We start from the raw sequence: 54806 nt of genomic DNA, 5'->3' as shown, positions 1-54806 counted from the left end.
GCTCACTGCGGACCAATACGCTTACATTCTCGCCGACTGCCGCGCGCGCGTGCTGTTCGTCTCGGAGGCGCTCTATCCCGTCATCAAGGACGTCGTCGGCCGCATGCCCGACCTCGAGCATGTCGTGGTGTCCGGCGCGAAGCAGAACGGCCACAAGCAACTCGCCGAGGAGATCGCCGGCGAGAGCGACCAGTTCACCACCGCGGCGACGCATCCGGACGAGCCGGCGTTCTGGCTCTATTCGTCAGGCTCGACCGGCATGCCCAAGGGCGTCCGCCATCTGCACTCCAATTTGCAGGCGACCGCCGATACCTACGCCAAGCAGGTGCTCGGCATCCGCGAGAGCGACGTCTGCCTCTCCGCGGCAAAGCTGTTCTTCGCCTATGGTCTCGGCAACGCATTGACCTTCCCGATGTCGGTCGGCGCCAGCGTGATCCTGAACAGCGAGCGGCCGACGCCGGCGCGCATGTTCGACCTGATGAATCGCTACAACCCCTCGATCTTCTACGGCGTGCCGACGCTGTTCGCGGCCATGCTCAACGACGAGACGATGAAGACCGAGCGCGGCGGCAAAAACTTGCGCATCTGCACCTCCGCCGGCGAGGCGCTGCCGGAATCCGTCGGCAACAGCTGGAAGGCGCGCTTCGGCGTCGACATTCTCGACGGCGTCGGCTCAACCGAGCTGCTGCACATCTTCCTGTCGAATGCGCCCGGCGACATCAAATACGGCTCGTCCGGCAAGCCGGTGCCGGGCTATGCGGTGCGGCTCGTCAACGAGGCCGGTCAGGACGTCGCCGATGGCGAGGTCGGCGAGCTCCTGGTCGATGCGCCCTCCGCCGGCGAAGGCTACTGGAATCAGCGCCACAAGAGCCGGCGCACCTTCGAGGGCCCGTGGACCCGCACCGGCGACAAATACGTTCGTGACAGCGACGGCCGCTACACCTTCTGCGGCCGCGCCGACGACATGTTCAAGGTCTCCGGCATCTGGGTTTCGCCCTTCGAGGTCGAGAGCGCGCTGATCACGCATCCGGCCGTGCTGGAAGCCGCCGTCGTGCCCGAGGCCGATCCGGAAGGCTTGCTCAAGCCAAAGGCCTTCGTCGTATTGCGGCCCGGCGCCAAGGCGAGCGACCTGCAGGAGATGTTGAAGGAGCACGTCAAGCAGAAGATCGGCCCCTGGAAATATCCGCGCTGGATCGACGTCGTGGACTCCCTGCCGAAGACCGCGACGGGGAAGATCCAGCGGTTCAAGCTGCGGGAAGGGGCGAATTAGTCAGCCACGTGCAACAGGCCGTCATGGCCGGGCTTGTCCCGGCCATCCACGTGCGGCCGCGAACGAGGAAAGACGTGGATGCCCGGGTCAAGCCCGGGCATGGCGACGGAGAGAGAAGAGCGCAAACATGACCAACCTCACCCCTACCGGTTTCCTCAGCATCGGCAACGCCAGCCTCGAATACAAATGGCTGGCGCCGCAATCCGCCGACGCTCCCACCATCGTCATGCTGCATGAAGGCCTCGGCTCCGTCGGCCTTTGGGGCGATTTCCCGGAAAGGCTCCAGCAAGCCACGGGCGCCGGCATCTTCGTCTATTCGCGCGCGGGCTACGGCCAGTCGAGCAAGGTGACGCTGCCGCGGCCGCTCGATTACATGCAGCGCGAGGCGCTGGACGTGCTGCCCAAGCTGCTCGACGCCATCGGCTTCAAGCGCGGCCTGCTGCTCGGTCATTCCGACGGTGCCTCGATCGCGACGATCTATGCCGGCGCGCATCAGGATCATCGCCTCAGCGGTCTCGTGCTGATCGCGCCGCATTTCATCGTCGAGGACATCTCGGTCAAATCCATCGCCGCGATCAAGGCCACCTTCGAGACCACGGACCTCAAGGCAAAGCTGGCGCGCTGGCATCAGGATGCCGACAACGCCTTCTATGGCTGGAACGGCGCCTGGCTCGATCCGAAATTCCGCGACTGGGACATCTCCGAATACCTCGCCTATATCCGCGTTCCCGTCCTGATCCTGCAAGGCGCGAACGACCAATATGGGACATTGCGTCAGGTCGAAATTGCGCAGCAAGAGTGCTACTGTCCGGTGGATTTTAAAGTCATTTCAGAGGCGGGGCATTCTCCGCATCGTGAAGCGCCGGGGGCGACGCTTGACGCAATCGAGCAATTTGCAAGCGCGGCCCTGCGCGACGATCAGGGGCTTCAGGGACGCGCCGCATGATGTTGCGGGGGCGCACCTTCAATGAGTGTGCCTTCGAACGCGAGCGGGCCGCTGCCGTGGCCGCAATGGGCCTATGTGCCGGGCGAGACCGGTGCGCCCGATGCCGATGGCGAGACGCTGGACATCGCCAAGGCGCTGGTGCCTCCGGCGTTCCGCGGCCATGTGCCGGCGCGCCATCCGGCGCTACGGTACGGACTTGCTCTCAACGATCGCGGCTATTTCTGGGAAGCGCAGGAGGTGCTGGAGGCCGTATGGGCCGCAGCCCCGCAAGGCGGCCGAGAGCGCATTCTGCTGCGCGCCTGCGTCCACATCGCCAATGCCAATTTGCGGCTGCGGATGCAGCGGCCGCACTCGGCCGCGCGCCTGTTCGGGGATGCGCTCGGCGAACTGCGCACGCTGAAGTCCCGCAAAGCGGCAGCGGCCGGCGACGGCTTCGTCGAGACCTTCCCGGTCGCGGCCCTGATCGCGCTGTTGCAAGCCAAGCTCGGCCGTTCAGAGCTCTCCAAGGCCGACTGGATCGCGCTCGGGGCGATCGTGCGCTCGTAAGTGGTTTCATGAAACAAAGTGCATGTGACGGCCGTTAAGGACTAGACGGGTTCAAAAAGATGCATTATTGTGCATCTAACGCTACGGCGACAATGCATAACCAAGCTCAGGGATGACCTATGGCCGGGGAAGATCGGCGCCTTGCAGGCGGCGCGACATTCATCGATTTCCAGACCGAACCCTCTCGCTACAAGCACTGGAAGCTCGCGGTCGAGGGTGACGTCGCGACGCTGACCATGGACGTCGACGAGAACGGCGGCCTGTTCGAGGGCTATCTGCTCAAGCTCAACTCCTACGACCTCGGTGTCGACATCGAGCTCGCCGATGTGATCCAGCGGCTTCGCTTCGAGCACCCGGAGGTGAAAGTCGTGGTGATGCGCTCGGCCAAGAACCGCGTGTTCTGCGCCGGTGCCAACATCCGCATGCTCGCCGGCTCGACGCACGCTCACAAGGTCAATTTCTGCAAGTTCACCAACGAGACCCGCAACGGCATGGAAGATTCTTCCGAGAATTCCGGCCAGCGCTTCATCACCGTGGTGAACGGCTCCGCCGCCGGCGGCGGTTATGAGCTGGCGCTTGCGACCGATCACATCATCCTCGCCGATGACGGCTCGTCCGCCGTGGCGCTGCCCGAGGTGCCGCTGCTCGCGGTGCTGCCGGGCACCGGCGGGCTGACGCGCGTCGTCGACAAGCGCAAGGTGCGCCGCGACCACGCCGACTTCTTCTGCACTATCGAGGAAGGCGTGAAGGGCAAGCGCGCGGTGCAATGGCGCCTCGTCGACGAGATCGCGCCGAACTCGAAGCTCGAGGCCAAGATCGCCGAACGTGCCAAGGAGTTCGCAGGCCAGTCGAAGCGCAAGGGCAGCGGCAAGGGCATTGCGCTTTCGCCGCTCAAGCGCGTCATCGACGAAAACAGCATCCGCTACGGCTTCGTCACGGTCGACATCGACCGCACAGCGCGCATCGCCACCATCTCCATCAAGGCACCGGAGGCGGCACCGCCGGCCGATATCGACGGCATGATGGCGCAGGGCGCTGCATTCTGGCCGCTCCAGGTCGCGCGAGAGATCGACGACGCCATCCTGCATCTGCGCATCAACGAGCTCGAGATCGCCATGCTGGTGTTCAAGAGCCACGGCGATCGCGCCCATGTGCTCGCCAGTGACGCTTTCCTCGAAGCCAACAAGGCGCACTGGCTGGTCAACGAGATCAGGCATTATTGGAAGCGCGTGCTCAAGCGCATCGACGTCACCTCGCGCACGCTGGTGACGCTGGTCGAGCCCGGCTCCTGCTTTGCCGGCACGCTCGCCGAACTCGTCTTCGCTGCCGACCGCTCCTACATGCTGATCGGCACGCGCCAGGGCGACAACCGTCCGCCGCCGTCGATCGAACTGTCCGCGATGAATTTTGGCCCGTATCCGATGAGCCATGGGCTGACGCGGCTGGAGTCACGCTTCCAGGCCGATCCGTCCGACGTGGAGCGCGTCGAAGCAACGCTCGGCACCGCGCTCGACGCCGAGCAGGCGGAAGAGCTTGGCCTCGTCACCTTCGCGCTCGACGACATCGACTGGGACGACGAAGTCCGCGTGTTCCTGGAGGAGCGCGCCAGCTTCTCGCCCGACAGCCTCACCGGCATGGAAGCGAGCCTGCGCTTCGTCGGTCCCGAGACGATGGAATCGAAGATCTTCGCGCGGCTGACTGCGTGGCAGAACTGGATCTTCCAGCGCCCGAACGCAGTCGGCGAGGAAGGCGCTCTGCGCCGCTATGGCAGCGGTCAGAAGCCGAAATTCGATATGACGCGAGTTTAGGCGAGTGGGGAGTGGCGAATAGCGAATAGGGGAAATCCATTCGCTACTCGCCATTCGCTATTCGCTATTGCAGTTTCCCACGGGAGGTCCACCATGAACATGAACATCATGAACGTCGACTACTCGACCAAGATTCCGAACAACGTGAACCTCGCCGAAGACCGCCAGGTGCTGAAGGCGCTGGAGGGCTGGCATCCCGGCTACATGGATTGGTGGAGCGACATGGGGCCGGAAGGCTTCCAGGAATCGCTGGTCTATTTGCGCACCGCATACTCGGTCGATCCGCGCGGCTGGGCCAAGTTCGACTACGTCCGCATGCCTGAATATCGTTGGGGCATTCTCCTTGCTCCCCAGGAAGAAAATCGCGTCGTGCCGTTCGGCGAGCATTATGGCGAGCCGGCCTGGCAGGAAGTCCCGGGCGAGCATCGCGCCATGTTGCGCCGCCTGATCGTGATCCAGGGCGACACCGAGCCTGCCTCGGTCGAGCAGCAGCGCCATCTCGGCAAGACCGCGCCCTCGCTCTACGACATGCGCAACTTGTTTCAGGTCAATGTCGAGGAAGGCCGCCATCTCTGGGCGATGGTCTATCTGCTCCAGAAATATTTCGGTCGCGACGGTCGCGAGGAAGCGGATGATCTGCTGCGCCGCCGCTCCGGCGATGCCGATTCGCCGCGCATGCTCGGTGCCTTCAACGAGGCGACGCCGGACTGGCTGTCCTTCTTCATGTTCACCTATTTCACCGACCGCGACGGCAAGATGCAGCTGCACTCGCTTGCGCAGTCGGGCTTCGATCCCTTGTCGCGCACCTGCCGCTTCATGCTGACCGAAGAAGCGCACCACATGTTCGTCGGCGAGACCGGCATCACCCGCGTCGTGCAGCGCACCTGCGATGCCATGCGCGAAGCCGGCATCACCGATCCCACCGACATCGCCAAAGTCCGTGCGCTCGGAGTGATCGACCTTCCAACCATCCAGAAAAAGCTGAACCTGCACTACACCCTGTCGCTCGACCTGTTCGGCTCGGAGGTCTCCACCAACGCGGCCAACGCCTTCAATGCCGGCATCAAGGGCCGCTATCACGAGACCCAGATCGAGGACGATCACCAGCTCAAGAACGCCACCTATCCCGTGCTCAAGTTCATCAACGGCGAGATCAAGCTGGTGGACGAGCCGGCGCTGACCGCGCTCAACATGCGCCTGCGCGACGATTACAGCCAGGATTGCGTCAAGGGCATGCTGCGCTGGAACAAGGTGATCTCGACCGCGGGCTACGACTTCAAACTGACGCTGCCCAACGTCGCCTTCCATCGCCACATCGGCGAATTCAAAGACATCCACGCCACGCCCGACGGCATCTTGATCGACGAGGCCACCTGGGCCAAGCGCAAGGACGAATGGCTGCCCTCGACCAGCGACGGCGACTTCATCACGTCCCTGATGCAGCCCGTCACCGAAACCGGCAAGTTCGCGTCCTGGATCTCGCCGCCGAAGGTCGGCATCGACAACAAGCCCGGCGATTTCGAGTATGTGAAGATCGAGTCGTGAAGGAACTGGCGAATAGTGAATGGCGAGCAGCGAATCGAGCAAGAAGCACTATTCGCCATTCGCTACTCACTATTCGCCCCTTCAACTATCCCACCCGCTCCCCTTGATGCCCGGGTTCGCATAAACGATCCCGCCATCCACCGCGATAGTTGCGCCTACCACGTAATCGCCCGCACGCGAAGCCAGATAGATCGCGGCGCCAGCCATGTCCTCGTCGGTGCCGATGCGACCCACCGGCACGCGGGTCGCAACTTCGTCGGCATGATCGCGCGCGGCGCGGTTCATGTCCGACTTGAACGGGCCGGGCGCGATCGCCGTGACCACGATGTGGTCGGGGGTGAGCTTGACCGCCATGCGCCGCGTCAGGTGGATCAGCCCGGCCTTGCTCGCCGCATAGGAATAGGTCTCGCCGGGATTGACGAAGATGCCGTCGATCGAGGCGATGTTGATCACCTTGGCCGGCCGCTCCGCGCTCGCGGATGCGCGCAGCGTCGGCGCCAGTGCCTTGGTCAGGAAGAACGGCGCCTTCACGTTCAGGTTCATCACCTTGTCCCAGCCGCTTTCCGGAAACTCGTCGAAATCCGCGCCCCAGGCCGCGCCCGCATTGTTGACGAGGATGTCGAGCTTGGACTCGCGCTTGTTGTATTCGCTCGCCAGCAGCTCGGCGCCGGCAACCGTCGAGATGTCGATCGGCAGCGCGATGCATTCGCCGTCATATTGCGCGGTGAGCGCCTTGGCGGTCTCCTCGCAGGGGCCGGCCTTGCGCGCGGTGATGTAGACCTTTGCCGCGCCGGCGCTGAGAAAGCCCGCCGCGATCATCTTGCCGATGCCGCGCGAGCCGCCCGTCACGAGCGCAACGCGGCCTTTGAGCGAGAACAGGTCGTTGAACATGATGCCTCCCTTGGTTGGCGCCCGTTGTCTGCGGGGCGGGCAGGGGAGTCAATCGCGTCGTCGTCCTGGCGAAAGCCAGGGCAACGGCTAGGCCGCCGCAATCCGGCGAAAGCCGTTCCACATCGCGGTCGCGGCGCCCGAGGTCAGCACCGGCAGGATCCGCGCGTCCTGGTAGTTGCCGTTGAGCGAGACGCGCGGCAGCGCAGTCATGTGGCCGGCGTTCTCGGCGAACAGCATGCCGGGGCGCGTAGTCACCGCGGTCTTGAAGCCCGCTGCCGCAGCGAGCGCGAATTCGCGCTCGCCCGCCGCGTCGCGGTCGCCATAGGGATAGGCGAAATGCAGCACGGGCCGCTCCAATGCCTGCTCGATCCGGGCACGGCTCACCGCCATCTCCCGCGCGGCGATCTCTTCCGTCTGTTTGGCGAGATTGCTGTGGCTCACGGTATGGGCGCCGATCGTGACCAAGGGATCGGCGGCCAATGTCTTCACCTCGTCCCACGACAGGCAGAGGCTGCGGCACAGCGCTTCCATGTCGACGCCGTAATTCGTGCAGAGGGCTTCGATCTCGCGGTTGAGGTCGTGCTCGCCCGGCAACGCGCGCAGCCAGTCGTGCAGGCGGTCGAACGCCGCCTGCTTGGCGGCGGGTGTCGATGCATCGAGCCGCAGTGCGGAGTGGCCGATTTGCACGTCGATCTGGTCGGTCCTGGCGATCACCGCTTCCAGCGCGGTCCACCACAGACGTCCGGCGCCCTCGGCGAAGTCGCTCGCGACATAGACGGTCAAGGGCGCGTCAAATTCGCGCAGCACCGGCAGCGCATGCTCCAGATTGTCGCGATAGCCGTCATCGAGGGTGAAGGCGGCGAAGCGGCGTTCGAACCGGCCCTGCACCAGCCGCTCATGCAGCTCGTCCATGCTGACGATGTCGATGTCGCGCGAGCGCAAGTGGCAGAGCGTCGCGCGCAGGAAATCGGGGGTGACTTCGAGATGCCGGTTCGGCTGGAACGCAGCCTCGCGGGCGGGCCGCACGTGATGCAGCATGAAAATGGCGCCGACGCCCGATAGCAACGGGCGCAACAAATGGTGCGCCCCGCTGAAATAGAGCGCTTCCAGCCCGGCGCGGATGACGTTGTTGCGGAGTTGTTTCATTGCAGGCTGGCGGACCCCCGGGCATTCCACCCACAACTTACGGAAGGACCCTTGAAGAAAAAGTTATTCCGGTTGTCCACGCAGGCCCACCGGAAGGGTCCCATTTCCGGTTTGACAGCCTGCCAAGGGTTTGTTTTGTCTCCGGTTCCAGAGTTCGGGTCGTCGAATGCAGAAGCTTTTCAGGTGGGCCAGCAAATGGTGGCCAGGGCTGATTCCCCTGGCCGTGATGTGGGGATTTGCGGCCTGGAATAATACCTTGCCGGTCGAGGCGGACCTGTCGGCCCGCAGCGCGGCGGCGCTGAAGGATACCGTTCTGGACAAGACCCGGATCGCGGTCGATGGCCGCGATGTCAGCCTGGCCGCGGAGGCCTTCTCCGAGGAGGGGCGCCGCGACGCCGTGATGGCGGTGGAGACCGTCCCGGGCGTGCGGCTGGTGGATGACCGGACCCGACTTGTTCCCGAGGCCAAGCCCTTCGTCTGGAATGCCGAACGCGACGTGGTGCGGGTCACCCTCTCGGGTTCCGCGCCGCTGCCCTCGATGCGGGCGCGGCTGACCGAGGCGGCGCGCAAGGAGGTCGCCGGCGTCGAGGTCGCCGATCAGATGGGTCTGGCGCGGGGCGCGCCTCCGCGGTTCGAGGCCGCCGCGACGTTGCTGCTCGACCAGATCGGCAAGCTGAAGGACGGCAAGATCACGATCACGGACACCAAGGTCAATCTGTCGGGCATGGCGCGCGAGCTCGGCGGCCGTGAGGCGATTGCGGCCGCACTGAAGAACCTGCCTGAGGGTTTCTCGATTGCCGCCAACGACGTCAAGGCGCCGCCCTACATCTTCCAGGCCTACAAGGATCCGGTGGCCGCAACGGTGACGATGACCGGCTATGTCCCGGACAACGCTGTTCACGCCGCGATCGCAACCAGCGCCTCGCGAAAGTTCTTCAACGAGAAGGTCGTCGACAGCCTCAAGGCCAGCATCGGCGCGCCCGGCTCCTTCAACACCGCCGTGATCGCAGCGCTCGGTGCGCTGTCGCGGCTGTCCACCGGCACGCTCGTGGTGTCGGACCGCGAGGTGAAGCTGTCGGGCGATGCGCTCTATGAAGGCGCCGCCAACGACATCCGCGCCGGGCTCGGCAAGGATTTTCCGAAGAACTGGCAATACAAGCCGGAAATCACGGTGAAGCCTGCGGCCGGCCCCGTCGACGGCACCGTGTGCCAGCAATTGTTCTCGGACCTGCTGAATAAGGGCAAGATCCGCTTTGCGGCGAAACGCGCCGACATCGATCCGGATTCGGCCGGCATTCTCGATCACCTGATCGAGACGGCGCTGCGCTGCCCTAACGTCAATGTCGAGATCGCCGGGCATACCGATGCCGAGGGCGAGGACGGCTTCAACAGGGCTCTCTCGGAGAAGCGCGCCCAGGCGGTGATCGATTATCTGGTCAAGGCCGGGCTGCCCGCCAGCCGCTTCACGGCGGTTGGTCACGGCAGCACGCAGCCGCTCGCCGGCAACGACACCGACGAAGGCAAGGCGCAGAACCGCCGCATCGAATTCCTGGTGAGGTGATGATGCCCTATCTCGTCTCGTTCCACATGGGCTGGCTGATCGGCTCGCTGCTGCTGGGCTTTTGCATGGGCTGGATCTCGGTGGTTCAGCGCGGCAACGGCACCTCCAAGGTGACCGCACGCTGGCTCGCCGCGCTTGCCGCCGGTCTGGTCGCGGCTTCGCTCGCGCATGTCGTCCCTGGCCGCTTCGGCTATTGGCTCGACCTCGGCCTGATCATGTTCGCCTGCTATCTCGTCGGCTGTACCATCGGCGCATGGCTGCGCGACCGCGTGGTGTCGAGGAGCACCCCGCCGGCTGCCCTGTGAGCGGGGCGCGCGTCGGCCGCGGCCTTTCGGCGCATCGGAAACCCGTAAACGACCGGGCAATGCCCCTCTTTCAACAGGCAGGGGTGCCCCATAGATTGACGTCGACTTAAGCCGTGACGGAACATTGTCTGCGCGAAATCATCAAAACTTCATGGCGCCTGCGCAGGATTGCCAAGGAGATTCGCGTCACGCCTTGCCGCCGAAAGGGTCAAATCGTGCAACAGGAGCCAGAACCCTGCCTAAAATATTGAAGGCACGTGTTTTTGTTCGAATTGGCGAATTCCACTTCGCTCCAAAACGCGCTAGTGGAGGGGCAGGGGGCATGCGCGATACCGTAGCCGGCGGCAAGGGTTCGTTGAGTGCCTGTGCGTCGTCCGCCTGTCTGCCGGCCACCCTGGCCGCTGAAGCGTTGTTCGAGGTCTAGATGCTGGAAGCCATACGCAGGGCGATGACGTTTCTGCGCGAGAAGCAAGTCCTGCATAAGCTTGGAGTTGTGATCAGCGTCGCGGTCATCGGCATCGCTTGCTATGTGCTGTACCACATGCTGCGAGGCATCGATCGCAACGAGGTCGTCGAGGCGATCAAGAGCACCGAGCCGAGTCAGATTGCGATGGCGGCGCTGTTCGTCGCCGCGGGCTATTTCACCCTGACCTTCTACGACCTGTTCGCCACGCGCGCGATCGGCCACCCCCACGTTCCCTATCGCATCAATGCGCTCGCCGCCTTCACCAGTTATTCAATTGGCCACAATGTCGGCGCATCGGTCTTCACCGGCGGTGCGGTGCGCTACCGCATCTATTCGGCCTATGGGCTGAATGCGATCGACGTCGCCAAGATCTGTTTCCTCGCCGGCCTGACCTTCTGGCTCGGCAACGCCGCCGTGCTCGGCCTCGGCATCGCCTACCATCCGGAGGCCGCCGCCTCGATTGACCAGCTGCCGGCCTGGCTGAACCGGACGCTGGCGCTGATGATCATCGTGGCGCTGATCGCCTACGTGGTCTGGGTCTGGACCCAGCCGCGCGTGGTCGGCCGCGGGCCCTGGACCGTGGTGCTGCCGGGCGGCCCGCTGACGCTGCTCCAGATCGCCATCGGCATCGTCGATCTCGGCTTCTGCGCGCTCGCCATGTACGTGCTGGTCCCGGACGAGCCCAATGTCGGCTTCGTCGTGGTCGCGGTGATCTTCGTCTCGGCGACGCTGCTCGGTTTCGCCAGCCATTCGCCCGGAGGCCTTGGCGTGTTCGACGCCGCCATGCTGGTCGGCCTCTGGCAGATGGACCGGGAGGAGCTCCTGGGCGGGATGCTGCTGTTCCGCGTCCTCTATTATCTGGCCCCCTTCGTCATATCTGTAATCTTGCTGACGTTTCGCGAAGTTATGATCGGCGCACGTTCGAAGCGCTTGCAGCAGGCGGCGCTCAAGCTCGATCCCGGTCCGGCGCGTGAGGCCGCCTATGTGAGAGAGCGCAGCGACGGCGGCGCCTGACCGGCGCAAGCCCTGAAGGAGAAGCCCTCCCCGATGGCGATCGACGCCCCATCTTCTCCCAACGCCCAGCCCTGGTCCGATCGGTTGCGGCACTCCACCATCATCCTGATCGCCGCGGCGCTGGCGCTGTCGGTGGTGGTCTCGCTGGGCGAGTTGTCGGCGCTGCACGCCGCCCTCGTGTTCCTCTGCATCGCCGCGGCGGCGCTGATCCCCTGGCGTCTGCACGATCCCGCCGCATCGCGCGACGACGTCAGGCGCATCAACCCGGTCGAGAGTGCGGCGGTGGCTGCCGTCGTCGCCGGCATGCCGGATCCCGCAGTGCTGCTTGACCGCGCCGGCCGCGTCATCCATCTCAATGCCGCCGCCGCCCAGCTCGCGCCGGCGCTGCGCAGGAACGAGCTCGCCCAATTTGCGCTGCGCTCGCCGGAGATCATCACGGCCTTGCGCGAGGCGATCGCGACCACCGAGCCGCGGCGCGCGACCTATCTCGACCATGTCCCGGTCGATCGCTGGCTGGAGCTCATGATCACGCCGGTGCCGGTGCCGACCAGCTTCGGCGGCGCCGACAAATGCATGCTGATGACCTTCCACGACCAGACGCCGCTGCGGCGCGTCGAAGAGATGCGGGCCGATTTCGTCGCCAATGCCAGCCACGAGCTGCGCACTCCGCTCGCTGCCTTGTCCGGTTTCATCGACACCCTCCAGGGCCAGGCCAAGGACGATCCGAAGGCGCGCGAGCGCTTCCTGGGCATCATGCACAACCAGGCCACCCGCATGGCTCGCCTGATCGACGACCTGCTCTCGCTGTCGCGTGTCGAGCTCTCGGCCCATGTCCGTCCCGACACCCTGGTCGACCTGCTGCCGATCATCCGCCAGGTCGCCGACGGGCTCGAGCCGCTGGCGCGGGAACGCCAGGTCGAGGTCGAAACCCATCTGCCGGACGCCCCGGTGATGATCGCAGGCGACCGTGAGGAATTGCTCCGCCTGTTCGAGAACCTGATCGAGAACGCGCTCAAATACGGCGCCTCGGGCGGACGCGTCATCGTGTCGCTGACCTCGACATCGGCCACTGATGGAACTCAGGAAATCCGGGTCATGGTCCGCGATTTCGGCCCCGGCATCGCGCCCGAGCATCTGCCGCGGCTGACCGAGCGCTTCTATCGGGTCGATGTCGGCGACAGCCGCTCGCAAGGTGGAACCGGCCTCGGATTATCGCTGGTGAAACATATTCTTAACCGTCATCGCGGCCGCCTCCTGATCGAAAGCGTGCCCCGCCAGGGTGCCACTTTCACCGCCTGTTTTCCCCAGGCCAAGTCGCAGGCCGTGACCTGAAAATCAAGCGATTCCAGTTGCTTGAGGGTGTCATCCAGCTGTCACGAAACCTTCGTAAAAGCACAGCCGACCGCTCCTAAAGGGGCGGGCGTGGGGAGCGCGATCGGGCGCGGATGGCGCTTCGCTCCCCTGTATGGAGACCAGCATGAATTTCCTCAAAACTATCGTCGCTGCTGGCTTGGTCGCCGCATCGGCGACGGCAGCCTTTGCTGCCGACATCACCGGTGCCGGCGCGACGTTCCCGTTCCCGATCTATTCGAAGTGGGCTGACGCCTACAAGAAAGAGACCGGCAATGGTCTGAACTACCAGTCCATCGGCTCGGGTGGCGGCATCAAGCAGATCCAGGCCAAGACCGTGACCTTCGGCGCCAGCGACGCGCCGCTCAAGGCCGAGCAGCTCGAGAAGGACGGTCTCGTGCAGTGGCCGATGGTAATGGGCGCCATCGTTCCCGTCGTCAATCTCGAGGGCGTGAAGCCGGGCGAGCTGGTGTTCGACGGCGAGACGCTGGCCAGCATCTATCTCGGCAAGATCACCAAGTGGGACGACGCCGCCATCAAGAAGCTCAATCCGAACGTGAAGCTGCCGTCGGACGCCATCACCGTGGTTCGCCGCTCGGACGGTTCGGGCACCACCTTCAACTTCACCAACTACCTGTCCAAGGCCAGCGCGGACTGGAAGAGCAAGGTCGGCGAGGGCACAGCTGTCGAGTGGCCGGTCGGCGTCGGCGCCAAGGGCAACGAAGGCGTGTCGGGTAACATCAGCCAGACCAAGAACTCGATCGGCTATGTCGAGTACGCCTATGCCAAGCAGAACAAGCTGACCTACGCCGGTCTCGTCAACAAGGCCGGCAAGCCGGTGCAGCCGACCGTCGAAGCCTTCCAGGCGGCCGCCTCCAACGCCGACTGGTCCAAGGCCCCCGGCTACTACGTCATCCTGACCGACCAGCCCGGCGACAAGTCCTGGCCGATCACGGCGGCGACCTTCATCCTCATGCACAAGTCCGCCACCGACAAGGCTGCCTCGCAGGAGGCCATCAAGTTCTTCCGCTGGGCCTTCAAGAACGGCGGCAAGATGGCCGAGGACCTCGACTACATCCCGATGCCGGACAGCGTCGTCCAGCAGGTCGAGAAGACCTGGGCTGCCGAAATCAAGAGCTGAGGCTCTCCTCTCGCGTCCCGGAGGCGGCGGAGCCTGAAGTGCTGGGCCGCTGATCCGCAAGAACCAAGCCCCGGATGGGCTAGCGCCGCATCCGGGGCCCCGCACCAAAAACAAGCGTATACATAAACGGGTACAGGGGATCGGCGTGGCAGAGATGGCCGTTCAGAGCGATGTAATCGACGACGCCGGACCGTATGATCGCGCCAAGGCTTTGAGCGCGTTCAAGCTCGGCGACGTCACCTTCTACTGGATCACGCGGCTTTCCGCAATCTCGGTGCTGCTTATCCTCGGCGGCATCATCATGTCCTTAATTGTCGGAGCCTTCCCCGCGATCAAGGAATACGGCCTGCCGTTCCTGTGGACGCAGCGCTGGGCGCCGTCGGCCGATCCGCCCGTGCTCGGCGCGCTCGGGCCGATCTACGGCACGCTCGTCACCTCCTTCATCGCGATGCTGATCGCCATTCCGGTCGGTCTCGGCATTGCGATCTTCCTCACCGAGCTCTGCCCGCAATGGCTGCGCCGCCCGATCGGCATGGCGGTCGAGCTGCTCGCCGGCATTCCCTCGATCATCTACGGCATGTGGGGCTTCTTCGTGCTCGGCCCGTTCCTGGCCAACACGTTCCAGCCCTTCATGATCAGGGTCTTCGACGGCGTCCCCGTGCTGGGCGCTATCTTCGCAGGGCCTCCGTCCTACCTCAGCCTGTTCAACGCGGCGCTGATTCTCGCCATCATGGTGCTGCCCTTCATCACGTCGATCTCGGTCGACGTGTTCAAGACGGTGCCGCCGGTGCTCAAGGAAGCCGCCTACGGCGTCGGCTGCACCACTTGGGAAGTCGTCCGCAGCGTGGTGATCCCCTACACCCGCGTCGGCATCATCGGCGGCGTCATGCTGGCGCTCGGCCGCGCGCTGGGCGAGACCATGGCGGTGACCTTCATCATCGGCAATTCGTTCCGCATCTCCTCCTCGATCTTCGCGCCGGGCACCACGATCTCGGCGGCGATTGCTTCCGAGTTCGCCGAAAGCGACGGCCTGCACCAGTCCGGCCTGATCCTGCTCGGCCTCTTGCTGTTCGTGCTGACGTTCTTCGTGCTCGCGGCCGCCCGGTTGATGCTGCTGCGCCTGGAAACCAAGGCGGGGAAGTGAAGCCATGAACCCGATCTATTTACGCCGCCGCCGCTGGGACATCGTCATTCGCGGCCTCTGCATCGCAGCCGCAGCGTTCGGCGTCACCTGGCTCGCGCTGATCTTGGCAACACTGCTTTACAACGGCCTTGCCGGGCTCAACCTCCAGGTCTTCACCGAGAACACGCCGCCGCCCGGATCGAACGAGGGCGGTCTGCTCAACGCCATCGTCGGCTCGCTCATCATGACCGTGATCGGCGTCGGCATCGGCGCGCCGCTCGGCCTGTTCGCCGGCACCTATCTCGCCGAGTACGGCCGCAACGACAAGCTGACCTCGGTGATCCGCTTCATCAACGACATTCTCCTGTCGGCGCCCTCGATCATCATCGGCCTGTTCATCTACGGCGCGGTGGTGGTGCCGATGCGGGGCTTCTCGGCCATCGCCGGCGCGCTGGCGCTCGCCGTCATCGTGATCCCGGTCGTGGTGCGCACCACCGAAGACATGCTGCTGCTGGTGCCGAACCCGCTGCGCGAGGCGGCCTCCGCGCTCGGTCTGCCGCGGTCGCTGGTGATCAAGCGCATCGCCTATCGGGCCGCGCGCTCCGGCCTCATCACCGGCGTGCTGCTGGCGACTGCCCGCGTCGCGGGCGAGACCGCGCCGCTGCTGTTCACGGCGCTGTCGAACCAGTTCTTCAGCCTCGGCCTGAACAAGACGATGGCCAACCTGCCGGTGACCATCAACAACTTCGTGCAGAGCCCCTACGAATATTGGAAGCAACTCGCCTGGAGCGGCGCGCTGCTCATCACTCTGACTGTGCTTGCCCTGAACATTGGCGCGCGCATCCTTGGCGCCGAGAGGACTGCAAAATGAGCGAAATGTCTGTTTCCGTCAGTGCGCCGACCGTTCACCCCGGCTCGCAGCCGTTGCCCGAGGCGCCCGCCAAGGTCACCGCGCGCAACCTGAACTTCTATTACGGTGAGCACCACGCGCTGAAGAACATCAATCTGGCGCTCGGCACCAACCGCGTCACGGCGTTCATCGGCCCGTCGGGCTGCGGCAAGTCGACCCTGCTGCGCATCTTCAACCGGATGTACGATCTCTATCCGGGCCAGCGTGCCACCGGCCAGCTGTTGCTGGATCAGACCAACATCCTCGATCCTAAGCTCGACCTCAACCTGCTGCGCGCCCGCGTCGGCATGGTGTTCCAGAAGCCGACGCCGTTCCCGATGACGATCTACGAGAACATCGCCTTCGGCATCCGCCTCTACGAGAAGATCTCGAAATCCGAGATGGATGATCGGGTCGAGAAGGCGCTGCGCGGCGGCGCGTTGTGGAACGAGGTCAAGGACAAGCTCAACGCCTCCGGCCTGTCGCTCTCCGGCGGCCAGCAGCAGCGTCTCTGCATCGCGCGCACCGTCGCGGTGCGGCCCGAGGTGATCCTGTTCGACGAGCCCTGCTCGGCGCTCGATCCGATCTCGACCGCCAAGGTCGAGGAGCTGATCCAGGAACTGTCCGAAAATTACACGATCGCGATCGTCACCCATAACATGCAGCAGGCGGCCCGTGTCTCCGACAAGACCGCCTTCATGTATCTCGGCGAGCTGATCGAGTTCGACGACACCAGCAAGATCTTCACGTCGCCGAGCGACCGGCGCACGCAGGATTACATCACCGGCCGGTTCGGCTGAGGAGACGGGACATGGGTTCTGAACATACCGCAAAGGCCTTCGACACCGACCTCCAGGAGCTCACCCGCCTGGTCGCCGAGATGGGGGGCATCGCCGAGCGCATGATCGTCGACTCCGTCGACGCGCTGATCCGCCGCGACGTCGCACTCGGCCAGCGCGTCGTCACCATCGACGCCGAGCTCGACGCGCTGCAGAAGCGCATCGAGGAGCGCGCCGTGCTCACCATCGCCCGCCGCCAGCCGATGGCGGTCGACCTGCGCGAGATCGTCGGCGCCATGCGCGTCGCGACCGATCTGGAGCGCATCGGCGACCTCGCCAAGAACATGGGCAAACGCGTCGCCGCGCTGGATGCGGACTTCCATCCGCTGAAGCTGTTTCGCGGCCTCGAGCACATGACCGACCTCGTGCAGCAGCAGGTCAAGTCGGTGCTGGACGCCTATGCCGCGCATGACCTGCCGGCGGCGATGGCGGTGTGGAAGGGCGACGAGGAGGTCGACGCCATCTGCACCTCGCTGTTCCGCGAGCTCCTCACCTACATGATGGAGGATCCGCGCAACATCTCGTTCTGCATCCACCTGATGTTCTGCGCCAAGAACATCGAGCGGATCGGCGACCACGCCACCAACATCGCCGAGACCGTGTTCTACATGATCGAGGGTCAGGCGATGACCGACAAGCGGCCGAAGGGCGACATGACGACCTTCGCCACGACGGTCCCGAATACCTGACGACTTAAGGAGCGACGACCACATGGGCGCACGCATTATGGTGGTTGAAGACGAAGAAGCTCTCACCGAGCTTCTGCGCTACAACCTCGAAGGCGACGGCTATGACGTGGAGACGGTGATGCGCGGCGACGACGCCGACACTCGCCTCAAGGAACACATCCCCGATCTGATCGTGCTCGACTGGATGCTGCCGGGGCTGTCAGGCATCGAGCTGTGCCGGCGTCTGCGCACCCGTCCCGAGACCAAGCAGCTGCCGATCATCATGCTCACCGCGCGCGGCGAGGAGAGCGAGCGGGTGCGGGGTCTTGCGACCGGCGCCGACGATTACATCGTCAAGCCGTTCTCGGTGCCGGAGCTGCTGGCGCGGGTGAAGGGCCTTCTGCGGCGGGCAAGCCCGGAGCGGCTCGCCACTGTGCTGGCCTATGGCGACATCGAGCTCGACCGCGACAAGCGCCGCGTCGCGCGCTCGGGCCGGCCGATCGATCTCGGCCCGACCGAGTATCGCCTTCTGGAGTTCTTCCTGGAGCATCCGGGCCGCGTGTTCTCGCGCGAGCAACTGCTCGACAGCGTCTGGGGCCGCGACATCTACATCGACGAACGCACCGTCGACGTCCATATCGGCCGCCTGCGCAAGCTGCTCAATCTCGGCCGCGAGCAGGACCCGATCCGCACGGTCCGCGGTGCCGGCTATGCGCTCGACGATCGGTTTGCGAAGGCGGAGCAGACGTAAGGTTTTTGAGTTTGTTCGCTGGCAGCTGTGGCTACAATCTCAACTGTCGTCCCGGGGCGCGCGCAGCGCGAACCCGGGACCCATAAACACAAGACGTGGTTGGGCGACGACTCGGTGTGACCATCTCGCGCAACACTTGCGCCCTGAGGTTATGGATCCCCGCGTTCGCGGGGGTGACACCGAGCAATTGGAGCCGTCATCGCGCGACGGCTGCTGTCCTTGCAGTCAGTTAAACCCCGCTCACCGCGTGCTCGGCTTGGCCGGCGCGCGCCGACGATCCGCTGCGGGCTGATAGGCGACGCGCGAGTGCTGGGCGCAGTAGGGCAGGCCGGAGAGCGCCTTGCCGCCGCAGAAGAAGAAATCCGGGCTCGAGGGATCGCCGACCGGCCAGTGGCAGGTCGCCTCGTTCAATTCCAGCAGCGACAGCCGCTGGCTCATCGGCACCACGTTGTCGTAGGTGACGGGCTCTGCCTCGACCTCGACCTCGAAGGCCTGCGCCAGCGCGGTGTTGCCGCGTGAGATCGGACGGGTCACCCGCATCATGTGCTGCGCCGGACGCGCCTTGCGCGGCCGGGGCGCGGCCGAAGACGGACTCTTGGCGCGGCCGGACAGGCCGAGCCTGTGCACTTTGCCGATCACGGCATTGCGGGTCACATTGCCGAGCTCAGCCGCGATCTGGCTGGCCGAAAGTCCGGCCTCCCAGAGCTTTTTCAGCTGCTCGACGCGATCATCGGACCAGGTCAAAACCGTCATTGCACCCTTTCCCTCGCTGCGCGCCGCCATCCTGGGGCCTCGCAGCGAATGCCTAAGCCTTGAAAAAACCCGTGCCGCCAGAATCCCTTAAGGCTCGCCGGGCGCGCAACGAGCGCCCGAACGTTTACGCCGGTACATGAGGACTCTTGGGATCAGAACCGCTGCACGAGATGTCGTATCTGACAGTCCAAACGCTACAATATGGCGTGACTCCCGCGCAAGAGTCCGCCGACTCGCTTCCACATGTTCCGTGGTGAAAACCCCGCAAAATCGGCACCGCAAGACTACGGAATCAGCGTTTCGCGAGGCTTTCCGGGCGGCATTGACACCCGTCTTGCCAGGCATAAGATAGTGCCGCGTGCCGCCCTTAAAAGGCGGCACGTTTCGTTTTCCGGACCGGTCAATGGTGCGCTGCGCAAGGCATACCAGGCAGGTCTCAACATTCAAATGCAACATCCAAGTGATGGTCATGACCAACAGCGCCGCGCCGCATCTGCTTCCCGTTTTCGCCAGGGCCGACCTTGGTTTCGAGCGCGGCGAAGGCTGCTGGCTGATCGCGACCAATGGCGATCGCTATCTCGATTTCACCTCGGGTGTTGCGGTGAACGCGCTCGGCCATTGCCATCCGGCGCTGGTCAAGGCCTTGCAGGAGCAGTCGACGAAGCTCTGGCACATGTCGAACCTGTTCCAGAGCCCGGATGGCGAGAAGCTCGCCGTGCGCCTGTGCAACGAGAGCTTTGCGGACTTCGTGTTCTTCTGCAATTCCGGCGCCGAAGCGCTGGAGGGTGTGATCAAGCTGGTCCGCCACCATCACTTCTCCAAGGGCCATCCGGAACGCTATCGCATCATCACCTTCGAAGGCGCCTTCCACGGCCGCACGCTGGCGACGCTGGCCGCGACCGGATCTGCAAAATATCTCGAAGGTTTCGGCCCGCCGATGGACGGTTTCGACCAGGTCCCGCATGGTGACATCGACGCCGTGAAGAAGGCGATCGGTCCGCAGACCGCCGGCATCCTGATCGAGCCGATCCAGGGCGAGGGCGGCGTGCGTTCGTCGACGCCCGCCTTCCTCAAGGCGCTGCGCCAGCTCTGCGACGAGAAGGGTCTGCTGCTCGCTTTCGACGAAGTGCAGACCGGCATGGGGCGTACCGGCGATCTCTTCGCGCACCGGCGCACCGGCGTCACGCCTGACGTGATGTCGCTGGCCAAGGCGCTCGGCGGCGGCTTCCCGATCGGTGCGGTGCTGGCCACTGCGGAGGCGGCCGCCGGCATGGGGCCCGGCTCACACGGCTCGACTTTCGGCGGCAATCCGCTCGCGATCTCCGCTGCGAATGCCGTGCTCGACGTCATGCTCAAGCCCGGCTTCTTCGATCACGTGCAGAAGATGTCGCTGCTGCTCAAGCAGAAGCTCGCCTCTGTGATCGACCGCCACCCCGATATCGTCAGCGAAGTCCGTGGCGAAGGTCTGCTGATCGGCATCAAGGCGGTGGTGCCTTCGGCTGATCTCGTTGCCGCCTTGCGCAACGAAAAGCTGCTCACGGTCGGTGCCGGCGACAATGTCGTGCGCTTCCTGCCGCCTCTGATCGTCACCGAAGCCGAGATCGAGGACAGCGTCGGGCGGCTCGAGCGTGCTTGCGCTGCGATCTCGTCCAGTCAGACCAAGCGGGCGGCAAGCTGATGAGCAAGTCGCCGAGACACTTCCTCGACATCAACGAGCTCCCGTTGTCGGAGCTCAAGCGCATGCTCGCCGCATCCTCCGCCATGAAGGCGAAGCAGAAGGCGCATCAGCCGGTCAGGCCGCTCCAAGGCAAGACGCTGGCGATGATCTTCGAGCGTCCTTCGACGCGGACGCGGGTGTCGTTCGACGTGGCCATGCGCCAGCTCGGCGGTGAGCCCATCATGCTCACCGGCGCCGAGATGCAGCTCGGCCGCGGCGAGACCATCGCCGACACCGCGCGCGTGCTGTCGCGCTATGTCGACGCCATCATGATCCGCATCCTCAATCACGAGGCGCTGCTGGAGCTTGCCGCCTATGCGACCGTGCCCGTCATCAACGGCCTGACGCGCCGTTCGCATCCCTGCCAGGTGATGGCCGACCTCATGACCTACGAGGAGCATCGCGGCCCGATCGAGGGCAAGACGGTGGCCTGGACCGGCGACGACAACAACGTGCTGGCGTCCTGGGCGCACGCCGCCGAGCGCTTCAAATTCCAGCTCAATGTTGCGACGCCTCCGGAGCTCGCACCCAAGAAGGTGATGCGCGACTGGATCAAGGCGACCAACGCGCCCATCGTGCTCGGCACCGATCCGGAAGCCGCGGTGAAGGGCGCCGACTGCGTCGTCACCGACACCTGGGTGTCGATGGGCGACAAGGAGGGCGAGCATCGTCACAACGTGCTCAAGCCGTACCAGGTCAACGGCAAGCTGATGTCGCTGGCCAAGCCCGACGCGCTGTTCATGCACTGCCTGCCGGCCCATCGCGGCGAGGAGGTCACGGACGAAGTGATCGACGGCCCGCAATCGGTCGTGTTCGACGAGGCCGAAAACCGTCTGCATGCGCAGAAGGGCATTCTGGCCTGGTGCTTCGACGCGGTGAAGTAGCGCCGGTGGAAGCCCGGCGACCGCCTTGCACACACTGTCGTCCCGGACAAGCGCCGCACAGCGGCGCGCCGATCCGGGATCCATAGCCACAGGAAGTTGTTTGGCGAGGACTCGGGGTTGTCATCTCGCGTTGTGATGTAATCATGTGGCTATGGGTCCCGGGCTCGCGCTTTGCGAGTCCCGGGACGACACTGATCTTGTCGTGCTTTCGTGTGATCCATTCTGCATCCGGATCGCACCCCCTTCCAATCCCCATCTCAGACCCCAGATAGAGCGCCATGGTTTCCCAATCTCCTGACATGAAAGCCGGGCCCGAAGGCCCGGTTCGCGCACCATCAGCGGTTCCGATCGATGACGCCGTGCTGCCTTACGAGGTCGATGCGCTCGACGTGCGCGGCCGCTTGGTGCGGCTTGGCCCGGCGCTCGACGACATCCTGACCAAGCACGATTATCCCGCGCCCGTCGGCAAGCTGCTCGGCGAGGCCATCGTGCTGACGACGCTGCTCGGCTCGGCGCTGAAATTCGAGGGGCGCTTCATCCTCCAGGCCCAGACCGACGGTCCGGTGTCGTTCCTGGTCGTCGATTACATGGCCCCGGATCGCCTGCGCGCTTACGCGCGCTACGATGCCGCGCGTCTCGGCGAGGCCAAGGATTCTGGCTTGAACTCCGGCGCGCTGCTCGGCCGCGGCCATCTCGCCATGACCATCGATCAGGGCCCCGACATGAGCCGCTATCAAGGCCTGGTCGCGCTCGACGGCGGCGGCCTGGAAGAGGCCGCCCACGAATATTTCCTGCGCTCCGAGCAGATCCCGACGCGCGTGCGCCTTGCGGTCGGCGAGGAATGGCGCTCGAGCGACGGCGGCAAGCATCGCTGGCGCGCCGGCGGCATGCTGATGCAGTTCCTGCCGAAGGCGCCGGAGCGCGCACGGCAGGCGGACCTGCATCCCGGCGATGCGCCCGAAGGCACCGAGGTGCACAGCGTCACGGAAGACGACGCCTGGGTCGAGGCGCGCTCGCTGATCGAGACCGTCGAGGACGTCGAGCTGATCGATCCCGAGCTCTCCGGCGAGCGGCTGCTGTTTCGGTTGTTTCACGAGCGTGGTGTGCGTGTGTTCAACCCGCTGTCGCTGAAAGCGCAATGCTCTTGCTCGCGCGATGCGGTCGCCTCCATGCTGAAGAGCTTTTCGGCTGACGATCGCGCCGCGATGGTGAAGGACGACAAGGTCGTCGTGACCTGCGAGTTCTGCTCGTCGGTGTACCAGTTCACGCCGGATGAGGCGGGCGTGGAGGACGCGTAGGGCCTCGCTGCGCTCGCAAGGACGCGGTCGCGAAGGCTGTTTGCCACACCCTCGCTGTCATCGCCCGGCTTGACCGGGCGATCCAGTACTCCGAGACGGCAGCGATTGAGTCGAGAGGCCGCGGCGTACTGGATTCCCCGCCTTCGCGGGGAATGACACCGCCCCTAGTTCAACACCCGTTTGTTGTCGGGGCTGTCGAGCGAGAACGTCGGCACGTCGATGTCGAAGCGCTCGCCGCTCTCGCTGACCATCTGGTAGCGACCGGTCATGAAGCCGGAGGCCGTCGTCAGCGGCACGCCGGAGGTGTATTCGAAGCGCTCGCCGGGAGCCAGGATCGGCTGCTCGCCGACCACGCCCTCGCCCTTGACCTCCTGCTGCCGGCCGGACGCGTCGGTGATGATCCAGTGCCGCGTCTTCAGCTGCACGGTCTCCTCGCCGGAATTGGTGATGACGATCGTGTAAGACCAGAAATAGCGCGAGCGGTCAGGCGACGACTGCTCCGGAACAAAGTTCGGCTCGACGGTCACTTCGATCTGGCGGGTCACGGCGCGGTACATGTGGCCATCATACCGATTCCCCGGCCGGGAACCAAACGCCGCGAGACGGCCTTGGCGACATCGTCCCGCCAGAATTCGCGGGGAAGGACACCGCGATGTGATCTGGCCGCTTTGCGAGAGATCGGCCGGATCGATACACTGCCTCACACGTCGCGATTTGCGGAAGGGTTTTGAGTCCCCGATGACCATTGCCGACCAAGTGACGGGATCGACGATCGCGGGAACCGCCCAGCCTGCGGGGGCGAGGCCCCGCGTCGCCGCGCCGGCCATCACGCTGCCGGCCATCGGCGAGCGCGAGCTGCGGCTCGATCTGTTCCGCGGGCTGGCGCTGTGGCTGATCTTCATCGACCATCTGCCGCCGAGCCTGCTCACCTGGTTCACCATCCGCAATTACGGCCTCAGCGACGCCACCGAGATCTTCATCTTCATCTCCGGCTACACAGCCGCTTTCGTCTACGGCCGGGCGATGCTGGAGAGCGGCGTTCTCATCGCCACGGCGCGCATCCTGCGCCGGGTCTGGCAGATCTACGTCGCCCACGTCTTCCTGTTCACGATCTTCCTCGCCGAAATCTCCTATGTGGCGACCAGGTTCGAGAACCCGCTCTACACCGAAGAGATGGGGATCATGGACTTCCTCAAGCAGCCGGACGTCACCATCGTGCAGGCGCTGCTGCTGCGTTTCCGTCCCGTCAACATGGACGTGCTGCCGCTGTACATCGTCTTGATGCTGGCGCTTCCGCTGATCCTGTGGTCGATGAAATGGCGGCCCGACGTCACCCTCGGGCTTTCGGTGCTGCTGTACGCGGTCACCTGGGAGTACGATCTCTATTTGTCGGCCTATCCGAACGGCTTCTGGGCGTTCAATCCCTTCGCCTGGCAATTGCTGTTCGTGTTCGGTGCATGGTGCGCACTCGGAGGTGCGCGGCGCATGTCACGTATCCTGGCCTCGCCGGTGACGATGTGGATCTCGATCGCCTATCTCGTTGCGGCGTTCTACGTGACGTTGACCTGGTACGTGCCGCAGCTCTCCCAATTCATGCCGAAGCGGATCGAGCAATGGATGTATCCGATCGACAAGACCGATCTCGATGTGCTGCGCTTTGCGCATTTCCTGGCGCTGGCGGCGCTCACGGTGCGCTTCCTGCCGCGGACCTGGCCGGGCCTGAAATCGCCCTGGCTGCGGCCGCTGATCCTGTGCGGCCAGCATTCCCTCGAGATCTTCTGCCTCGGCGTCTTCCTGGCTTTCGCCGGCCATTTCATCCTGGCCGAGGTCTCCGGCGGCGCAGCCATGCATGCGTTGATTAGTCTCTCTGGAATCCTGATCATGTGGGGGGTGGCCTGGGTGATTTCGTGGTACAAGCGTGTGGCTGACAAGAGCGGTGCGAAAACCAAGAACGCCGTCGGCAACGCCGATCTGGCGGGAGGGGGCTGATGAAGGCGAAGGTTCTCCTGAGCCTGGTCCTGCTATGCGGTAACCTCGCCGCGCCCCTGGCGCGCGCCGGCGATGCTGCGCCTGCTGCTCCGGCCGTGCCCCCGGCATGCGAACTGCCGTCCTATCTGCTTACCAGCGAAAGCCAGCTTCCCAAGGTCGCCGACGCGGTCAAGAGCGGCAAGCCGCTGGAAATTCTGGTCATCGGCAGCCGCTCGACCACGATTCCATCCTCGGAGAGCAGCTCCTATCCAGCGCGCATGGAGGCGACGCTGAAGGACAAGCTGCCGCCCTCGGAGGTGGTGCACGTCTCCGTAGAAGTACAGAGCAAGAAGACGGCAGAGGAAACGGCCGGCACCTTCGTTAAGCTGATGGAAGCAAAAACGCCTACTTTGGTCATCTGGCAGACCGGGACCGTGGATGCTATCCGAGCCATCGATCCCGACGATTTTCGCGGCGCGGTCACCGAAGGGGTTACTGCATTGCAAAAGGCAGGGGCAGACGTCGTCTTGATGAATTTGCAGTACAGCCCGCGTACCGAAACCATGATCTCGACACAGCCTTTTCTCGATAATATGCGCGTGGTGGCGCAGGAGCACGACATCCCGCTGTTCGATCGCTTCGCGATCATGCGGCAGTGGAATGATCAGGGCCAGTTCGACCTGTTCAACCCAACCCGCGGCCCTGAGCTGGCGAAACAGGTCCATGATTGCCTTGGCCGGGCGTTGGCACAGTTCGTGATCGACGCAGCCCGTCTGGAGCCGGCCCAGCAGCAAAATTGAGGTCTAGCGTTAATGAGTTTTCTCCGCCCTTTTTGCCTGACGCCAGCGCTGGCTGCGATCGCAGCGGCGCTGCTGCTGTTGCTGACGCCCGCGTCGCCGTCTCGCGCGCAGACGCACGCTGCACAGACGACGCCCGCGCAGCCGGCTGATCCCGCCTCCGCCTCGCACGCACAAACCACCGTCGCTGCGACATCTCCCGAGCAGCGCGGCATCACGGCCCGCGCCATCGACAAGGTGAAGGAGGTCGCAAAATCCGCCGGCGACATTTTCAGCCGCGTGCCCTGCCTGCCGCCGAAGGGCGGCTCGAAGGCGATGGGCTCGCTGCCGCATGTCGCAAGCAAGCTCGTCGCCGGCCAGCCGGTCGTCATCGTTGCGTTCGGCTCCTCGTCGACCGCGGGATTCGGCGCGAGCTCGCCGGAGTTCAACTATCCGAACCGTCTCGCGGCGCAGCTGCGCCGGCACTATCCGACCGCCGACATCACCGTCGTCAACGCCGGCGTCGGCGGCGAGGACGCGCCCGAGATGATGAAGCGCCTTCAGACGCAGGTGATCGACGTCCATCCGGACATGGTGATCTGGCAGGTCGGCACCAACGCCGTGCTGCGCAACCTCGATCCCGGCGATACCGCCAAGCTGGTCGAGGACGGCATCTCCCGAATCCAGGCCGCAGGCGGCGCCGACATCGTGCTGGTCGATCCGCAATATTCGCCGGCCGTTAACCAGCGCGCCGAGAGCGCCGGCAAGATGATCAAGCTGCTTGGCAAGGTTGCCGAGCTCCGCAAGGTCGGCATCTTTCCGCGCTTCGAGGTGATGCGCGACTGGCACGAGAACCAGTCGATCCCGGTCGAGGGCTTCGTCATCGCCGACGGCCTGCACATGAACGATTGGGGCTACGCCTGCTTCGCCCAGCTGCTCGGCGACGACATCATCCGCTCGGTCGGCCAGATCAGGCTGGGCGTGAACGTGCCGGCGGACGTGCGAGCGTATCGGCCGATGTGACGAGACGCGAATGGGGAATGGCGAGTAGCGAATAGGGATTGCACTCGCTATTCGCAACTCACTATTCGCCGCTCACGCCTTCTCCAGCGCCGCGGTCAGATCCTCGATCAGATCATCGGCATGCTCCAGCCCCGCAGAGAAGCGGATGAAGCCTTCGCTGATGCCGAGTGCGGCGCGGTCTTCCGGCTTCAGGCGCTGATGCGTCGTCGTGGCTGGATGCGTGACGAGGCTCTTGGCGTCGCCGAGATTGTTCGAGATCTTCGCCAGCTTCAATTCGTTGAGCACGCGGAAGGCGGCCTGCTTGCCGCCCTTGACCTCGAAGCCGACCAGCGTCGAGCCGCCGCGCATCTGCTTCTTCACCAATGCTGCTTGCGGATGATCGGCGCGGCCGGGATAGACCAGCCGCGAGACCTTCGGATGGCTCGCCAGTACCTCGGCAATGCGTGCTGCGGTGTCGGTCTGCGCACGCACGCGCACGCCCAGCGTCTCCAGGCCCTTGAGCAGGACCCAGGCATTGAACGGCGAGATCGACGGGCCGGTCTGACGCATGAAATTGTGGATGTGCTCGGCGATGAAGGCTTCCGAGGACAGGATGATGCCGCCGAGGCACCGGCCCTGGCCGTCGATATGCTTGGTCGCGGAATAGACGACGACGTCGGCCCCTAACGCCAGTGGGCTCTGCCAGATCGGGGTTGCGAACACGTTGTCGACGACGAGCCGCGCACCGCCCTTGTGCGCGATCTCGGCGATGGACGGGATGTCGAGCACGTCCAGCGTCGGATTGGTCGGGCTCTCCAGGAAGAACGTCTTGGTGTTCGGCCGCACGGCCCGCTGCCATTGGTCGAGATCGAGCCCGTCGACCAGCGTGGTCTCGATGCCGTAGCGCGGTAGCAGATCTTGGATGACATAGAGGCACGAGCCGAACAGCGCGCGGGAGGCCACCACGTGATCGCCGGCCTTCAGCGGCGCCAGGATCGCGGTCGTCACCGCCGCCATGCCGGTTGCCGCCGAGCGCGCGGCTTCCGCGCCTTCGAGCTCGATCATGCGGCGCTCGAACATCGAGATGGTCGGATTCGAATAACGCGAATAGATGAAGCCGGGATCCTCGCCCTTGAACCGCGCCTCGCACTCCTCGGCACTGTTGTAGACATAGCCTTGCGTCAGGAACAGCGCCTCCGACGTCTCGCCATATTGCGAGCGCAGGGTGCCGGAATGGACCAGGCGGGTTTCGGGGCGGTAGGTGGCAGGTGACTTCGACATAGGACCCTCCGATATGACCGTCTCGTCGAAAACGGTCACAAAAAAACCGGCCTGGATATCTCCACGGGCCGGGATCACAGAGGTCCCCGGCCTGTTTAGCGACTTATTTAACGTGGCTGCAAGCCGGCCGGCTCAAATCACCACGGGATAAGTGATGCTCATATTCCGCAATGCTCTTTCCGTCAAGGCGTCCATCGGATAGCCGTAAAAGGCTAGTATTTCCCGTATGTCGGGATGTGTTTGCTCCCTGATGAGGACCCCCGGTTGACGTTCACGGTCGCTGCCGACGCCAATGGTATCCTGCCCGACCGCATGATCGCGGCGATGGCGGAGGCGGGGCTCATCCTGCCTGCCTACGATTTCGTCGAAAGCCAGATCCAGCCGGCGAGCCTCGATCTGCGCCTCGGCGACATCGCCTATCGCGTCCGCGCCAGCTTCCTGCCCGGTCCCGGCGCCACCGTCGCCGAGCGCATCGACGAATTGAAGCTGCACGAGTTCAGCCTGGCCGACGGCGCGGTGCTGGAGACCAACTGCGTCTACATCGTGCCGCTGCTGGAGAGCCTTGCGCTGCCGCCGGAGATCGTCGCGGCCGCGAACCCCAAGAGCTCGACCGGCCGGCTCGACGTCTTCACGCGCGTGATCGCCGACGGCACCCGCCGCTTCGACATGATCGGCGCCGGCTATCACGGTCCGCTCTATGCCGAGATCAGCCCGAAGACGTTTCCGGTGCTGGTGCGCGAAGGCTCGCGCCTGTCGCAGGTGCGCTTTCGCACCGGCGATGCCATCCTCAACGCCGACGAGCTCGATGGCTTGCATGCCACTGAGCGCCTCGTCGACATCGACGATGCCGACCTCTCGGGCGGCGTCGCTGTGTCGGTCGATCTGTCGGGCGAGAAAGCGAACGGCTTCGTCGGCTATCGCGCCAAGCGCCATACCGGCGTCGTCGACGTCGATCGCCGCTCCGGCTATGCGGTGGAGGACTTCTGGGAGCCGATCTCGGCCCGTCCCGACGGTAGCCTGATCCTCGATCCCGGCGAGTTCTACATCCTCGCCTCCAAGGAAGCCGTTCAGGTTCCGCCCGACTACGCCGCCGAAATGGTGCCGTTCGATCCGCTGGTCGGCGAATTCCGCGTGCACTATGCCGGCTTCTTCGATCCCGGCTTCGGCTATGCCGGCGCGGGCGGGCTAGGATCGCGGGCGGTGCTCGAAGTGCGCTCGCGCGAGGTGCCGTTCATCCTCGAGCACGGCCAGATCGTCGGCCGCCTCGTCTACGAGAAGATGCTGGCCCGCCCCGATGCGATGTACGGCCAGCGTATCGGCTCGAACTACCAGGCGCAGGGCCTCAAACTATCGAAGCATTTTCGGGTGTAGCCCCACACCTTACTGTCATGCCCCGGCTTGACCGGGGCATCCAGTACGCCGCAGCCTCTCGATTCAGTCACTGCTGCCTCGGAATACTGGATCGCCCGCCTTCGCGGGCGATGACACTGAATGTGTGGCAGGATGCGAAACGGGCTCGGGCTGTGTGCGAGGTGACGACATGACCGATCTATCCGATCTCAACGCAAACATCCTCAACGACGTCGCCGACGCGCTGATCTATTCCGATCGCTCCGGCACGATCATGCGCTGGAATCGTGCGTCGACCGCGCTGTTCGGTTTCACGGCGGACGAAGCGCTCGGCCAGAATCTCGACCTGATCATTCCCGAGCATTTGCGCGCCGCGCATTGGAAAGGTTTTGAGGCGGCGCTTGCCAGCGGCGCGATGAAGCTTGCGGGCAGGCCGACCCTGACCCGCGCGCTGCACAAGAGCGGGCGCAAGCTCTACATCGAGATGACGTTCGCGCTGGTGCGTGATGCAGGCGGTGCCGTGCAGGGATCTGTGGCGATGGCGCGCGATGTCACCGAACGCGTCGAGCGCGAGCGGGCGGCCAGGTCGGCACAAAATTCGTGATGCGGAATTGACGGGCGTGCTGCGCAGAGCGGCCTGCACGCGCATCATGTTGTCTGCAAACTGACGCAGTGACACACTCGATCAAAACAACGATCGGGAGCGAACATGACTGCTGCATCAGACACGGCGCAGGAAGCCCAATGGAAGCGCTGGCGGGCGATCGCTGATCTCTATCACGCCTACTTCACCGGCCTCATTCTTACCGTGGTCACGCGCCGTGGCGCCGCGGATGCCGCCGAATTCGTCTTCCGCGTGTTCCGCCGCCAGCAGCAGGAGCGCTTCCTGCCCGGGCTCGAAAAGCTCGGCCTCAGCCATCTGCCGCCGGCGGTCGCGGCTGCGCAATATCACTATCTCTCCAACTGGATCGGCGGCGTGCATGTCGAATACATGTATGAGAGCGACACCAAGGCCTGGATCCGCTATCCGCCGCCACGCTGGATCTGGAAGGGCACCGCGATCTGCGGGGTGCCCGGCGAGGTCTCGCGGGCGATGTTGCGCGGCTGGCACGCCAACAACGGCGTCGCGCTCGGCGATATCAGGCTGGGCTTCGTTTGCACCAAGCAGAGCGTCGATGGCCAGGACGGCCTCGAAGGCTACTATCATCAATACGACCATCCGCTGGAGCTCGACCAGCGTCTGGTGTTTGCGCGTCACCTCGAGGCGCCGCTGTTCGACGCGATCACCGCGCCGGCGCTGCCGGTTGCGAGCTGGCCGAAACCACGACTCGAGAAAGCCTATCGCAACTATGCGATGGAGTATGTCCGGACTGCCGCGCCGGTGATGGTGCAGCTGTTCGGCCCCGAGGACGCCGGCTATCTCCTTCACCTCACCGGCAAGCTGATCGGCATGCAGTATTTCGACGAGGTCGCAGCCGCGCTGTCGATGAGCCGCGGTGGTGCGCGCGAATTTGCCTCGTTCTTGAACGCCTTGTTCGCCGCGCAGGATGATGCCGCCGAGATGGCGCAATCCGAAGGCACGTTCGAAATCAGTCAGCAGAGCTGGAAGCTGATGGACGACGTCACCGACTATCACCCCGCTTGCGCCAAGGTGCTTGAGGGGCTGTTCGAAGGCCTGGCTGCGGGATGCGGGCGGCACATCGGCGTGCACATGCGTCCAGCCAAGGGCGGCCGCCCGCCGCTGGTGTGGACACTCCAGTAATTTCACCCTTGGAATGCGCTGCCGCAGAGCACGCCTGCACCCTGCGCAGGAGGAATCGGCGCGCGCCGTGCTAACAAGCCCTGCCGCGCCTCGCGCGCGAAGAAATTGATTGGCACACCTGTTCATTGCCGCGCCGCAAATGGCGCTCGTGCCCGGGAGAGGACATGTCCGACATCGCCGAAATCCCGGTCGATGAACAAGAGCGTCCGTTGCCGCCGCCTCCGCCGCCGATCAAGAGCGCGCTGACGGATGGACCGATCCTGCGCACGCTGCTCTCGCTGGCTTGGCCGAACGTGATCGGGCTCTCAGCCGGCATCTGTGTGGTGATCGCGGAGACGTCCTATGTCGGCCGGCTCGGCGTCGAGGCGCTGGCCGCGATGGCGCTGGTGTTTCCGACCGTGATCCTGACCATGACGATGTCGGGCGGCGCCATGGGCGGCGCGGTGGCCTCCGCCATCGCCCGCGCGCTCGGCGCCGGCAACCGCGAACGCGCCGGCACGCTCGCGATGCATGCGCTGATGATAGGCATCAGCTTCGGTCTCGTCTTCATGCTGAGTATGCTGATCTTCGGGCCGCGCCTTCTTGAATTACTCGGCGGCCGTGGCGATGTGCTGACGCACGCCATCGCCTACACTCAGGTGTTTTTCGGCGGTGCGGTGCTGCCCTGGCTGCTCAACACCATGGCGGGCGTCCTGCGCGGCACCGGCAACATGAAACTGCCGTCGTTCCTCATTCTCAACTCCGCGGCCTGGCAGATCGTGCTCGGCGGCACCTTGGGCCTCGGGCTTGGCCCGGTGCCGCAGTTCGGCATGCGCGGCGTCGCCGCCGGTGCGTTGATCGCCTATTGCATGAACATCGGCATCATGGGCTGGTACCTGTTCTCCGGCCGCGCCGGAATCGTGCTGAGGCTGCGGGGCTTGCGCATTCAATGGGCGATGTTCTTCGACATCCTCAAGGTCGGCGCCATCGCCTGCTTCTCGCCGCTGCAATCGGTGCTGACGATCTCGATCTTCACCCACATGCTGGCGCAGTTCGGCACCGCGATCCTTGCCGGCTACGGCATCGGCGCGCGGCTGGAATTCTTGCTGACCTCGATCGCGTTCTCGTTCGGCATCGCCTGTGTGCCGATGGTCGGGATGGCGATCGGCGCCGGCCGCATCGCGCGGGCCCGGCGCATCGCCTGGATCGCCAGTGCTGCCGCCTTCGTGGCGGTCGGCGCGCCGGCATGCCTCGTTGCGATCTTCCCCGATCTGTGGGTCAACATGTTCACCGACAACGTGGCCGTGCGCGCGGCGAGCCATCAATATCTCTCGACGGTCGGACCGTTCTACGCCTTCTTCGGCCTTGCCACGACGATGTATTTCTCCTCGCAAGGCGCGGCCAAGGTGATCGGGCCGGTGCTGGCGCAGACCGCGCGGTTGATCTACATCGCCGCGATCGGCTGGTGGCTGTCGACCCACGGCGCCACCGCGCAGAGCTTCTTCTGGCTCGCCGCAAGCTCGATGGTCGTGCTCGGCCTGCTCTCGTGCTCCAGCGTGGTGCTGACGCGCTGGGGACCACGCCAGACAAAACCTGCGATCAGGCCTGCTCTTTCGACGGTCGACTAGCGATGCTTGTGGCGAGGACGGCCGGCACCGGAAACGCCCGGTGCATCGCGGCCACGGCCTCCTTCGTCTGTCCCTGAACATAAGGCGCAAGCTCGTTCGGCAGCATGTCGATGGTCCAGAGCAGGCGACACCGCGTCTCGCCGTCGGCAATCACCAGCACCGAAGCGCTGTAGTGCTTCAGCCGCTCATTGTTGATGGCATAGACGAGGCGCTGCCGCGCATCGTCGCAATCGACGAGCACCTCGCGCGCCACCGAACCGTTGGCGAAGGTGACGATCCGCGCATCGCCATCGCGCGTGCAGGCGGTGACGAAGCCCGGGACAAGCCGATGATGCAGCGCGCCGAAATCGCGCACCGCATCCCAGACGTCGTGCGCGGAGGCGGGGAGGGGGATGTCGTTGTGGATGGAGGCCATGAAGGTGTCCTTGATGATGTTTGGGTGGTTGCCACACACGCCGTCATTGCGAGCGCAGCGAAGCAATCCAGAGATATCTCTGCGAAGGCAGTCTGGATTGCTTCGTCGCAAGAGCTCCTCGCAATGACGAGGAGAACTCACGTACAAACCGCCTCGACATTGTTGCCGTCGGGATCGATCAGGAACGCCGCATAGTAGGTCGGGCTGTAATCCTTGCGCGGCCCGGCGCCGCCATTGTCGCGGCCGCCATTCTTCAGGCCTTCGCTGTGAAACGCCTTCACTGCGTCGTGGTCCTTGGCGCGGAAGGCGATGTGGGCGCCGTCGGCTTTGCGACCCTTGTTCAGGTGCAGCCACAGCGCCGGCTCGCCCTTCGGCCCGAAGCCGGCATAGCCGTCGCCGCTGGAGCAAAGGGCGTAACCGAGCGGCGCCAGCACGGCGCTGTAGAAGCGCGTCGCGGCGTCGAGGTCGGCAACGCGAAGTCCGATGTGGTCGTACATGTTCGTCTCCATTGCGAAAGCGCGCCGCAACTGGCGCGCGCCGGAGACGACCCTAGTCAGCTGAGGGCAAGCTGCTCTTGGAGAATCTTGCGCTCGCCCTTCGAGGCCTGGCGAAACTTGCCCGGCGACACGCCCGCGGCGCGATGGAAGGTGCGGACGAAATTGGAGAGATCGCCGAAGCCGACGTCATAGGCGACGTCGGTGACCGCGATGTCCTCGTCAGCCAGCAGCCGTGCGGCATGCCGCAGCCGCGAGCGCACCAGATATTGATGCGGGGTGACGCCGAGCACGCTGGAGAACATTCGCAGGAAATGGAATGGGCTGAGGCCCACCTGCCGCGCAGCCTGCTCAAGATCGACCTCGCCCTGCGAATTGTCGTCGATCCACAGCGCAGCTTCCACCGCGCGCCGGCGGTCGCGCGCAGTCGGCAGGGTCTGCTTGCGCGTTTTGCCGGAGGCAACGTCGACGAAACGAGCGGCCAGGATGTGACCGATTTCGTCGAGGCCGAGATCGCTGTTGCCATCTGCTGCCGTTTGGGCGAGCTCGCCGAGTACCATCAGCTCGGGGAGCGGCGGCGTCGCGCCGAGTTGCCACACCTCGCAGCGCCCTCCGAGGCCGTCGACCAGGTCCTCACTGAGAAAGAAGGACAGGCAGACGTCGCCGGAGACGTGCTCATGCGTGCAGGTGTATTCCTCGCCGGGAGCGCCGACCAGCATCGAGCCCGCCACCAGCTCGAAGAAGCCGGCGCGGCAATGGCAGCCAAAGCTGCCGGAGCGGACGTAGGCGATGGAGTGGCCGGTGCGGCATTCCGCAAACGGCGTGTCCTCCGGTCCCGCATCGCAGCGAAACTCGGAGACGATCATCGAGCGTGTCGTCAGCAGCGTGGTCGCGTCCATTCCGCCTATCTAGGCATGATCCGGACAAGTGTGTAGCGGTTGTCCGATAAGATCATGCCCGCAAACCAAAGCTAAGGTGCGGTCAAGACCGCGCCTTAGGTAGGAGGGCGCGGCGGAGCAACGGGCAGCAGCACCTCGAACAGCGTCTTGCTGGCGATCGGATGAGCGCCTTCGAGCGCCAGCAGCCGCCGCTTGGAGATGACGCCGCCATAGGGTGACAGCCGGTCGGTGTAATTGCCGGCCTCCAGCGCCCGGTGACAGGGCACGATCAGCATGTAGGGATTTTTCGCGATTGCCTGCGCCACAGAGTGCGCGGCACCGGAGGCGCCGAGCGCCTTGGCGATCTCGTGGTAGGTGCGCGTCTCTCCGCGCGGGATCGTGCAGGTGTATTCATAGACGCGCCGGTTGAAGCCGGGCACGCCGCCGGCATCCAGGCTGACGTCGGAGAAGTCGGGATCGCTGCCTTGCAGCAGCACCGTGATGCCCTCGATGGCAAGCTCAGCGTTCTCGGACGGCCGCTGCTCGCGCGCGTCGGGATGCACTGCAAAAATCCGGCGGCGGGTGTCGATCTCCCGCGCCTCCGGCAATTGCACGGCAACCACGCCGGTGCTGCTCCAGATGATGCCGCAGCGGCCGATCGCCGTGTCGAATATCGCGTAAGCGCGCCCCACCATGCACACGCCCCACTCAGTGCACGTTTCTCCCCAGACAAGCGATCATATCACCGCCACAATCCGGCGCATCTGGAATCTTACCAGAAAGTTAAGCAGTGTCGGGTGCGCCACGCCAAAGCGCTTGGCGGGACGCGCCGTCTCGGCTAATCAGGATGGGCGCGAAGCAGCGCATCCGCGGGCGTAGTTCAATGGTAGAACGGCAGCTTCCCAAGCTGCATACGAGGGTTCGATTCCCTTCGCCCGCTCCAGCTTCTCCTCTCCGCGTGATTTGAGCTCAAGCCGGGATTGACTGCTTTCGACCTCGCCTGCCGCGCTCAAGATTCCAATATATTAGCCCTTCATTCCCGGCGTTCGATTTCGCGTGCGCTAAGCTCAGCCGTCTCGGCGAGCGCGGTCCTCGCACCGGGCGCTATCCTGAAGAGGGACTATGGACCAGCAGAAACTCGATCGCGCCATCGGCCGCCGCCTGAAGACGCTGCGGACGCAGGCGGGCATGACGTTGAACGAGCTTGCAGGCCGGTCCGGCGTCAGCCGGGCCATGATCGGGCGGGTGGAGCGGGCGCAGAGCAGTGCGACGGCGGCGCTGCTCGGAAAGCTCTGCGCGGCGCTCGATGTCTCGCTCAGCGATGTGGTCGCGCTCGCCGAGAAACCGCCGGAGCGGCTGGTGCGGCTCGCCGACCAGCCGCATTGGCGCGATCCCGACAGCGGCTACCGGCGGCGTCATGCCTCGCCGCCGGATGCGGCGAGCGGCATCGAGATCATCGTCGTCGACCTGCCGGCCGGAGCACGCGTCTCCTACAGTCCCTGGGGCCGCAACGCCTTCACCCAGCAGCTTCTGATGCTGGAGGGCACCATCGCCGTGCATATCGATGCCAAGGCGGTGCGGCTGCGCGAGGGCGATTGTCTGGATTTCGACGTGATGCGCGCGGTGATGTTCGAGAACGAGACCAGGCAGGATGCGCGCTACGTCATCATCACCAGGCGCGGCGCTTCCTACGGCAAGATGTGAGACCATGGATAAAATGATGATGCAGATCCGCACCGGCGACACCTATGATCCCCGCGTCATTGCGCTGCTCGATCATCACGTCACGGCGGCGCGGGCGCAGACGGCGCCGGGCAGTGCCCACGCGCTCGATCTCGCGGGGCTTCGCGCGCCCGACATCGCATTCTGGACCGGCTGGGAGGGCGAGACGCTGGTCGCCACCGGCGCGCTGAAGACGCTTTCGGCCGAGCACGGTGAAGTCAAGTCGATGCACACGCTCCAGACCACGCGCAGGCAGGGCTATGGCGGCCAGATGCTTCGTCACATCATCGCGGAAGCCCACGCGCGCGGCCTGCAGCGCCTCAGCCTCGAGACCGGATCGTGGGATTATTTCAAGCCGGCGCAAGCGCTCTATCAGGCGCACGGCTTCGTCGCCTGCGCGCCGTTCGAGGGCTATGTCGAGGATCCCAACAGCGTGTTCCTGACGCTCGACCTGACGTCCGGGTAAGCCCGCGGGCCAGCGCTAAACGCACTCAGCCTCAACCTCGTCGCGTCTCCTCGAGCTTGTCGAGCACGCGCTCGGGCGCAATGTCGCGCGCCGCTTCCTCCAGCTCGCGCTTGGAGTCGGGTTTGACGTCGAGCCGTTCGGCGACCTGGGTGAGCAGGCGGGCGACCTTGGTCAACTCGTGCTCAGCGAGCAGGCTGATCTGGAGGTCGAGATCGGCGCGCTTGTCTGCGGCCGCCGTCATGCGGTTCTGCGAGATCAGCACGAAGGTCGAGAGGAATATCGCCTCCACCGAAGCGATCATCGCCAGCACCACGAAGCTCTCGTCCCAGGCCGGGACCCCCGGCACCCAATGCAGGTTGGCGATGATCCAGAAGCCGAACAAAGCGAGGTGCAGATAGACGAAAATCATGCTGCCGGTGAAGGCCGTGATGGCGTCGGCGAGCTTTTCCTGGCCCTTGGCAGCGCGTTGCTCACCGCGGCGGCGCTCGACCAGCGCCTGGATATTGCGCTCGAGCGTCGGGCTCAGTCCGTCGCCAGGATCATGGGTGATGTCGTTATGCACGCGGCGGCAACGGTCGAGGGGAGGAGCCGTTCCTGGGGCCCGCAATCCAAAATGCCGGCCGCCCCTCAAAATGAGTTGCGTACCTCAAAACACCTCTGCTAGCCTTCAGCCATGGCCGAGACGCTCACGCCGACCGCACTGACGCTGAAGGACATCGCGCGCGAGGCCGGGGTCAGCCTGGCAACGGTCGACCGCGTCCTTCATAACCGCCCGGGCGTGCGCCCGGACACGGTCCGGCGCGTGAAGGCGGCGATCGAGCGCAATTCGTTCCAGCCGCATGTGGCCGCCGCCGAGCTCGCGCGCGGCCGCGCCCGCCGCTTCGCCTTCGTGATGCCGTCGGGGCCGAACCCGTTCATGCAGCAGATCGAGGCCTATCTCGGCGAAATGGCGTCCTGGCTGTCGGCGCGCCGGATCAGCGTCGAGATGGTCGCAACCGACGTGTTCGAAGTTTCCGCGCTTGCAGCCTCGCTGGAGGCGCTGTCGGGCGATTACGACGGCGTCGCTGTGGTGGCGCTGGATCATCCGAGCGTCCGCGCCGCCATCAACGATCTCGTCGATGGCGGGACCAAGGTGGTGACGCTGGTCTCGGACGTGCCGTCCTCGCGCCGGCACCATTATGTCGGCATCGACAATATCGCCGCGGGCCGCACCGCCGGCGCGCTGGTGGGACGGCTGGTCGGCCAAAGGTCAGGCAAGGTCGCGATCATCGCGGGCTCGCAGGGCCTGCGCGACCATGCAGAGCGCATCTTCGGCTTCAATCAGGTGATGGCGGCGGAATTCCCTGATCTCAGCGTGCTGCCAGTGCTGGAAGGGCGCGATGAGGACGAGCGTTCGGAGCAGCTGCTGGCGCGCCTGTTCGGCAGGTACGCTGACATCGTCGGCCTTTATAATGTCGGCGCCGGCACGCAGGGCGTGGCCAAGGCTTTGGGTGATAAGGCTTTGAGTGATAAGGCGTCGGGCGACAGAGCATCGGGCGATGTCGGCCGCGACAAGCAGGTCGTGTTCGTCGGACACGACGTTACCGCGCTGACGCGGCGGCTGCTGTTGCAGGGCGTGATGGATGCGGCGATCTCGCAAAATCCGGGACATGAAGCGCGCGCCGCGGTGCGCGTGCTGCTCGCGCTCGCCCGCGGCGAGCCGATTTTGCACGAACAGGAGAAGATCAGGATCGACATCGTGATGCGGGACAATCTGCCCTAGCGGCAGGAGATTTCGACAGCTGCACCGGTGAACCCGGCTCCAAGATCGCGCACCGCGACAGGTGAATGGGAGGATGGCATGTATCTCGGACTGGACATCGGCACGTCCGGTGTGAAGGCAGTGCTTGTCAGCGACGCCGGCGCGACTATCGCGAGGAGCGCGCGCGAGCTTGCGCTGTCGCATCCCGCGCCGCTGTGGTCCGAGCAGGATCCCGATTCCTGGGTCGATGCCGCCACCGCTGCGGTCGACAATCTCGCCGCCCGCCATCCGCACGAGGTCGCGCGGGTCCGCGGCATCGGGCTGTCGGGCCAGATGCATGGTGCGACGCTGCTCGGGGAGGATGGCCGGCCGCTGCGCCCGGCCATTCTCTGGAACGACGGCCGCTCGCAGGCCGAATGCGCCGCGCTGGAGCGGCGCTGCCCGTCGCTGCACGCGATCGCGGGTAATCTGGCCATGGCCGGCTTCACCGCGCCAAAGCTGCTCTGGGTCGCGCGGCATGAGCCGAGGATCTTTGAGCGTGTCGCAAAGGTGCTGCTGCCCAAAGCCTATGTCCGCTATCGCCTCACCGGCGAGATGGTCGAGGATATGTCCGACGCAGCCGGCACGCTGTGGTTGGACGTCGGCCTGCGCCGTTGGTCGGCCCTGCTGCTGCACGCCACCGGGCTCGATCTGCACCATATGCCGCGCCTCGTCGAGGGCAGCGCGGCGAGCGCGGTGCTTGCGCCTGACTATGCGCAGCGCTGGGGAATGACAAAAGACGTCGTGGTCGCCGGTGGCGCCGGCGACAATGCCGCGAGCGCGATCGGGCTTGGCGCGATCTCACCGGGCGATGCCTTCCTGTCGCTGGGCACGTCGGGCGTGGTGTTCCGCGCCACCGACCGCTTCGCGCCGGCGCCTGAAACGACTGTGCATGCGTTCTGTCACGCGCTGCCCGGCCTCTGGCACCAGATGGGCGTGATGCTCTCGGCGACGGCGTCTCTGACTTGGCTGGCCGGCCTCATGGAGACGCCGGCTGCAGTGCTGTTGGTCCCACTGGGTAAGCGCGTCGACGGGCCGAGCCCCGTCTCGTTCTTGCCGTACCTCGACGGCGAGCGCACGCCGCACAACGATGCCGGCGCCAGCGGCGCCTTCGTCGGCCTGCGCGGCGCGACCTCGCGCAGCCAGATCGTCCAGGCCGTGCTCGAAGGCGTCGCCTTTGCCGCGCGCGACAATCTGGCGGCGCTGGGCGCGGCCGGTGGGGCGATCACTGAGCTCGATCTCGTCGGCGGCGGCTCGCGCTCGCAATTGTGGGCGCAAATCTGCGCCGACGCGCTCGGCATCCCCGTCCACCGCGTCGAGGATGGCAAGGTCGGAGCGGCGCTCGGCGCCGCGCGTCTCGGCCGGCTCGCCGCAACAGGCGAGGATCCCGCGGAGGTCTGCACCCGTCCGCGGCGGTTCGCGAGTTTCACGCCTCGCCCGTCCGTCACCGCAGCCTATGACGAGGCCTATCGTCGCTGGCGCGCGCTTTATCCTGCATTGAAGGAGCTAGCTTAAGTGAACGCGTCAGCCAAATTCTTCGAGGCCAGCGCACCCGTCGCCTTTGCCGGCAAGGATGCGGACAACACGCCCGCCTTCCGCTGGTACGACAAGGACCGCCTCATCCATGGCCGCCGGCTTGAGGACCATCTGCGCTTTGCGGTCTGCTATTGGCATTCCCTGTGCTGGCCGGGCGGTGATCCCTTCGGCGGGGAGACGTTCCTGCGGCCCTGGCACGGCGGCACTGATGCGATGGCGCAGGCGCGCGCCAAGGCCGATATCGCCTTCGAGCTGTTCCGCCTGCTCGACGTGCCCTTCTTCACCTTCCACGACGTCGACGCGGCGCCGGAAGGCGCATCGCTCGCCGAGTCGGTCGCCAATCTCAATGCCATCGCCGATCTGATCGAGCAGAAGATGGCCTCGGCAAGAGTGCGCCTGCTCTGGGGCACCGCCAATCTGTTCACCCATCGCCGCTACATGGCGGGCGCAGCGACCAATCCGGATCCCGAAATCTTCACCTATGCCGCCGGTCAGGTCCGCGCCGCGCTGGAGGTGACGCATCGGCTCGGCGGCCAGAACTATGTGCTGTGGGGCGGGCGCGAGGGTTACGAGACCTTGCTCAACACCGATCTCAAGCGCGAGCTCGACCAGCTCGGGCGCTTCGTCTCCCTCGTCGTCGAGCACAAGCACAGAATAGGCTTCAAAGGCCCGATCCTGATCGAACCGAAGCCAAAGGAGCCGACCAAGCACCAATATGATTTCGATGTTGCCACCTGCTACGGCTTCCTCGAACGCTATGATCTCCTAAAAGACGTCAAGCTCAACATCGAGCAGAACCATGCCATCCTGGCCGGTCATTCCTTCCATCACGAGGTTGCGCTGGCGGAGGCGCTCGGCGTGTTCGGCTCGCTCGACATCAACCGCGGCGACGATCTGCTCGGCTGGGACACTGACCAGTTCGCGATGAATGTGCCGGAACTGACGCTCGTATTTCACGAGATCCTGAATCGCGGTGGCTTCACCTCGGGCGGGCTGAATTTCGACGCCAAGATCCGCCGCCAGTCGATCGATCCCGACGACCTCATTCACGCCCATGTCGGTTCGATGGATGCCTGCGCGCGTGCCTTCCTCGCCGCGGCCGACATGCTCGACGCCGGCGCACTCACCGCGCCGCTCGCCAAGCGCTACGAGGGATGGGCAGGCCCCGAGGGCCGCGCCATTCTCGGCGGCCAGCGTTCGCTCGCCGATCTTGCCGACCGTGCACTCAGCCCCGGCTTCGATCCGCAGCCGCGCTCGGGCCGGCAGGAATATCTGGAATCCCTGGTCAACCGCTACGTCTGAGGAAGTCCGCTGATGGCACATGCTGACGCGACCCCGGTCCTCGAGCTCTCCGGCATCGGCAAGGAGTTCGGCGCGATCCGCGCGCTGCACGACGTCGACATGCAGGTCTTCCCGGGGGAAGTCGTCGGCCTGATGGGCGACAACGGCGCCGGCAAGTCGACGCTGGTCAAGATTATCGCCGGTAATTTCCGTCCGAGCCATGGCGAGATGCACTTTGCCGGCAATGCCGTCCATTTCAACCGTCCGGTCGACGCCCGCGCCGTCGGCATCGAGGTTGTCTACCAGGACCTCGCACTCGCGGACAATCTGACGGCCGCGGCCAACGTCTTCCTCGGGCGCGAGCTGAAGCGCAGGTTTGGTCCGCTCGCCTTGCTCGACCACAAGGCGATGGCGGCGCGCGCGCTGGCGCTGTTCGGCGAGCTGCGCTCGGAGACGCGGCCCGACGATCTCGTCAAGCAGATGTCCGGCGGCCAGCGCCAGGCGGTCGCGATCGCGCGTACCAGGCTCTCCAATGCGCGGCTGGTGATGATGGACGAGCCGACCGCCGCGATATCGGTGCGCCAGGTCGAGCAGGTGCTCGGCCTGATCCACCGGCTGAAGGAGCAGGGCGTCGCCGTCATGCTGATCTCGCACCGTATGCCCGACGTCTTCGCCGTGTGCGACCGCGTCGTCGTCATGCGCCGCGGCGAGAAGCGCGCCGACAAGCCGATCCACCAGACCTCGCCTGAGGAGATCACCGCCCTCATCACCGGCGCGAAGGAGGCGGCGTGATGGCCATGCCCATGGAATCCCCGATAAGCTTCACCAATGTCGGCCGGATCAGATGGTGGCAGCGCGGCATCTTCGCCTCCCAGACCGGCTATGTCCTGCTGGCGCTGGCCGTGCTGCTGGTGATCATGCATTTCGCCAGCCCGTACTTCTTCACCGAAGGCAACATGCAGAACGTGGCGAAGAATTTCTCCTTCATCGCCATCGCCACGCTCGGCGTCACCTTCGTGATCATCACCGGCGGTATCGATCTTTCGGTGGGATCGATGATGTGCTTCTCCGCCATGATCACCTCCATGGTGATGACCGAGCTGTCGGCGCCCGGCTCGCCCGCGGGCTCGCTTTTCGTGCACATGGCGGCGGACGGCAAGACTGTTGTTGCCAACGTGCCTGGGCTGATCCTGCTGGTCTCTGTTCTCGCCGGCCTCGGCGTTGCGCTGATCGCCGGCCTCGTCAACGGCTTCTGCATCGCCGTGCTCGGCCTGTCGCCCTTCGTCACCACGCTCGGCATGCTCTCGATCGTGCGCGGGCTCGGCTATGTCGTCTCCAACGGCCGCGGCAGTTTTCCCGGCGGGCCGGACGCCGATTACTTCTATGCGCTGACCTCGGGCAACATGTTCGGCCTGCCCGCGCCTTTCATCTATCTCGTGATCCTCGCCCTGGCGATGGCCCTGGCGCTGCACCACACCGCGTTCGGCCGCCACGTCTTCGCGCTCGGCGGCAACGAGAAGGCGGCCGAGCTCACCGGCATTCCCGTGGTGCGCGTCAAGATCGAGGTCTACGTCATCTGCGCGCTCGCCGCAGGCTTGCAGGGCATCATCATCTCCGGCTGGCTCGGATCGGCCCCGGCCAACATGGCGACGTCCTACGAGCTCAACGTGATCGCGGCCGCCGTGATCGGCGGCGCCAACCTCGCCGGCGGTATCGGCGGCCCGCTCGGGGCCATCGTCGGTTGCGTGTTGCTGGAGGTGATCCGCAACGGCCTCGTGCTGGCGCAGGTCAGCTCCTACTGGCAGCAGACGCTGGTCGGCGTGATCATCATCCTGGCCGTGCTGGTCGATCGCATCCGCTCGCGGATGACCTGACGTGACGAATGGTCCGGGACGGCAAATAAAACGCCGCCTGTCCGCTTCCCGGACACCTCTAGACAGGGCAGGCGCCTGACAAGAGTGGAGGAGACAATGAGGAAACTTCTTCTTGCCGGCATCGCGGTTGCGATGATGGCCACGCCGGCGTTCGCCGCGAATTACCGCTTCGTCATCGTGCCCAAGGCGATGAACAATCCGTTCTTCGACTTCGCGCGCGACGGCTGCTTGAAGCGGGCCAAGGAGCTCGGCAATATCGAGTGCATCTACAAGGGGCCGGTGGAGCACGAGCCGGCGACGCAGGCGCAGATCATCCAGGACTTCGTCACCCAGAAGGTCGACGGCCTCGCCATCTCGGTCGCCGACGTCGCGGCCATGACCAAGTCGATCGAGGCGGCGACCGCCGCCGGCATTCCCGTCATCACCTTCGATGCCGATGCACCGGGCTCCAAGCGCATTGCCTATATCGGCACCAACAACAAGGAGTTCGGCACGGCGCTCGGAAAGCAGCTCCTGAAGATGCGGCCCGACGGCGGCAAATACGCGATGGTCTCGGGCGGACCGGGCGCCAAGAACCTCGCCGAGCGCGTCGATGGCGTGCGCGAGGCGCTGAAGGGCTCGAAATGGACCGAGGTCGCGGGCTCGCCGACCTTCTGCAACGACGATCCCGCGCTGGCGGTGCAGCAGATGACGGATATGCGCACGGCCACGCCCGACCTTGCCGCCATCGTTCCGATCGGTGGCTGGCCGATGTTCGCCCCCGAAGGTTTCAAGGCCTTCGCCTCCCGGAACAGGAAGGACATCGATTCCGGCAAGTTCACGCTTGTGGTCGCCGATACCCTGAAGATGCAGCTCGAGCTGCTGCGCGACGGCTATGCCAATGCGCTGGTCGGGCAACGTCCGTTCGAAATGGGCGAGAAGGCGATGGACACGCTGCTCGCTATCAAGAAGGGCGAGAAGGTGCCGGAGATCGTCTACACCGGCCTCGATCTCGTGACCAAAGACAACGTCGCGCAGATGTTGAAGTAGGAGCGCCGCCAGCCCCGCGCTCCTGCATGCCTCCCCCGCTTGCGGTTTTCGCGAGCGGGGGAGATGATCCGGAAGACTCTTGGAAGGCACTGGGAATGAAACGGTCGCGGCTTGGCTCTCTCGACGTCACCTCAATCGGCCTCGGTTCCGCTCCGCTCGGCGGATTGTTCAGCCCAGTCAGCGATGCCGACGCGCAAGCGACGATGGAACGTGCATGGTCGGCTGGAATCCGCTTCTTCGACACCGCGCCGCTTTACGGTTTTGGCCTCGCCGAGCGGCGGCTCGGCGCCTTCCTGCGCCAGCAGCCGCGCGACTCCTACGTCATCTCGACCAAGGTCGGGCGCCTGTTGCGCGCGCCCGAGGGCGCAGCTGCCGAGGACGAGCACTACAAAGGAACGCCGCGCGAGCGGCCGGTGTTCGATTTCAGCCATGACGGCGTGATGCGCTCGGTCGAAGAGAGCCTCGCAAGGCTCGGGCTCGACCGCGTCGACGTTCTGCTCGTGCATGATCCCGACGACCACTTCGACGACGCCGTCAACGGTGCGTTCCGCGCGCTGCAGCGGCTGCGCAGCGAGGGCACGGTCAAGGCGATCGGTGCCGGCATGAACCAGTCGGAGATGCCAGTTCGTTTTGCCGAGGCCGTACCGGTTGATTGCTTCCTACTGGCCGGCCGCTACACGCTGCTCGATCAGGGCGCGCTGGATGCGCTGTTTCCTCTCTGCACGGCGAAAGGCATCGGCATCCTGCTCGGTGGCATCTACAACAGCGGCATTCTGGCCAATCCAAACACCAGCGCCAAGTTCAACTATCAGGACGCGGATGCGGCACTTGTCGCGCGGGCGCGCGAGCTCGACGCGCTCTGCCGCGAGCACGGCACGGAGCTGAAGGCCGCCGCGTTCCAGTTCTGCATGACTCACCCGGCCGTGACGGTCGCGGTGATGGGCGCACGCAATGAAGCGGAAGTTGCCGACAACATGGCGATGTCGGAGCGCGCGGTGCCGCCGGCGTTCTGGCGGGAACTGCGCGCGAAAAATCTTGTCGATGCCCGCGCGCCGCTGCCGGGCGGGGCGTGAGCATGATCATCGACGGCCATCAACACTTTTGGGACCCGGCGCGCGCAGACTATCCCTGGATGGAGGCGGATGAGCTCACGCCGATCCGCCGCGCCTTTGGTCCTGCCGATCTCGCGCCCTTGTTGAAAGCCAACGGCATCGACGCCAGCATCCTAGTGCAATGCCGCTCCGCGCTGGAGGAGACCGAGGAATTCTTGCGGATCGCAGATGCGACGCCGTCGGTGATCGGCGTCGTCGGCTGGGCTGATCTGACCGACGCTGCGCTTGGCGAAACCCTGGACCGGCTGCGCGCCTCACCCGGCGGCGACAAATTGGTCGGCATCCGCCATCAGGTCCATGACGAGGCCGATCCCGACTGGCTGCTGCGCGAGGACGTTCAGCGCGGCCTCACCGCCGTGTTCGCCCGCGATCTCACCTATGACTTGCTGGTTCGCACCCGCGAGCTGCCCTCGGCCGTCGCAACCGCGCAGGCCTTTCCGCAAGCACGTTTCGTGCTCGATCACGCCGCCAAGCCGCCGATCGCCGACGGCGGCAGCGAGGAATGGACCGATCGCATCACAGCGCTCGCCACCTGCGGCAATGTCTGGTGCAAGATTTCAGGGCTCGCAACGGAAGCGGTTTGGAACGACTGGGATGCGGAGCGTCTGTTTCCGTTCGTCGAACATGCCGCGAAATGCTTTGGCGAGGATCGCCTGATCTTTGGCTCCGACTGGCCGGTGTGCCTGCTTGCGGGCAGCTACGGCGAGATCAAGGGCGCGCTCGAGGCGTGTCTGGCAAGGCTTGGACCGGGCGTGCGAGAGAAGGCATTCGGCGCGAATGCGAAGGCGGCGTATCGGTTGGCAGTGAGCTGAGCCGCGCACGCGCTCCCTTCTCCCCTTGTGGGAGAAGGTGGCGCGCAGCGCCGGATGAGGGGTTCTCTCCGCGATATCACCTCTCAAAATTCGCGCGCGGAGAGATACCCCTCACCCTACCGAGCTTGTGTCTACGAGAGGTGATGCCCTCTCCCACAAGGGGAGAGGGCGCAGCAACGAGCAGCGCCCCTCACGCCCCCGCGGGCACCTGATCCAAAAACCCCGTCACGCTCCTGATCCGCCCATCCTTCAGCACGGCGAAATCCGTCCCCTTGATCGGGCTGTCGACGCCGTCGGGACCAAGTCCCCACGAGAATCGCACATGGTCGCCGTAGCCGTTGGGCTCGCCGATCAGCTTGAATGTGAAATCGGGAAAGCGCTGCTGCACGCCCGCGATCAGCGCGTCGATGCCATCCCGGCCGTCACCCTTCATCAGCGGATCGACATAGCTTGCATCTGCCGTCCAGGTTTCGCTCAGCAGCTCGCGGCGGCGACTCGTCGTGCGCTCGTTCCAGAGATCGATATAGCAAAGGGCGATGGCGGTGTGGTTGGTCATGTCAGTCTCCTTCGATGAAGCCGTGTCCGGCTGACCGTGACTATCGAAGGTCTACGCGCACATATCGATTACCTCGGAGGTCATCGATACGCGAAAAAAATGAAGCGCGATGATGACCTCATCGCGCTTCATTCGCATCGTCTGCGGATTTACTTCGCCGCGGTCACCATGATCTCGACGGTGTATTGCGGCGCCGCCAGCTTGGCTTCGACGGTGGCGCGGGCCGGGGTGTTGCCGGGCGAGACCCAGGCGTCCCACACCGCGTTCATCTCCCCGAAGGTCTTCATGTCGGTGATGTAGATCGTGGCCGAGAGCAGCTTCGATTTGTCGGTGCCGGCCTTGGCGAGGTGACCGTCGATGGTCGCCAGGATGTCCTGGGTCTGCTTCGTCACGCTTTCGCCGGCGGCCTTGTTGGCGACGACACCGGCGAGATAGACGGTGTTGCCGTGCACGACGACCTGGCTCATGCGCGGGCCGGTTTCAAAACGCTGAATGCTCATTGGGGATCTCCTGGTGAAAGGGCGGCCCTGTCTAGCCCAGCGACCTGCCGTGTGCCACCCCAGGCACGCATGCGTTGCCCGGCATGCATGCGTTGCCCGCTCAATGAGACTGGCCGAAGAATGTCCAGATTGTCTCGGCGCCGTCGATGTCGCCGTTCTGCGGGCCGAGCAGCTTGGCCGCGACTTTCGGAAAACGCGCGTCCGGCGCAAATCCCGGCATGCGGTGGCCGCCGCCATTGACGCGATAGAGCACGACCTCGTGTCCCGCCGGACAGCGTGAGGAGATCCGCGTCACCGTGGATTGGTCCGCGGGATTCCTGTCGGGCAGCTCGGTCTCGGTCACCTCGTCCGTCTCGCAGCCATTGAGCTTCCGCCAGAATGCCAGCGTCTCGTCCGTCGACCAAAATCCCTCTGCGGCAAAATAGCTCGATCCTCGCCCGCCCTCATAGGGCACCAGCGGGTCGGCCGTGCCGTTCATGAGCAGCATCGGCAGCGGCCGCGATGGATGGCAGGTCACGGCGGCTTCATCGTTGAGGTTCATGATTACGCTCGCGGCTGCCGCAAACAGATCGGCCCGCGCACAAACCAGCGTCATCGCCATGGCGCCGCCGTTAGAGATGCCCGTGACGTAGACGCGGTTCGCATCCGCCGTGCCGTCGGCCACCAGCTTCTCGACGAGCTTAGCGATGAAGGCGACGTCGTCGGTGCCCGCCGGTGGTCCGCGCAGGGCTGGGCCTGCCTTCGTCCGCGCGTCCGCCCAGGCATTGTTGAGTCCGTCCGGAAAGACCACGGCTAGACCCTCGCGCTTGGCGATTTGCGGCCACGCCGTCCGCGTGATCATGTCGGCGCCACGCTGGGTCTTGCCATGCAGCACGATCACCAGCGGCGCCGGCTTCTTCGCCGGCAGCTGCGCGGTGTAGGAGCGCTTCACGCCGCTGACGTCGATCGTATCGGCGGATGCGGCGGAGGCGGCGGTCAATGCCGCAACCAGCGCCCCGATCTGCATCCACCGCGGCATGATCTAGCCCACGGCTTTCGCCGCCGCGCGGCCGGCATTACGGCCCGAGAACAGGCAGCCGCCAAGGAAGGTGCCTTCCAGCGAGCGGTAGCCGTGCACGCCGCCGCCGCCGAAGCCGGCAGCTTCGCCCACGGCATAGAGGCCGGGAATGACGCTGCCTTCCTCGCCGAACACGCGGGAGTCGAGATCGGTCTCGAAACCGCCCAGCGTCTTGCGGGTGAGGATGTTGAGCTTCACCGCGATCAGCGGCCCGTGCGCGGGATCGAGGATTTTGTGCGGGGAGGCGGTGCGGATCAGCTTGTCGCCGATATAACGGCGCGCATTGTGGATGTTCATCACCTGCGCGTCCTTGACATAGGGGTTAGCGATCTCGCGGTCGCGCGCTTCGATCTGCATCCTGATGTGCTCGAGCTTCAACAAGTCGCTGCCGGCGAGTTGGTTCATGGCCGCAACGAGCTCATCGAGCTTGTCGCGCACGATGAAGTCGACACCATGGCTTTTGAACGCTTCGACTGGCGCCGGCGCGCCCTTGTTGGTGGCACGGCGCAGCGTCATCCGCCAGCTCTTGCCGGTGAGGTCGGGGTTCTGCTCCGAGCCCGACAGCGCGAACTCCTTCTTGATGATGCTTTGCGTCAGGATGAACCAGGAATGATCATAGCCGGTCGACATGATGTATTTGAGCTGGCCGAGCGTGTCGGAGCCGGGGAATAGCGGCGCCGGCAGCCGCGTGCCCGTCGCGTCGAACCACATCGAGGACGGGCCGGGCAGGATGCGGATGCCGTGACGCGGCCAGATTGGCGACCAGTTCTGGATGCCCTCGACGTAATGCCACATGCGGTCGCGGTTGATCAGCCGTGCGCCCGCCTTCTCCGTGATGCCGATCATGCGGCCGTCGACATGCTCGGGCACGCCCGAGATCATGAATTTCGGGGGATCACCGAGCCGCTTCGGCCAGTTCTGCCGCACCAGCTCATGATTGCCGCCGATGCCGCCGGAGGCGACGATCACCGCCTGCGCCTTCAGCGCGAACTCGCCGACCACATTGCGCGACGAGCTCTTGCCGCGCTCGACATTGTCGGGGGCGAGAATGGCGCCGCTGACACCATCGACCGTGCCATTGGTGATGGAGAGCGCATCGACGCGGTGGCGGAACTTGAAGGTGAGACGGCCGCTTCGGGCGGCTTCGCGGGCGCGGCGCGCGAACGGCTCGACGATGCCGGGCCCGGTGCCCCAGGTGACGTGGAAGCGCGGTACCGAATTGCCGTGGCCCATGGCGTCATAGCCGCCGCGCTCGGCCCAGCCCACCACGGGAAAGATGCGATGGCCCATCGCGCGCAACCAGCCGCGCTTCTCGCCGGCCGCGAACGCCACATAGGCCTCGGCCCATTGCCGCGGCCAGAAATCCTCGTCGCGGTCGAAGCCGGCGGTGCCGATCCAGTCCTGGAGCGCGAGCTCGTAGGAGTCCTTGATGCCGAGCCGGCGCTGCTCCGGCGAATCGACCAGGAACAACCCGCCGAACGACCAGAACGCCTGGCCGCCGAGCGACTGCTCGCCTTCCTGGTCGACCACGATCACGCGCTTGCCCGCGTCGGCGATCTCGGTTGCGGCCACCAGGCCCGACAGCCCCGCGCCGACGACGATGACGTCAGTCTCTTCCGCCATGGATCTCCCCCTCCACAGGTTCCTCCCTGTAGTTGCCCGGATTGAAGCCAGCGGTTGCAACTGAGATCAAGGGCGTGACGCGCAAGACATCGTTAACTTGTTCCACTTCGGGATAGAGATCAGCCGAGTGCAGCGCGGGCGCAACACTGGATTTGAATTTGTTTTGAGGAAGCCGGCGCGCCTAGACAAAACCTTGAAGTCGACAGACGCTAGCCGCGCATCACCACCTGACACGCAGATTCGAAGACGACTGGGGCGGGGGACAATGAAGGTTCTGACGGGGTTGCTTGCGGCGGTTTTGCTGGTCGCGAGCATGGGGGCTTCTCACGCGGTGGTTCGAATTGCGGATGACCGCGGCGGCAGGATCGGAACCTACGTCGACAAATATCAGGATCTCAGGCAATCCGGCGAAACCGTCATCATCGACGGTCTCTGTGCCTCGGCCTGCACCATCGTCCTGGGCGCCATCCCGCGCGACCGGATCTGCGTGACCTCGCACGCAACGCTCGGCTTCCACGCCGCATGGGATTTCGGCAGCAACGGCCGCGCCGTCACCAATCCCGAGGCCACCCAGATGCTCTACGCGATGTATCCCTCGCAGGTGAAGCGCTGGATCGCGCAGCGCGGCGGCCTCACGCCGAACATGCTCTTCCTGAGAGGCAAGCAGCTGCAGGCCATGTACAAGCCTTGCTACCTGGACGCGCAAGCTTCGACCAACAGGCCGTCGCGGTAAGCTGCGTACGCGCCCATCTGCCGCTTTCGTATCGTCATGGCCGGGCTTGTCCCGGCCATCCACGTTTTTGGACCTGGGCGGCACGAAGTGCGTGGATGCCCGGGCCTTCGCCTCCTTCGGCCGCGCAGACGGACAAGCCCGGTATGAGGACCGCCGCGCGCCTCCGCACCACGTGATCCCCTCCACCTCCGCCGCGCTTGCCCGGTCCCGCCCCAGCGCCTATTTGAAAGGCAGGGAACCCTTCGCCCCGATCCTTGCCATGGCTCAACCAGTGCACTCCGCCCATCCGCTACAGGACAATTCGCCCACTGCCGGCCGACTGCCGTCCGTGCTGCTGTGGGCGGGCGCAGCTCTTGGCGCGCTCGTCGTGGTCGGCGCCCTCGCGCTCTGGTTCCATTACGGCACCCAGGTGTTCTTCGAAATCATCAGGACCGGCTTCGCCGCCTGCTTCTGATCCCCGAGAGGAAGTGTTCCGCCAATGAGTTCCATGGCCCGTCCGCTGGTGATCGCGACCGCCTTCGCCGCAAGCCTCATCGTTGGGCTCCTGATCATGTTCTGGGCCATGGGCGGGGTGAGCAAGGTGGCGCAGCCGGCCGCGATCGGCGGTCCCTTCCAGCTCACCGACCAGAACGGCAAGGCCGTCACCGACAAGAACCTGAAGGGCAAGCCGACCCTGATCTTCTTCGGCTACACCCATTGTCCCGACGTCTGCCCGACCTCGCTGTTCGAGATCTCGGAAGTGCTGCGCGTGCTGGGCAAGGATGCCGACAAGGTCAATGCCGTCTTCATCTCGGTCGATCCCGAGCGCGACACGCAGGCGGCGATGAAGGACTATCTGTCGAGCTTCGACCCGCATCTTCAGGGCCTGTCCGGCGATCCCGCCGAGATCGCCAAGGTGATCACCTCCTACCGGGTCTACGCCAAGAAGGTCCCGGCCAAGGACGGCGACTACACCATGGACCACACCGCGCTGATCTATCTGATGGACCGCGAGGGCAGGTTCGTCTCGCCATTCAACCTGAAGCGCACGCCGGAAGAGGCGGCGGCGGATCTGAAGAAGTATATCTGAGCCTGATTTAGGCACCGTGCTTCCCACATCGTCATGGCCGGGCATGTCCCGGCCATCCACGTTCTTGAGCGGGTAGGAGAGTTCGTGGATGCCCGGGACAAGCCCGGGCATGACGGCGGAGGGACCTTTCCCATCCACATTCCCCGCTCGCGTTCCCGGCGGGATGGTCTATAAGGCCCTCCGATCCCAACGATATCAGTTCATTTCCGGCCGATGGCTCCATCGCAACAGGCGAAATCGTCCAAATCTGTCCGTGGCCTGCTGCTCGGACTGGCCGCCGCTGCCTGTCTGCTTGCCGGCCTGCCAGCCGCGCATGCCCAGGCCCCAGCCAAGCGACCGCCGGCCGCGCCGCAGGCTTCGCCTCAGGTCACACCCCAGGCCGCCCCGCAGGCCGTGCCGGGCTTCTGGGACCCGCGGCGCCGGCCGGAGCGGCCGGACCTGTCGCGCATCACTGTGATCCGTTTCCTGACCGAGACCGACTACCCGCCGTTCAACTTCACCGGCGCGGACGGCAATCCGGCCGGCTTCAATGTCGATCTCGCACGCAGCCTGTGCGACGAGATCAAGGTGAGCTGCACGGTGCAGATGCGCCGCTTCGAGACGCTGGTCGATGCGCTCACCTCCAACCGCGGCGATGCCATCATCGCCTCGATGGCGGTGAGCCCGCAGCTGCGCGCCCGCGTCGACTTCACCGATCCCTATTACCGGGTGCCGGCGCGCTTCGTCTCGCGCAAGGATGCGGTGATGCCGGAGATCCGCCCCGAATATCTCGAGGGCAAGAAGGTCGGCGTCATCGCGGGCTCGGCGCATGAGGCCTATCTCAAGGCGATGTTCACCGACGCCGAGCTGCACGCTTTTCCCAATGACGATGCGCTACGCACGGCCCTGCGGAAGGGCGAGGTCGATTTCATCTTCGGCGACGCCATCTCGCTGGCGTTCTGGACCAACGGGACCGATTCCGGAGATTGCTGTGCCTTCTCCGGCGGCCCTTTCGTCGAGAGCCGCTTCTTCGGCGAGGGCGTCGGCATCGCCGTGCGCAAAGGCAACGACGTGCTGCGCCAGGCCCTGAACTGGGCGCTGTTCCGCGTCTGGGAAAAAGGCCGCTACACCGATCTGTGGCTGCGCTATTTCTCGGTGAGCCCGTTTTAGTTCGTCGCTGCTCCCTCCGCCGTCATTGCGAGGAGCGTAGCGACGAAGCAATCCAGACTGTTTCCGTGGAGACAGTCTGGATTGCTTCGCTTCGCTCGCAATGACGAGGGAGGCCGTGCTTCGCACAAAATTGCATTCTGCCCGGAAATCGCTATTTTCCGCGGCCCGGAGGCCCTTCTTGATGTCCGTTATCGATCCCAGCATGAGCCCGAGCGATTTGCGTGCGCTCGCCGAACAATCCAACGCCTGGCCGTTCGAACAGGCGAAGGCCATTGTCGCGCGGCTGAAGAAAAGCCCGAAGGACGAGGTGCTGTTCGAGACCGGCTACGGTCCCTCCGGCCTGCCGCATATCGGCACGTTCGGCGAGGTCGCGCGCACCTCGATGGTGCGCCACGCCTTCCGCGTGCTGACCGAGGACAAGATCAAGACGCGACTGCTCGCGTTCTCGGACGACATGGACGGGTTTCGCAAGGTGCCCGACAACGTCCCCAACAAGGAGATGCTGGCCGCGCATCTCGGCAAGCCGCTGACGCGGGTGCCGGATCCGTTCTCCAACGAGTATCCCTCGTTCGGCGCACATAATAACGCGCGCTTGCGCGCGTTTCTGGATCATTTCGGCTTCGACTACGAGTTCGCGAGCTCGACCGACTATTATACGTCCGGCCGGTTCGACGCGACGCTGCTCAAGATGCTAGCCGCCTACGACAAGATCATGGCGATCATCCTGCCGACGCTCGGCCCCGATCGCCGCGCCACTTATTCGCCGTTCCTCCCGATCAGCAAGACGACCGGAGTCGTGCTGCAGGTCCCGATGATCCGCCGCGACGTCGCGGCCGGCACGGTGACCTATCTCGATCCCGATACCAACCAGGAGGTCGAGACGCCAGTCACTGGCGGCAACGTCAAGTGCCAGTGGAAGGCCGATTGGGCGATGCGCTGGGTCGCGCTTGGCGTCGACTACGAGATGGCCGGCAAGGACCTGATCGATTCGGTGAAGCTGTCCGGCGCGATCGCGCGGGCGCTCGGCGCCACGCCGCCGGAAGGCTTCAACTACGAGCTCTTCCTCGACGAAAAGGGCCAGAAGATCTCGAAGTCGAAGGGCAACGGCCTCACCATCGACGAATGGCTGCGCTACGCCTCGCCGGAATCGCTGTCGCTGTTCATGTATCGCGAGCCGAAGGCGGCGAAGCGGCTTTACTTCGACGTGATCCCGCGCAACGTCGACGACTACCAGCAATTCATCGACGGCTTTGCCAAGCAGGACGGCAAGCAGCAGCTCGGCAATCCGGTGTGGCACATCCACAACGGCAAGCCGCCGCAGGGCGACATGCCGGTGACGTTCCAGCTCCTGCTCACGCTGGTGTCGTCGTCGAACGCGGAGAATGCCGAAACGCTGTGGGGCTTCATCGGCCGCTACCGTCCGGGCGTCAGCCCCCAGACGCATCCAAAGCTCGATGCGATGGTCGGCTATGCCATCAACTATTATCGCGATTTCGTCGCGCCGACCAAGCAGTTCCGCGTGCCCACGGACACCGAGCGCGCAGCGCTGCAGGATCTGCGCGAAGCGCTGTCGCAGCTGCCTCAGGACGCCTCGGCCGAGGACATCCAGAACGTCGTCTACGAGATCGGCCGTCGCGAGCCGTTCCTCGACCAGGTCAAGAAGGGCAAGGACGGCCGACCCGGCGTCACGCTCGACTGGTTCAACATGCTCTATCAGGTGCTGCTCGGCCAGGAGAAGGGCCCGCGCTTCGGCTCCTTCGTCGCCGTGTACGGCATCCAGAACGCGGTCAACATGATCGACGGCGCGCTGGCGCGCTCAGCGTAAAATTGTAGCCCGGATGAGCGCAGCGACATCCGGGGCGCCTCGGCGAAGGTCCCGGATATCGCTTCGCTCATCCGGGCTACGGAGCTTCATTCAGGCGAAACTCTCTCACTGGCTCGCCCACACGATCCGCGCCACCCACGCGACGTCAGCCGCCGCGATGGTCCGTGCCGCCTGCGACGCATCGAGCGGCTGCACGTCCAGCGCCTTGGCCGTGCGACGCTTCAGCGTCGCGATCGTC

55 protein-coding genes, 1 tRNA gene and 1 riboswitch (2 of these 57 only partly in view) are annotated in these 54806 nt (G+C 65.0%); of the genes, 41 read left to right on the top strand and 15 right to left on the bottom strand.

Annotated features, from left to right (window positions below; genetic code table 11):
- From BCCGELA001_RS34410 to boxB, 5 genes are all read left to right on the top strand, one after another.
- Window positions 1-1270: the 3' portion of a benzoate-CoA ligase family protein gene (locus BCCGELA001_RS34410; protein WP_008540980.1), read on the top strand. The gene continues 272 nt to the left of window position 1, outside the view; 1270 of the gene's 1542 nt are visible here — the last part of the coding sequence; the start codon falls outside the window, past its left edge; the stop codon is at window positions 1268-1270.
- A gap of 127 nt (window positions 1271-1397) precedes the next feature.
- The gene (locus BCCGELA001_RS34405; RefSeq protein WP_008540981.1) at window positions 1398-2216 is read left to right on the top strand and encodes an alpha/beta fold hydrolase; all 819 of its coding nucleotides are present in this window, start codon (window positions 1398-1400) and stop codon (window positions 2214-2216) included.
- Between the two features lie 21 nt (window positions 2217-2237).
- A complete protein-coding gene (locus BCCGELA001_RS34400) occupies window positions 2238-2762 on the top strand; it encodes a DUF309 domain-containing protein (RefSeq protein WP_060737317.1) in 525 nt (174 codons plus the stop codon).
- Between the two features lie 119 nt (window positions 2763-2881).
- Entirely contained in the window at window positions 2882-4570 is a 1689-nt protein-coding gene (gene boxC / locus BCCGELA001_RS34395) for a 2,3-epoxybenzoyl-CoA dihydrolase (RefSeq protein ID WP_060737316.1), read from the top strand.
- Between the two features lie 93 nt (window positions 4571-4663).
- Window positions 4664-6115, top strand: a complete 1452-nt coding sequence (boxB, locus tag BCCGELA001_RS34390) for a benzoyl-CoA 2,3-epoxidase subunit BoxB (RefSeq protein WP_060737315.1) — start codon at window positions 4664-4666, stop codon at window positions 6113-6115.
- A gap of 81 nt (window positions 6116-6196) precedes the next feature.
- Here boxB and BCCGELA001_RS34385 read toward each other — a convergent pair whose 3' ends face one another.
- Both BCCGELA001_RS34385 and BCCGELA001_RS34380 read right to left on the bottom strand, forming a co-directional pair.
- Entirely contained in the window at window positions 6197-7006 is an 810-nt protein-coding gene (locus BCCGELA001_RS34385) for an SDR family oxidoreductase (protein WP_008540984.1), read from the bottom strand.
- An 87-nt stretch (window positions 7007-7093) separates the two neighbouring features.
- Window positions 7094-8152 (bottom strand): polysaccharide deacetylase family protein, encoded by a 1059-nt coding sequence (locus BCCGELA001_RS34380; protein ID WP_060737314.1) that lies wholly within the window; start codon window positions 8150-8152, stop codon window positions 7094-7096.
- Between the two features lie 166 nt (window positions 8153-8318).
- On the opposite strand from BCCGELA001_RS34380, the gene BCCGELA001_RS34375 reads away from it, so the two are divergent.
- From BCCGELA001_RS34375 to phoB, 10 genes are all read left to right on the top strand, one after another.
- A complete protein-coding gene (locus tag BCCGELA001_RS34375) occupies window positions 8319-9713 on the top strand; it encodes an OmpA family protein (protein WP_060737313.1) in 1395 nt (464 codons plus the stop codon).
- A 2-nt stretch (window positions 9714-9715) separates the two neighbouring features.
- Window positions 9716-10018: a hypothetical protein gene (locus BCCGELA001_RS34370; RefSeq protein WP_060738012.1), complete on the top strand. Its 303-nt coding sequence runs from the start codon at window positions 9716-9718 to the stop codon at window positions 10016-10018.
- Between the two features lie 424 nt (window positions 10019-10442).
- Window positions 10443-11498 (top strand): lysylphosphatidylglycerol synthase domain-containing protein, encoded by a 1056-nt coding sequence (locus tag BCCGELA001_RS34365; RefSeq protein WP_008540991.1) that lies wholly within the window; start codon window positions 10443-10445, stop codon window positions 11496-11498.
- A 33-nt stretch (window positions 11499-11531) separates the two neighbouring features.
- Window positions 11532-12830 carry an ATP-binding protein gene (locus BCCGELA001_RS34360; protein WP_060737312.1) on the top strand — a complete coding sequence of 433 codons (1299 nt, stop codon included), beginning with the start codon at window positions 11532-11534 and terminating at the stop codon, window positions 12828-12830.
- A 145-nt stretch (window positions 12831-12975) separates the two neighbouring features.
- Entirely contained in the window at window positions 12976-13989 is a 1014-nt protein-coding gene (gene pstS / locus BCCGELA001_RS34355; protein ID WP_008540997.1) for a phosphate ABC transporter substrate-binding protein PstS, read from the top strand.
- 154 nt (window positions 13990-14143) lie between these two features.
- Window positions 14144-15133 (top strand): phosphate ABC transporter permease subunit PstC, encoded by a 990-nt coding sequence (pstC, locus tag BCCGELA001_RS34350; RefSeq protein WP_060737311.1) that lies wholly within the window; start codon window positions 14144-14146, stop codon window positions 15131-15133.
- A gap of 4 nt (window positions 15134-15137) precedes the next feature.
- A complete protein-coding gene (pstA, locus tag BCCGELA001_RS34345) occupies window positions 15138-15983 on the top strand; it encodes a phosphate ABC transporter permease PstA (protein WP_008541001.1) in 846 nt (281 codons plus the stop codon).
- The gene (gene pstB / locus BCCGELA001_RS34340) at window positions 15980-16801 is read left to right on the top strand and encodes a phosphate ABC transporter ATP-binding protein PstB (RefSeq protein ID WP_008541003.1); all 822 of its coding nucleotides are present in this window, start codon (window positions 15980-15982) and stop codon (window positions 16799-16801) included. Before pstA ends, pstB begins: the two co-directional genes overlap by 4 nt.
- 11 nt (window positions 16802-16812) lie before the next feature.
- Window positions 16813-17529: a phosphate signaling complex protein PhoU gene (gene phoU / locus BCCGELA001_RS34335; protein WP_008541005.1), complete on the top strand. Its 717-nt coding sequence runs from the start codon at window positions 16813-16815 to the stop codon at window positions 17527-17529.
- Between the two features lie 22 nt (window positions 17530-17551).
- Window positions 17552-18259, top strand: a complete 708-nt coding sequence (gene phoB, locus BCCGELA001_RS34330) for a phosphate regulon transcriptional regulator PhoB (protein ID WP_008143479.1) — start codon at window positions 17552-17554, stop codon at window positions 18257-18259.
- A 240-nt stretch (window positions 18260-18499) separates the two neighbouring features.
- On the opposite strand, the gene BCCGELA001_RS34325 is transcribed toward phoB, so the two are convergent.
- Complete coding sequence (locus tag BCCGELA001_RS34325) at window positions 18500-19012, bottom strand: GcrA family cell cycle regulator (RefSeq protein ID WP_008541008.1); 513 nt, start codon at window positions 19010-19012, stop codon at window positions 18500-18502.
- Between the two features lie 469 nt (window positions 19013-19481).
- Between BCCGELA001_RS34325 and BCCGELA001_RS34320 the strand changes: the two genes are divergently transcribed.
- The 3 genes from BCCGELA001_RS34320 to BCCGELA001_RS34310 all read left to right on the top strand — a co-directional run bounded on the left by BCCGELA001_RS34320 (window position 19482) and on the right by BCCGELA001_RS34310 (window position 22911).
- Entirely contained in the window at window positions 19482-20690 is a 1209-nt protein-coding gene (locus tag BCCGELA001_RS34320) for an aspartate aminotransferase family protein (protein WP_008541010.1), read from the top strand.
- A complete protein-coding gene (argF, locus tag BCCGELA001_RS34315) occupies window positions 20690-21613 on the top strand; it encodes an ornithine carbamoyltransferase (protein WP_060738011.1) in 924 nt (307 codons plus the stop codon). Before BCCGELA001_RS34320 ends, argF begins: the two co-directional genes overlap by 1 nt.
- A 278-nt stretch (window positions 21614-21891) precedes the next feature.
- Window positions 21892-22911, top strand: a complete 1020-nt coding sequence (locus BCCGELA001_RS34310; protein WP_060737310.1) for an Hsp33 family molecular chaperone — start codon at window positions 21892-21894, stop codon at window positions 22909-22911.
- 164 nt (window positions 22912-23075) lie between these two features.
- On the opposite strand, the gene apaG is transcribed toward BCCGELA001_RS34310, so the two are convergent.
- Window positions 23076-23468, bottom strand: coding sequence for a Co2+/Mg2+ efflux protein ApaG (apaG, locus tag BCCGELA001_RS34305; protein WP_008541024.1), 393 nt, complete (start codon window positions 23466-23468; stop codon window positions 23076-23078).
- A gap of 181 nt (window positions 23469-23649) precedes the next feature.
- On the opposite strand from apaG, the gene BCCGELA001_RS34300 reads away from it, so the two are divergent.
- From BCCGELA001_RS34300 to BCCGELA001_RS34290, 3 genes are read left to right on the top strand one after another with little or no spacing between them, the layout of a single operon-like run.
- Window positions 23650-24900 carry an OpgC domain-containing protein gene (locus BCCGELA001_RS34300; RefSeq protein ID WP_060737309.1) on the top strand — a complete coding sequence of 417 codons (1251 nt, stop codon included), beginning with the start codon at window positions 23650-23652 and terminating at the stop codon, window positions 24898-24900.
- On the top strand, window positions 24900-25679 hold the full coding sequence (locus BCCGELA001_RS34295; protein ID WP_008541032.1) for an SGNH/GDSL hydrolase family protein: 780 nt from the start codon (window positions 24900-24902) through the stop codon (window positions 25677-25679). Before BCCGELA001_RS34300 ends, BCCGELA001_RS34295 begins: the two co-directional genes overlap by 1 nt.
- Window positions 25680-25691: 12 nt before the next feature.
- The gene (locus BCCGELA001_RS34290; RefSeq protein WP_060737308.1) at window positions 25692-26678 is read left to right on the top strand and encodes an SGNH/GDSL hydrolase family protein; all 987 of its coding nucleotides are present in this window, start codon (window positions 25692-25694) and stop codon (window positions 26676-26678) included.
- A gap of 72 nt (window positions 26679-26750) precedes the next feature.
- Here the strand turns inward: BCCGELA001_RS34290 and BCCGELA001_RS34285 are convergent, their stop codons facing one another.
- Entirely contained in the window at window positions 26751-27938 is a 1188-nt protein-coding gene (locus BCCGELA001_RS34285; RefSeq protein WP_008541045.1) for an O-succinylhomoserine sulfhydrylase, read from the bottom strand.
- 74 nt (window positions 27939-28012) lie between these two features.
- A riboswitch (SAM riboswitch) is annotated at window positions 28013-28092 on the bottom strand.
- An 80-nt stretch (window positions 28093-28172) separates the two neighbouring features.
- On the opposite strand from BCCGELA001_RS34285, the gene BCCGELA001_RS34280 reads away from it, so the two are divergent.
- The 4 genes from BCCGELA001_RS34280 (at window position 28173) to BCCGELA001_RS34265 (ending at window position 32657) form a co-directional block, all read left to right on the top strand.
- Window positions 28173-29309, top strand: a complete 1137-nt coding sequence (locus BCCGELA001_RS34280) for a 2'-deoxycytidine 5'-triphosphate deaminase (RefSeq protein WP_144441636.1) — start codon at window positions 28173-28175, stop codon at window positions 29307-29309.
- 169 nt (window positions 29310-29478) lie between these two features.
- A complete protein-coding gene (locus BCCGELA001_RS34275) occupies window positions 29479-29892 on the top strand; it encodes a PAS domain S-box protein (RefSeq protein WP_008541048.1) in 414 nt (137 codons plus the stop codon).
- Window positions 29893-29997: 105 nt separating this feature from the next.
- Window positions 29998-31050, top strand: a complete 1053-nt coding sequence (locus BCCGELA001_RS34270) for a hypothetical protein (RefSeq protein ID WP_008541050.1) — start codon at window positions 29998-30000, stop codon at window positions 31048-31050.
- Window positions 31051-31214: 164 nt separating this feature from the next.
- Window positions 31215-32657, top strand: coding sequence for an MATE family efflux transporter (locus tag BCCGELA001_RS34265; RefSeq protein WP_060737307.1), 1443 nt, complete (start codon window positions 31215-31217; stop codon window positions 32655-32657).
- Here the strand turns inward: BCCGELA001_RS34265 and BCCGELA001_RS34260 are convergent.
- The 4 genes from BCCGELA001_RS34260 to BCCGELA001_RS34245 all read right to left on the bottom strand — a co-directional run bounded on the left by BCCGELA001_RS34260 (window position 32629) and on the right by BCCGELA001_RS34245 (window position 35139).
- Window positions 32629-33072, bottom strand: a complete 444-nt coding sequence (locus tag BCCGELA001_RS34260; protein WP_060738010.1) for an SRPBCC family protein — start codon at window positions 33070-33072, stop codon at window positions 32629-32631. The two genes, BCCGELA001_RS34265 and BCCGELA001_RS34260, sit on opposite strands and share 29 nt — an antisense overlap.
- Before the next feature lie 137 nt (window positions 33073-33209).
- Entirely contained in the window at window positions 33210-33569 is a 360-nt protein-coding gene (locus BCCGELA001_RS34255) for a VOC family protein (protein ID WP_060738009.1), read from the bottom strand.
- Between the two features lie 56 nt (window positions 33570-33625).
- On the bottom strand, window positions 33626-34465 hold the full coding sequence (locus tag BCCGELA001_RS34250) for a helix-turn-helix transcriptional regulator (protein WP_060737306.1): 840 nt from the start codon (window positions 34463-34465) through the stop codon (window positions 33626-33628).
- A gap of 95 nt (window positions 34466-34560) precedes the next feature.
- Window positions 34561-35139 (bottom strand): methylated-DNA--[protein]-cysteine S-methyltransferase, encoded by a 579-nt coding sequence (locus BCCGELA001_RS34245; protein WP_060737305.1) that lies wholly within the window; start codon window positions 35137-35139, stop codon window positions 34561-34563.
- A gap of 174 nt (window positions 35140-35313) precedes the next feature.
- On the opposite strand from BCCGELA001_RS34245, the gene BCCGELA001_RS34240 reads away from it, so the two are divergent.
- The 3 genes from BCCGELA001_RS34240 (at window position 35314) to BCCGELA001_RS34230 (ending at window position 36632) form a co-directional block, all read left to right on the top strand.
- Window positions 35314-35387 (top strand) — tRNA-Gly (locus tag BCCGELA001_RS34240).
- A 179-nt stretch (window positions 35388-35566) separates the two neighbouring features.
- On the top strand, window positions 35567-36148 hold the full coding sequence (locus BCCGELA001_RS34235; RefSeq protein ID WP_008541063.1) for a helix-turn-helix domain-containing protein: 582 nt from the start codon (window positions 35567-35569) through the stop codon (window positions 36146-36148).
- Window positions 36149-36167: 19 nt separating this feature from the next.
- The gene (locus BCCGELA001_RS34230; protein WP_060738008.1) at window positions 36168-36632 is read left to right on the top strand and encodes a GNAT family N-acetyltransferase; all 465 of its coding nucleotides are present in this window, start codon (window positions 36168-36170) and stop codon (window positions 36630-36632) included.
- Window positions 36633-36663: 31 nt separating this feature from the next.
- Here BCCGELA001_RS34230 and BCCGELA001_RS34225 read toward each other — a convergent pair whose 3' ends face one another.
- A complete protein-coding gene (locus BCCGELA001_RS34225; RefSeq protein WP_008541066.1) occupies window positions 36664-37194 on the bottom strand; it encodes a DUF1003 domain-containing protein in 531 nt (176 codons plus the stop codon).
- Between the two features lie 111 nt (window positions 37195-37305).
- Between BCCGELA001_RS34225 and BCCGELA001_RS34220 the strand changes: the two genes are divergently transcribed.
- From BCCGELA001_RS34220 to BCCGELA001_RS34185, 8 genes are all read left to right on the top strand, one after another.
- Complete coding sequence (locus BCCGELA001_RS34220) at window positions 37306-38394, top strand: LacI family DNA-binding transcriptional regulator (protein WP_060737304.1); 1089 nt, start codon at window positions 37306-37308, stop codon at window positions 38392-38394.
- Between the two features lie 78 nt (window positions 38395-38472).
- Window positions 38473-39927, top strand: a complete 1455-nt coding sequence (gene xylB / locus BCCGELA001_RS34215) for a xylulokinase (RefSeq protein WP_008541069.1) — start codon at window positions 38473-38475, stop codon at window positions 39925-39927.
- Entirely contained in the window at window positions 39928-41250 is a 1323-nt protein-coding gene (gene xylA / locus BCCGELA001_RS34210) for a xylose isomerase (RefSeq protein ID WP_008541070.1), read from the top strand.
- Between the two features lie 12 nt (window positions 41251-41262).
- A complete protein-coding gene (locus BCCGELA001_RS34205) occupies window positions 41263-42021 on the top strand; it encodes an ATP-binding cassette domain-containing protein (protein WP_060737303.1) in 759 nt (252 codons plus the stop codon).
- Entirely contained in the window at window positions 42021-43103 is a 1083-nt protein-coding gene (locus tag BCCGELA001_RS34200) for an ABC transporter permease (protein ID WP_008541079.1), read from the top strand. The genes BCCGELA001_RS34205 and BCCGELA001_RS34200 overlap by 1 nt, the downstream gene beginning before the upstream one ends.
- Before the next feature lie 96 nt (window positions 43104-43199).
- Window positions 43200-44132 carry a sugar-binding protein gene (locus BCCGELA001_RS34195; protein WP_060737302.1) on the top strand — a complete coding sequence of 311 codons (933 nt, stop codon included), beginning with the start codon at window positions 43200-43202 and terminating at the stop codon, window positions 44130-44132.
- Between the two features lie 95 nt (window positions 44133-44227).
- Window positions 44228-45205, top strand: coding sequence for an aldo/keto reductase (locus BCCGELA001_RS34190; protein ID WP_008541088.1), 978 nt, complete (start codon window positions 44228-44230; stop codon window positions 45203-45205).
- Between the two features lie 2 nt (window positions 45206-45207).
- Complete coding sequence (locus BCCGELA001_RS34185; RefSeq protein WP_060738007.1) at window positions 45208-46056, top strand: amidohydrolase family protein; 849 nt, start codon at window positions 45208-45210, stop codon at window positions 46054-46056.
- Between the two features lie 190 nt (window positions 46057-46246).
- Here the strand turns inward: BCCGELA001_RS34185 and BCCGELA001_RS34180 are convergent, their stop codons facing one another.
- The 4 genes from BCCGELA001_RS34180 to BCCGELA001_RS34165 form a co-directional block, all read right to left on the bottom strand.
- A complete protein-coding gene (locus BCCGELA001_RS34180; RefSeq protein WP_060737301.1) occupies window positions 46247-46612 on the bottom strand; it encodes a nuclear transport factor 2 family protein in 366 nt (121 codons plus the stop codon).
- 149 nt (window positions 46613-46761) lie between these two features.
- Window positions 46762-47112, bottom strand: coding sequence for a RidA family protein (locus BCCGELA001_RS34175; RefSeq protein WP_027575148.1), 351 nt, complete (start codon window positions 47110-47112; stop codon window positions 46762-46764).
- A gap of 100 nt (window positions 47113-47212) precedes the next feature.
- On the bottom strand, window positions 47213-48130 hold the full coding sequence (locus tag BCCGELA001_RS34170; RefSeq protein ID WP_144441632.1) for an alpha/beta hydrolase family esterase: 918 nt from the start codon (window positions 48128-48130) through the stop codon (window positions 47213-47215).
- Window positions 48131-48133: 3 nt separating this feature from the next.
- Entirely contained in the window at window positions 48134-49792 is a 1659-nt protein-coding gene (locus BCCGELA001_RS34165) for an FAD-binding dehydrogenase (protein ID WP_060737299.1), read from the bottom strand.
- Between the two features lie 265 nt (window positions 49793-50057).
- Here BCCGELA001_RS34165 and BCCGELA001_RS34160 point away from each other — a divergent pair, with 265 nt between their 5' ends.
- The 5 genes from BCCGELA001_RS34160 (at window position 50058) to BCCGELA001_RS34140 (ending at window position 54568) form a co-directional block, all read left to right on the top strand.
- On the top strand, window positions 50058-50525 hold the full coding sequence (locus BCCGELA001_RS34160; RefSeq protein WP_008565457.1) for a hypothetical protein: 468 nt from the start codon (window positions 50058-50060) through the stop codon (window positions 50523-50525).
- Between the two features lie 259 nt (window positions 50526-50784).
- Window positions 50785-50979: a hypothetical protein gene (locus BCCGELA001_RS34155; RefSeq protein ID WP_060738006.1), complete on the top strand. Its 195-nt coding sequence runs from the start codon at window positions 50785-50787 to the stop codon at window positions 50977-50979.
- A 24-nt stretch (window positions 50980-51003) separates the two neighbouring features.
- The gene (locus BCCGELA001_RS34150) at window positions 51004-51594 is read left to right on the top strand and encodes an SCO family protein (protein WP_060737298.1); all 591 of its coding nucleotides are present in this window, start codon (window positions 51004-51006) and stop codon (window positions 51592-51594) included.
- A 213-nt stretch (window positions 51595-51807) separates the two neighbouring features.
- Entirely contained in the window at window positions 51808-52743 is a 936-nt protein-coding gene (locus tag BCCGELA001_RS34145) for a transporter substrate-binding domain-containing protein (RefSeq protein ID WP_060737297.1), read from the top strand.
- A gap of 181 nt (window positions 52744-52924) precedes the next feature.
- A complete protein-coding gene (locus tag BCCGELA001_RS34140) occupies window positions 52925-54568 on the top strand; it encodes a lysine--tRNA ligase (protein WP_060737296.1) in 1644 nt (547 codons plus the stop codon).
- A gap of 105 nt (window positions 54569-54673) precedes the next feature.
- Here the strand turns inward: BCCGELA001_RS34140 and BCCGELA001_RS34135 are convergent, their stop codons facing one another.
- Window positions 54674-54806: the final stretch of a S24 family peptidase gene (locus BCCGELA001_RS34135; RefSeq protein WP_083543485.1), read on the bottom strand. The gene runs 521 nt beyond the window's last position; only the last 133 of its 654 coding nucleotides appear in the window; its start codon lies off the right edge, out of view — the gene reads right to left on this strand; its stop codon occupies window positions 54674-54676.

It is taken from the genome of Bradyrhizobium sp. CCGE-LA001 (assembly GCF_000296215.2).
Taxonomy (GTDB): Bacteria; Pseudomonadota; Alphaproteobacteria; order Rhizobiales; family Xanthobacteraceae; genus Bradyrhizobium.
This window is presented reverse-complemented; position numbering and strand designations above follow the sequence as displayed.

Excerpts from the sequence above, each read along its gene's own strand:
- BCCGELA001_RS34405 (WP_008540981.1), top strand. The coding sequence starts at position 1,398 with ATGACCAACCTCACCCCTACCGGTTTCCTCAGCATCGGCAACGCCAGC.
- BCCGELA001_RS34400 (WP_060737317.1), top strand. The coding sequence starts at position 2,238 with ATGAGTGTGCCTTCGAACGCGAGCGGGCCGCTGCCGTGGCCGCAATGG.
- boxC (WP_060737316.1), top strand. The coding sequence starts at position 2,882 with ATGGCCGGGGAAGATCGGCGCCTTGCAGGCGGCGCGACATTCATCGAT.
- boxB (WP_060737315.1), top strand. The coding sequence starts at position 4,664 with ATGAACATGAACATCATGAACGTCGACTACTCGACCAAGATTCCGAAC.
- BCCGELA001_RS34385 (WP_008540984.1), bottom strand. The coding sequence starts at position 7,006 with ATGTTCAACGACCTGTTCTCGCTCAAAGGCCGCGTTGCGCTCGTGACG.
- BCCGELA001_RS34380 (WP_060737314.1), bottom strand. The coding sequence starts at position 8,152 with ATGAAACAACTCCGCAACAACGTCATCCGCGCCGGGCTGGAAGCGCTC.
- BCCGELA001_RS34375 (WP_060737313.1), top strand. The coding sequence starts at position 8,319 with ATGCAGAAGCTTTTCAGGTGGGCCAGCAAATGGTGGCCAGGGCTGATT.
- BCCGELA001_RS34370 (WP_060738012.1), top strand. The coding sequence starts at position 9,716 with ATGCCCTATCTCGTCTCGTTCCACATGGGCTGGCTGATCGGCTCGCTG.
- BCCGELA001_RS34365 (WP_008540991.1), top strand. The coding sequence starts at position 10,443 with ATGCTGGAAGCCATACGCAGGGCGATGACGTTTCTGCGCGAGAAGCAA.
- BCCGELA001_RS34360 (WP_060737312.1), top strand. The coding sequence starts at position 11,532 with ATGGCGATCGACGCCCCATCTTCTCCCAACGCCCAGCCCTGGTCCGAT.
- pstS (WP_008540997.1), top strand. The coding sequence starts at position 12,976 with ATGAATTTCCTCAAAACTATCGTCGCTGCTGGCTTGGTCGCCGCATCG.
- pstC (WP_060737311.1), top strand. The coding sequence starts at position 14,144 with ATGGCCGTTCAGAGCGATGTAATCGACGACGCCGGACCGTATGATCGC.
- pstA (WP_008541001.1), top strand. The coding sequence starts at position 15,138 with ATGAACCCGATCTATTTACGCCGCCGCCGCTGGGACATCGTCATTCGC.
- pstB (WP_008541003.1), top strand. The coding sequence starts at position 15,980 with ATGAGCGAAATGTCTGTTTCCGTCAGTGCGCCGACCGTTCACCCCGGC.
- phoU (WP_008541005.1), top strand. The coding sequence starts at position 16,813 with ATGGGTTCTGAACATACCGCAAAGGCCTTCGACACCGACCTCCAGGAG.
- phoB (WP_008143479.1), top strand. The coding sequence starts at position 17,552 with ATGGGCGCACGCATTATGGTGGTTGAAGACGAAGAAGCTCTCACCGAG.
- BCCGELA001_RS34325 (WP_008541008.1), bottom strand. The coding sequence starts at position 19,012 with ATGACGGTTTTGACCTGGTCCGATGATCGCGTCGAGCAGCTGAAAAAG.
- BCCGELA001_RS34320 (WP_008541010.1), top strand. The coding sequence starts at position 19,482 with ATGACCAACAGCGCCGCGCCGCATCTGCTTCCCGTTTTCGCCAGGGCC.
- argF (WP_060738011.1), top strand. The coding sequence starts at position 20,690 with ATGAGCAAGTCGCCGAGACACTTCCTCGACATCAACGAGCTCCCGTTG.
- BCCGELA001_RS34310 (WP_060737310.1), top strand. The coding sequence starts at position 21,892 with ATGGTTTCCCAATCTCCTGACATGAAAGCCGGGCCCGAAGGCCCGGTT.
- apaG (WP_008541024.1), bottom strand. The coding sequence starts at position 23,468 with ATGTACCGCGCCGTGACCCGCCAGATCGAAGTGACCGTCGAGCCGAAC.
- BCCGELA001_RS34300 (WP_060737309.1), top strand. The coding sequence starts at position 23,650 with ATGACCATTGCCGACCAAGTGACGGGATCGACGATCGCGGGAACCGCC.
- BCCGELA001_RS34295 (WP_008541032.1), top strand. The coding sequence starts at position 24,900 with ATGAAGGCGAAGGTTCTCCTGAGCCTGGTCCTGCTATGCGGTAACCTC.
- BCCGELA001_RS34290 (WP_060737308.1), top strand. The coding sequence starts at position 25,692 with ATGAGTTTTCTCCGCCCTTTTTGCCTGACGCCAGCGCTGGCTGCGATC.
- BCCGELA001_RS34285 (WP_008541045.1), bottom strand. The coding sequence starts at position 27,938 with ATGTCGAAGTCACCTGCCACCTACCGCCCCGAAACCCGCCTGGTCCAT.
- BCCGELA001_RS34280 (WP_144441636.1), top strand. The coding sequence starts at position 28,173 with ATGTGTTTGCTCCCTGATGAGGACCCCCGGTTGACGTTCACGGTCGCT.
- BCCGELA001_RS34275 (WP_008541048.1), top strand. The coding sequence starts at position 29,479 with ATGACCGATCTATCCGATCTCAACGCAAACATCCTCAACGACGTCGCC.
- BCCGELA001_RS34270 (WP_008541050.1), top strand. The coding sequence starts at position 29,998 with ATGACTGCTGCATCAGACACGGCGCAGGAAGCCCAATGGAAGCGCTGG.
- BCCGELA001_RS34265 (WP_060737307.1), top strand. The coding sequence starts at position 31,215 with ATGTCCGACATCGCCGAAATCCCGGTCGATGAACAAGAGCGTCCGTTG.
- BCCGELA001_RS34260 (WP_060738010.1), bottom strand. The coding sequence starts at position 33,072 with ATGGCCTCCATCCACAACGACATCCCCCTCCCCGCCTCCGCGCACGAC.
- BCCGELA001_RS34255 (WP_060738009.1), bottom strand. The coding sequence starts at position 33,569 with ATGTACGACCACATCGGACTTCGCGTTGCCGACCTCGACGCCGCGACG.
- BCCGELA001_RS34250 (WP_060737306.1), bottom strand. The coding sequence starts at position 34,465 with ATGGACGCGACCACGCTGCTGACGACACGCTCGATGATCGTCTCCGAG.
- BCCGELA001_RS34245 (WP_060737305.1), bottom strand. The coding sequence starts at position 35,139 with ATGGTGGGGCGCGCTTACGCGATATTCGACACGGCGATCGGCCGCTGC.
- BCCGELA001_RS34235 (WP_008541063.1), top strand. The coding sequence starts at position 35,567 with ATGGACCAGCAGAAACTCGATCGCGCCATCGGCCGCCGCCTGAAGACG.
- BCCGELA001_RS34230 (WP_060738008.1), top strand. The coding sequence starts at position 36,168 with ATGCAGATCCGCACCGGCGACACCTATGATCCCCGCGTCATTGCGCTG.
- BCCGELA001_RS34220 (WP_060737304.1), top strand. The coding sequence starts at position 37,306 with ATGGCCGAGACGCTCACGCCGACCGCACTGACGCTGAAGGACATCGCG.
- xylB (WP_008541069.1), top strand. The coding sequence starts at position 38,473 with ATGTATCTCGGACTGGACATCGGCACGTCCGGTGTGAAGGCAGTGCTT.
- BCCGELA001_RS34205 (WP_060737303.1), top strand. The coding sequence starts at position 41,263 with ATGGCACATGCTGACGCGACCCCGGTCCTCGAGCTCTCCGGCATCGGC.
- BCCGELA001_RS34200 (WP_008541079.1), top strand. The coding sequence starts at position 42,021 with ATGGCCATGCCCATGGAATCCCCGATAAGCTTCACCAATGTCGGCCGG.
- BCCGELA001_RS34195 (WP_060737302.1), top strand. The coding sequence starts at position 43,200 with ATGAGGAAACTTCTTCTTGCCGGCATCGCGGTTGCGATGATGGCCACG.
- BCCGELA001_RS34190 (WP_008541088.1), top strand. The coding sequence starts at position 44,228 with ATGAAACGGTCGCGGCTTGGCTCTCTCGACGTCACCTCAATCGGCCTC.
- BCCGELA001_RS34185 (WP_060738007.1), top strand. The coding sequence starts at position 45,208 with ATGATCATCGACGGCCATCAACACTTTTGGGACCCGGCGCGCGCAGAC.
- BCCGELA001_RS34180 (WP_060737301.1), bottom strand. The coding sequence starts at position 46,612 with ATGACCAACCACACCGCCATCGCCCTTTGCTATATCGATCTCTGGAAC.
- BCCGELA001_RS34175 (WP_027575148.1), bottom strand. The coding sequence starts at position 47,112 with ATGAGCATTCAGCGTTTTGAAACCGGCCCGCGCATGAGCCAGGTCGTC.
- BCCGELA001_RS34170 (WP_144441632.1), bottom strand. The coding sequence starts at position 48,130 with ATGCCGCGGTGGATGCAGATCGGGGCGCTGGTTGCGGCATTGACCGCC.
- BCCGELA001_RS34165 (WP_060737299.1), bottom strand. The coding sequence starts at position 49,792 with ATGGCGGAAGAGACTGACGTCATCGTCGTCGGCGCGGGGCTGTCGGGC.
- BCCGELA001_RS34160 (WP_008565457.1), top strand. The coding sequence starts at position 50,058 with ATGAAGGTTCTGACGGGGTTGCTTGCGGCGGTTTTGCTGGTCGCGAGC.
- BCCGELA001_RS34155 (WP_060738006.1), top strand. The coding sequence starts at position 50,785 with ATGGCTCAACCAGTGCACTCCGCCCATCCGCTACAGGACAATTCGCCC.
- BCCGELA001_RS34150 (WP_060737298.1), top strand. The coding sequence starts at position 51,004 with ATGAGTTCCATGGCCCGTCCGCTGGTGATCGCGACCGCCTTCGCCGCA.
- BCCGELA001_RS34145 (WP_060737297.1), top strand. The coding sequence starts at position 51,808 with ATGGCTCCATCGCAACAGGCGAAATCGTCCAAATCTGTCCGTGGCCTG.
- BCCGELA001_RS34140 (WP_060737296.1), top strand. The coding sequence starts at position 52,925 with ATGTCCGTTATCGATCCCAGCATGAGCCCGAGCGATTTGCGTGCGCTC.